This is a genomic window from Modestobacter sp. SYSU DS0657, from assembly GCF_054050925.1.
Genome location: NZ_JBJHAG010000019.1, coordinates 1 through 56,452, shown reverse-complemented (window position 1 = coordinate 56,452; position 56,452 = coordinate 1). Strand labels below are relative to the sequence as shown.

The window sequence follows — 56,452 nt, the reverse complement described above, 5'->3', positions numbered from 1 at the left end:
CACGTACCCGGCGACCTGAGCCCGGATCTGCTCGTACGGCGGCGTCGGGCTGCCGACGTCGACCGCGATGTCCACGGCCACGGACTCAGACGCCCGCCGGCTCGTCGGCCGGGATGCCCGGGGCCCGCACGCAGGCGACGACCAGGCCGGCGAGCGCGGTCAGCACCCCCGGCAGGGAGCCCGAGAGGCCGGACACCGGCAGCAGGCCGACGTTGGCCATCGCCATCCCGCCGACGGCCATCAACCCACCGGCCACCACCAGACCGCCGCCGACGGTCGTCCTGAGCACCCGATGGGCCGAGGCCCGGCGGAGGGCCGCCTCGATCCGCTCGTCCTCGGTGGCCACCGCCGGCCGGCTCGCGACGACCCACAGCGCGGCGAACGTGACGACGGCGAGCACGACCAGGCCGATCGCGGCGGGCCGGCCGTAGAACAGGCCGGGGAAGGGGCTGGCCGTCGACCAGGACATGCCGTCGGCCGTCGACGCGTGGGTGACCACGCCGGAGCTGCCCGGCAGGCCGAGGATGGGGTCGGCCGCCGGCCAGGACGTGCCGTCGGCCGTCGACGCGTGGACGACCCGCCGGCCGGTCTCGTCCGCCAGCAGCGCGCCCAGACCGAGCACCCCGGCGGTGAGAACGGTCGCGACGGCCGCCGCCCGGACCAGCCAGCCAGGGGCGGCATCGAGCAGACCCCGGCGCACCAGCCGAGCCCGGCGCACCTCGCCCTGCGGCCGGGGCCAGGTGAGTTCCCCCACGGCGAGGACGACGGTGTGCACCACCGCGAAGACGATCGGCACCAGCAGCGCGGTGACCCCCGGGCTCCCGGGTGGAGCGCCCCCGACCCCGAGGACCGCGAGCAGCAGCGCAGCGCCGGCTCCCAGGGTCAGGGCGGCCGCCGCGGCGAGACGGGCGTGTCGACGGGCGGCCGCCACCGAGGCCTCTCGGCTGGGTGGCGACGGACGGACGACGCCCGCGACGAGCGTCACCGCCCCGGCCAGCACGAGCACGAGCAGCAGCGGCACCACCGGCACGGCGTCCTCCACTGAGTCATTGAGTCAAGGTATTGACACAATGACTCGGCAGCGGCTGCCGCGCAAGCGCCGGGGCGGCGCCGTGCTCAGTCGGTGGTGACGAAGTCGATGAGCTCCTCGACCCGGCCGATGAGCGTCGGCTCCAGGTCGGTCCAGACCTTCACCCGGGCCAGGATGCGCTGCGCCCACACGTAGCCGGTGTCGTCCTCCCAGCCCAGCCGCTTGCAGACGCCGGTCTTCCAGTCCTCGCCCCGGGGCACCGTCGGCCAGGCCTTGATCCCGACGACGGAGGGCTTGACCGCCTGCCAGATGTCGATGAACGGGTGGCCGACGACGAGTGCGTGGTCGCCGGTGATCTGCGCCGCGATCCGGGACTCCTTGGACCCGGTGACCAGGTGGTCGACGAGCACGCCCAGCCGCCGTCCCGACGACGGGCGGAACTCCTTCACGATGCCCGGCAGGTCGTCGACGCCGTGCAGCGGCTCGACGACGACGCCCTCGATCCGCAGGTCGTGGCCCCAGACCTTCTCCACCAGCTCGGCGTCGTGCTTGCCCTCGACGTAGATCCGCCCCTCGCGGGCGACCCGGGCGCGGGCGCCGACGACGTAGGTCGAGCCGGAGGCGCTGCGCTGCGGGCCCGAGGGTGCGTTCTGCTTCGGCCGCACCAGCACGACCGGCCGGCCGTCGACCCAGAAGCCGGGCCCGAGCGGGTAGGCGCGGACCTTTCCGAACCGGTCCTCGAGGTGGACGACATCCTTCTCGCACCGGACGACGGCGCCGACGAACCCGCTGCTGGGGTCCTCGACGACGACGTCCTTCAGCGCCTCGACCTGCGGGGAGGGCTTCTTCTGGGTGCGCGGGTGGACGAGGTTGTCGTACGGCGAACGAGGAGGCACGCCCTCCATGCTGTGCGCCGCACCGCCGGGTCGGGTGGACGACACGCCCGGTCGCTGTACGAGTACCCGATGCCCGGGCGTGTCGTCCACCCGCCCCGGAACCGCGGCCCACTCCGTAGTGCACCTCCCTGACCTGCGGAGACGACGGTGTGGTCGGTGGCGTTCGGGCCGGGCCGTCCCCGCGCTCGTGCGTGTCGATCATGGAGCGACCGTTTCTGTGCCGGGTGCGTGGGCAGATCCCTGTGCGACGACACGTCCCCGAACTTGAGGAGAACGGAACCATGATCGGCACCGACACCCTCGACCGCGTGATCGGCGCAGACGTCTACGACGCCGACGGCGACAAGATCGGCACCGCTTCCGAGGTGTACCTCGACGACCAGTCCGGCCAGCCGGAGTGGGTCACCGTGAAGACCGGCCTCTTCGGCACCAAGGAGTCCTTCGTCCCGATCGCGGACGCGGACCTGACCGGTGACGGCGTCCGCGTCCCGGTGAGCAAGTCCCAGGTCAAGGACGCGCCGAAGATCGACACCGACGGGCACCTCTCCCCCGAGGAGGAGCAGGAGCTCTACCGGTACTACGGCACCGGCCGCGGCACGACCACCACCGACACCACCCGTACGGAGACGGCCGGTACCGCGGGCACCGCGGACGCCAACCGGCACGGGACCGTCGGCCACGACACCTCCGGCCCGACCACCGACGACGCCATGACGCGCTCGGAGGAGCGCCTCAACGTCGGCACCCGGCGGGAGGAGAGCGGCCGCGCCCGACTCCGCAAGTACGTGGTCACCGAGAACGTGACCGAGACCGTCCCCGTGTCGCACGAGGAGGTCCGGGTCGAGCGCGAGCCGATCACCGACGCCAACCGCGGCAAGGCCACCGACGGCCCGGCCATCTCCGAGGAGGAGCACGAGGTGACGCTGCACGCCGAGCGTCCGGTCGTGGAGAAGGAGGCCGTGCCGGTCGAGCGCGTGCGCCTGGACACCGAGACGGTCACCGAGCAGCAGCAGGTGAGCGACGAGGTGCGCAAGGAGCAGATCGACACCGACGGCGGGGACACCACCCGCCGCTGATCCACCCTGAGCCAGCACAGCGCCCGCCCCGGCCGTTCGGGGCGGGCGCTGTGTCGTCCGGGGGGGCGGCGGTCCGGGTCAGCTAGTTGCGGGCAGCTCGTCGGCGGCCGCGCCGACGATTAGCGGGTCGGGGGCCCCGACGACCTCGACGTCCTTGTCGGTGTAGTCGAAGCGGTGCAGCACGTGCTGCATCGCACCGAGTCGGGCGCGCTTCTTGTCGTTGCTCTTGACCACCGTCCACGGCGCGTGCTCGGTGTCGGTGTGCAGGAACATCGCCTCCTTCGCCTCGGTGTAGGCGTCCCACCGGTCCAGCGAGGCGAGGTCGGTGGGGGAGAGCTTCCACTGCCGCACCGGGTCGATCTGCCGGACGATGAACCGGCTCCGCTGCTCGCCACGGGTCACCGAGAACCAGAACTTGACCAGGTGGATGCCGGACTCGACGAGCATCCGCTCGAACTCCGGGGCCTGGCGCATGAACAGCCGGTACTCCTCGGGCGTGCAGTAGCCCATCACCCGCTCGACGCCGGCCCGGTTGTACCAGGACCGGTCGAACAGCACGATCTCCCCGGCGGCGGGCAGGTGCTGCACGTAGCGCTGGAAGTACCACTGCGACTGCTCGCGCTCGGACGGCTTGTCCAGCGCCACCACCCGGGCGCCCCGCGGGTTCAGGTGCTCGGTGAACCGCTTGATCGTGCCGCCCTTGCCGGCGGCGTCCCGGCCCTCGAACACGATGACCATCTTCTGGCCGGTGTCCTTCACCCAGCCCTGCAGCTTCAGCAGCTCGATCTGCAGCAGGCGCTTGCGGATCTCGTACTCGCGGCGCTGCAGCCGCTCGTCGTACGGGAAGCCCTCGCGCCAGGAGTCGACCCGGTTGCCCTCGGGGTCGAAGAGCTCGCGGTCGTCGTCCCAGTCCTCGTCGCTGTTGGTGTCGGGGAGGGCGTTGAGCCGCCACTGCGACAGGTCGAGCACGGACGAGGGTGCTGGTCGGATGTCCATGTCCCGATCCTCACCCGAACGGCCCCGGTGGTTCCACGTGGAACGGTCGGTCTCGTTCACCGGCACAGCGCGGCGGCCCGGACCTGCCGCAGGTGCTCGATGAGAACGTCGCCGACCCGGCCCCAGGTGCGGCCCTCCACCGAGGGCCGCGCCCGGACGGCGGCCGCCGCGAGCGCTGCCGGGTCGTCCCGCAACCCGGCGACGATCGCGGCCAGCACCTGCGGGTCGTCGCCGGCCCACAGCCAGCCGTTCTCCCGGTGCCGCACCAGGTCCAGCGGCCCGCCGGACGCGGCGACGACCGCGGGCACCCCCGCGGCCAGCGCCTCCTGCACCGCCTGGCAGAACGTCTCGTCCGCCCCGGGGTGCACGAACAGGTCCAGGGAGGCGACGACGGCGCCGAGGTCCGCCCCGCCCAGCTGGCCGAGGAACCGGGCCCGCGGCATCGCCCTGGTCAGCGCCCGCCGCTGCGGACCGTCGCCGACCACGACCAGCCGCACCCCGGGCAGCTCGCTGACCGGGCCGAGCAGGTCCAGCCGCTTCTCCAGTGCCAGGCGGGCGACCACGCCCACCAGCAGCTCGCCGCCGGGCGCCAGCTCGGCGCGCAGCGCGGGGTCGCGCCGGGTCGGGCAGAACTGCTCCAGGTCCACCCCTCGCGGCCAGAGCGCCACCGGGCCGATCCCGTGCCGTCGCAGCTCGGCCGCCGTCGGCGAGGAGGGGGCGAGCGTCAGGTCGGCGGTGCCGTGCACGGTGCGCAGGAAGCGCCAGGCGGCGGCCGGTCCGCCCGGCAGTCGGTAGCGCTGGGCGAAGGCGGCGAGATCGGTCTGGAACACCGCCACGGACGGCACACCCAGGCTGCGGGCGGCCCGGGCCGCGGCCAGGCCGAGCACGGCAGGGGACGCGAGGTGGACGACGTCCGGCGCCAGCCGCCGCAGGACCGGGGTGAGGTCGCCGGTGGGGCGGGCCAGCTGCAGCTGCCGGTACCTCGGCAGGCGCATCGCCGGCACGGTGACCACCTGCACCCGGGCGCCGCAGCGGGACTCGTAGTCGGCCCCCGACGGCGCCAGCACCACCGGGTCGTGCCCCCGCACGGCGAGGTGGTCGACCAGCCGCAGGACGGAGTTCACCACCCCGTTGACGGCCGGGAGGAAGGTCTCCGCGACCACCAGGACGCGCATCCCCGGCGCGCCGGGCACGGCCACGGTGGCCGGGTCGGCGGGCACCGCCTCACGCAGCACGGGAGGCTTCCCGGGGTGCCGGCACGACCCGCCGGACGGGGGCCCGCAGCCGGCGCGGGTGCGCGGCGACGACCGGTGCGCGCGACTCGGTGACCGCGGCGACCGCGTACTCCGCCAGCGCGGCGAGCTCCCGGCGGCTCGCCCCCGCCGGGTCCAGCGCCGGCAGCAGGTGGACCTCCACGACCAGGCCCCGCGCGGCGACCACCCGCGCCACGCTGCGCCACAGCGGCTCGTCGGCCAGGTAGCCGGCGAGCGCGGTGGCCTCCCCGCCGGCCAGCCGGTACCGGACGGCGACCGGGCACACCGGGGCGGCGGCGTCGACCGCGGCCTGGAAGAAGGCGGGGCGGAACCGCTCCAGCTCCACCCCGCAGGACGTCGTCCCCTCCGGGTGGACCGTGACCGTCGTGCCGGCGCGCAGCGTCGATGCGGCCTGCGCCACGGCGCCCGGCAGGGTGCGGATCCGGGCGCGGTCGAGCAGCACCAGGCCGGCCCGGCGGGCCAGCCCACCCACGAGCGGCCACTCGCCCACCTCCCGCTTGGCCACCGGCAGACCGGGGACGACGGTGAGCATCGCCAGGTCGTCGACCCAGGACACGTGGTTGCTGACCACCAGGTGCCCGGGGCCGTGCCCGGGACCGGTGCGGGGCCAGCCGGCCGGGGAGGGGTGCACCTCGACGCGCACCCCGACCGCGGTCAGCACCCGGGCCGCGGCGCAGACGAGGATGCGGCGGCGGCCGCGGGCGCTGGCCGCCGGCGCGCGCAGCGACGCCGCCCCCGCGCCGGCGAGCGCGCCGGCCAGCCGCAGCCAGCGGCGGCGCCGGGTGGCCGGGTCCACGGTGGCGGCCGGGTCACCGGCGCAGGCCGACGTGCAGGTGCTGACCGGCAGCCAGACGCTCACCGGGCACCTCCGGTGAGGCGGTCGAGCACCGGGCGGGGGACGTCGGCGAGGTCGAGCAGCACGTAGAAGTCCGCCGTGCCGAAGGCGGGGTCCCAGGCCGGCCGCCCGCAGACCCGCGCGCCCAGCTTCAGGTAGGCGCGCAGCAGCGGCGGGACCACCAGTCGGGCCGGCCGGGGCGGGGACTCGACGTCGAAGGGCAGGTGCGGCACGACCCGCAGGGAGGCGGGGGCCAGGTGCCGGTCGCGGACCAGGTCCCACACCCCGGCGGCGGTCGCGCCGCCGTCGGACAGCGACACGGAGGCGCAGCCCGCCAGGTGGGTCGCGCCCCGGTCGAGCACGTACCGGGCGACGCCGGCCCACAGCCGGGTGATCACGGCACCGCTGCGGTGGGCGGGGTGCACGCAACTGCGGCCGGCCTCGACCAGTCCGGGGCGCAGCGCGGCGTGCCGGTCGAGGTCGAACTCGCCGGCGGAGTAGCTGCGGCCCGCGGCGGCGGCGCTCTCGGGCGGCAGCAGCCGGTAGGTGCCGGCCACCTCGCCGGTCCGCTCGTCGCGGACCAGCAGGTGGTCGCAGAGCTCGTCCCACTCGTCGACGTCCCGGCCGGTGGCGGCGCCCGCCGGGCCCAGCTGGGCGCCGCCTTCCACGGCGAACACCTCGTGCCGCAGGCGCTGGACGGCGACGAGGTCGGCGGCGTCGGTGGCCAGCGCGGTCGTGTAGGTGGTGGTCGTGGACCGGAGCGCGGGGAGTGGGGGGAGCGTGGTCGGGGTGGGGGTCACGGGGACACCTCGGGTGCCGGGAGGCCCCTGGGCGGGGCCCGGACGCCGCCAGGTTCAGCGGGCGAGGTGTCCGTCGAGTGGCCGCGGACTGGCGCGTCCCCGTCGGGACGGCGAATCCCGGCCGGGGAGTCACCCGGCCGGGGGACGCATCAGCTCCGGGCGGGCCCCGCCGACCCGGCGGGGTACTCCCGCAGCGGTACCTCGCCGGCGGCCCACGCGGCGAGGATCGGCTCGACGATCCGCCAGGACTCCTCGGCCTCCACGTCGCTGATGGACAGCGTCGCGTCGCCGGCGGCCATCTCCCGGAGCAGCAGGCCGTAGGCCGACAGCGGGTTCGGTGACAGCCCGATGTCCAGGGCGTGGCGCTCCAGGTCGAACGGGTCGTCGGCGCCGTTGAGGTTGATCTCCACGGTGATGTGGTCGGGGTCGAAGCGCATCCGCAGCACGTCGGGCTGCGGCTGCTCGTGCGCGAAGGCCAGGTGCGGCACCGGCTTGAACCAGACCGCGATCTCCTGCCGGCCCTCGCCCAGCGCCTTGCCGGTGCGCAGCCGGAACGGCACCCCGGCCCACCGCCAGTTGTCGATGGTGACCGTGTACTCGGCGTAGGTCTCGGTCTCCCGCGCGGGGTCGACCCCGTCCTCGCTGGTGTAGTCGGGGAGCGCGCGGCCCTCGACGGTGCCGGCGGTGTAGCGGGCCCGCACGGTGTCCCGGGCCATGTCGGCCGGGGGGCGCACCGCGCGCAGCACGTCGGCCTTGCGGGCGGACAGGCTGGGGCCGTCGACCGCCAGCGGCGGCTCCATCGCGATCAGCGCCAGCTGCTGCAGCAGGTGGTTCTGCAGCATGTCCCGCAGCGCGCCGGCGGTGTCGTAGTAGCCCGCCCGCCCTTCCAGGCCCAGCGTCTCGTCGAAGACGATCTCGACGCGCTCGACGTGCCCGGCGTTCCAGACCGGCTCGAACAGCCGGTTGGCGAAGCGCAGGCCCAGGATGTTCAGCACCGTCTGCATCGCCAGGAAGTGGTCGGTGCGGAAGACGCGGTCCTCGGGCACCAGCCCGTGCAGCACGGCGTTCAGCTCGCGGGCGTCGGCCTGGTCCCGGCCGAAGGGCTTCTCGACGCCGATGGAGGTGCCCTCGGGCAGGTCGACCTCGGTGAGCGCCTGCAGGGTGGGGAGGAAGACGGTGTTGGGCAGGGCCAGGTACACGACCGGGCGGCCCTCGGCCCGGTCCAGCGCCCTGCGCAGGTCGGCGGGCTCGGTGACGTCGCCCTGCTGGTACCCCAGCCGGGCGACCAGCCGGTCCCGGGTCTCCTCCGGCACGTGCCCGGCGTGCTCGGCCAGCCGTTCCCGGGCCCAGCCGCGGTACTCGTCGTCGGACCACTCGGCCCGGCCGACCGCGAGCAGGTCGATCTCGCCGTCGAAGCCCTCGCCGTCGGCGGCGTCGAACAGCTCGGCCAGCCCGGGCAGGAGCAGCCGGCCGGTCAGGTCGCCCCGGCCGCCCAGCACCACGAAGGTCACACGCATGCAGGCGACCTGCCCACCGGGCGGCGTCCTGAACCCCCGCGGTCCTACCCGGTGACCGCGTCGAGCCGGGCGGGGACGGTGGTGAGGAGGAGCTGCTCCCCGGGGCCGGCGGTGCGCACCGCCCCGTCGGCCGTCCAGACCCCGCTGTCGCCGTCGGCGTCGTAGGCGCCGCTGGGCCGGGCGTGGTTGGCGAACGCGACGGTGATCCCGTACCGGGTGGCGGCCGCGCCGGCGCGAGCGGCGTCGGTGGCCCAGCCGTCCGTCGAGGCCAGGACGCCCAGCACCCACGCGTCCGCCGTCGTCCCTGCCTCGCGGGCCTGCCCGGGGTCGCCGAGGTCGGCGCAGATCCCGAGCGCCAGCCGCCGGTGCGCCACCTCCAGCACGACCGGCTGCCGGCCGGGCTGGAAGACCGCCTGCTCCGGTCCGAACAGCCGGCGCTTGCCGTAGCCGGTGACCGGCCCGCCCGGGGCGATGACCAGGGCGCCGAGCAACCGCGCGCCGTCCTCCCGCAGGGGTGCGCCGACCACCGCGGTCAGCCCGGCCCGGGCGCAGGCGGCACGCAGCGGCGCCAGCCGGGCGTCGTCGGGGGTGAACCAGAGGTCGGCCCGGTCGGCGACGAGGTCCAGCTCGTAGCCGGTCAGCGACAGCTCGGGGAAGACCACCAGCTGCGCACCGGCTGCCCCGGCCTCGGCGATCCGGTGCTCGTGCGCGACGAGGTTCGCGGCGACGTCCCCGGGGCGGCTGGCGATCTGGGCGAGGGCGAGCAGCACAGGGGGATCGTGCCAGCCCGACCTGGTCACCGGGCCCGGCGGACCGCCAGCAGCAGGCCCTTGCCGACCGGGGCGACGGTCGAGGTGAGTCGTGGGTCGGCCTCGATCCGGCCACGGACGTCGGCGACCTGGTCGGGGTGGGAGAGCACGTTGTCGATGGCGAGCAGGCCACCGGCGCGCAGCACCCGCACCGGGTGGGGCCACCAGTCCGCGTACCGCGAGCGTTCGGCGTCCAGGAACACCACGTCCTGGCCGCCGTCGGGCAGCTGGCGCAGCACGTCGCCGCCGTCGGCGCAGCGGAGCTCGACGTGCTCCGCCAGGCCGACCCGGGCCAGGTTGGCGGCGGCCGCCTGCTGTCCGTCGGCATCGACGTCCACGGAGAGGACCGTGCCGTCGTGCTCCTGCACCGCGCGGGCGAGCCACAGCGTGGAGAAGCCGTTGGAGGTGCCGATCTCCAGCACCCGCCCGGCGCCCATCGCCTGGACGACCACCGCCAGCAGCGCCGCCGCGTCCGGGCTGAGGTTGCGCGGTCGCTTCGCGGGGTTCGCCCGGTCGGCGTCGAGGCGGGCGCCCTCCTCGTGCAGCGCGCGGACGACGTCGTCGAACTCCTCGGTCATGACGACCGTCCTAGCCGGTCGCCGTCACGCCGGTCACGGCGCCCCTGCCCAGGGCGACGACGCGGTCGGCCCAGACGGCCAGCAGGTCCTGGTCGTGGCTGATCGCCAGCACGCCCAGCCGCCCGGCGGCCACCTCCTCCCGGACGACGCCGACCAGCGCGGCCGCCGTCGACGCGTCGAGCATCGCGGTCATCTCGTCGCACACCAGGTAGCGCGGCTGCGCGGCGAGGGCCCGGGCTAGGCAGGCCCGCTGCAGCTGCCCGTCGCTGACCTCGTGCGGCCGGCGCGCCAGCAGGTCGGCCGTCAGCCCCACCCGCTCGGCCAGCTCCGCGGTGCGTGCCTCCCGGGCCGGCGCGCCGCGCCGGCCGGCGGTGGGCAGGCCGCGCAGCCGCAGCGGCTCGGCGATCACGTCGCGCAGCCGCAGTCGGGCGTCCACCGACCGGCGCGGTGACTGGAACACCATGCCGACGGCGGTGCGCAGCTCGGGCGGCCGGGCGTACCGGACGCCGCCGGCCACGACCCCGTCGACGGCGACGGTGCCCTGCTGCGGCGTGAGCAGCAGCGCGGCGACCCGGGCCAGCGTCGTCTTCCCGGTGCCGCTGGCCCCGGCCAGCCCGACCACCTCACCGCGGGCCACGTGCAGGTCGACGCCGCGCAGCACCGGGTGGTCCGGTCCGTAGCCGGCGGTGACGCCGGTGAGGGTCAGCACCGGACACCCGCCGGGGGCCGGCAGCGGCTGGTGCGCGCACCGGACACGTGCACCTGGTCGCCGCCGTCGCAGGCCCCGCTGTCCGGCCGGCGGGCGTGCCAGGCGCAGCCGGGCGGCAGGTCGGTGAGCGTCGGTGCGGTGCCGGGGATCGGGACCAGACCGCCGGCGGGCAGCGCGCCCAGCAGCGCCCGGGTGTAGTCGTGCGCCGGGTCGCCGAGCACCGCCGCGGCCGGGCCGGTCTCGACCAGCCGGCCGGCGTACATGACGGCGACGTCGTCCACCAGCTCCGGGGAGCGCTGCAGCGCGCCGAGGTCGTGGGTGATGAGCAGGACGGCGGTGCCCCGGTCGGCCACCGACCGGAGCAGCCGCAGCGTGCGGTCGACCAGCGGCCGGTCCAGCCCGGCGGTCGGCTCGTCGGCCAGCACCACGTCGGGGTCGCCGACCAGCGCGAGCGCCACGACCACCCGCTGCGCCATGCCGCCGGACAGCTCGTGCGGGTACCGGTCCAGGTCGGCGGGGTCGAGCCCGACCCGGGTGGCCAGCGCGTCGGCGCGCAGCGCCCGGTCGGCGTCCGGGGTCAGCTCGGCGACGGTCTCCTCCAGCTGCGACCGCACGGTGCGCACCGGGGTGAGCGCTGTCGCCGCGCTCTGCGGCACGAGCGCCACCCGGCGTCCCCTGATGCTGCGGCGCAGCACCCGCCCCGGGGCGCTGAGCACGTCGACCTCCTCGGCCAGCACCGCCGCGCCGCGGACCTCCGTGCCGGGCGGCAGCAGCCGCAGCAGCGCCGCGGCCAGCACCGACTTGCCGCAGCCGCTCTCGCCGACCAGGGCCAGCACCCGGCCGGGGGCGAGGTCGAAGGAGACGTCGGTGGCCGCGTGCACCACGGTCCGGCGGCCCGTCCGGAACCGGACGGTGAGCCCGGAGACGGCGAGCGCCGGCGCGGTCACAGCCGGGCTCCGGCGCGCTCGGGCAGCGCGGTGCGGTCGCGCAGCGCCGACCCCACGGCGGCGACGGCGAGGGTGGCGAGCACCAGGCCGAGCGCGGGGAACACCAGCGTCCACCAGCCGCCGAGCAGCAGCGAGCTGCGGGCCTCCTGGAGCAGGGTGCCCAGGCTGGCCGCGTGCGGGGGCAGGCCCAGCCCGAGGAAGCTCAGCGTCGACTCGTGCCACACGGCGTGCGGCAGCAGCAGCACGGCGGCGACCAGCGCCTGGGGGGCTGCTGCGGGCAGCAGGTGCCGCTGCACCACCCGCCAGCGGGTCGCGCCACCCAGCAGCGCGGCGTCCACGTGCTCCCGGTCGCGCAGCGACAGCACCTCCGCGCGGACGATCCGGGCCACCTGGGTCCAGTGGGTGAGCGCGATCGAGGCGATGATCGCCACCAGGCTGCCCCGGAACAGCGCCACCAGCACGATGCCCAGCAGCAGGTGCGGCACGGCGTTGACCGCGTCGACCACCCGCATGGCCACCCGGTCGACCCAGCCCCCGGCGGCGGCGGAGAGCGCGCCGACCAGGGCTCCGATCAGCACCGACAGCACCGCGCAGACGACGGCGATGAGCAGCGAGATCCGCAGCCCGGCCGCGGTGCGGACGAACAGGTCCCGCCCGGCGGAGTCGGTGCCGAACAGGTGCGCCCAGGACGGCGCCTGCCGGGCGGCGGCGAAGTCGGTGACCCGGTCGTCGACGCCGGCGATCCAGGGGACGAGCAGCGCGTAGCCGGCCAGCAGCGCGATCACGGCCAGCCCGGTGAGCAGGCGGCGGTCAGCCATCGGCGGCCACCCGAGGGTCGAGCAGCACGTAGGCGGCGTCGGCGAGCAGCGAGCCCAGCAGCACGGCCGCGGTCGTGAGCAGGGTCAGCACCGCGAGCAGCGGGAAGTCCAGCTGGACGGCGGAGGTGACCACCGCCTGCGCCACCCCCGGCCAGCTGAAGACCTCCTCGACCAGCACGGCGCCGACCACCAGCTCGGGCAGCCGCGCGCCGAGCAGCGTGACGAACGGCAGCAGCGCGGTCGGCAGGGCGTGCCGCACCACCACCGTGCGCTCGGCCAGCCCGCGGGCCCGGGCAGCGACCACGGCGTCGTCAGCAAGCGCGGCGAGCACCGACTGGCGCACGTTGAGCAGCAGCCAGGGCAGCTGGGAGGCGGCCAGCACGGTGGCGGGCAGCACCAGGTGCCGGGCCACCTGGCCGACGGAGAGCTCGGCGCCGGCGTCGGTCAGGCCGGCGACCGGCAGCCAGGACAGGCCGATGGCGAACAGCGCGACCGCGCCCAGCGCCACGACGAACGGCGGCACCGCCTGCAGCAGCAGGCAGACCGGGGTGACCACCCGGTCGACCCAGCCGCCGCGCCGGGCCGCGCTCCACGTGCCCAGCACCAGGGCGGCGACGACGGCGAGGCCGAGCGCGACCGTGACCAGCAGCAGCGTCCAGGGCAGTCGCTCGGCGAGCACCTCCCCGACCGGCTGGCCGAAGGACCGCGACGTGCCGAGGTCTCCGGTGAGCAGCCCGCCGACCCAGTCGGCGTACTGCTGCCACCAGGGCCGGCCGGTGCCCAGCTCCTCGGCGATCCGGGCCTGGGCCTCCTCGCTGGCGGTCAGGTACCGGTCGCCGAGGTAGCCGACCAGCGGGTCGAACGGGGAGGCGGCGGCGAGGGCGAAGACGCCGCCGGAGACGACGGCGAGCACCGGCAGGACGAACAGCAGCCGCCGGCGGGCCAGCCGCCCCGCCGCGCGCCACCGCGCCCGCCGCGGCTGCCGGGGGCGGGGCGCGGCGGCGGGCGGCGGGGGTGCGTCGACCGGTGGGGCCGGCAGGTCGGTCAGGGTCACCCGTCGCGCCGCCACTCGGCCAGGTTCCACCACGGTCCCCAGCTCACGCCGTGGGAGTGCGGCTCCAGCACCGGCTCGGTGCCGGTCCAGCCGCCGTCGCGCATGACGTAGACGTGCTCGAGGAAGACCAGCACGACCGCGGGCGGGTCGGCGACCAGCTGGCGCTGCACCTCGCGGTAGGCGTCGACCCGGACGGCGTCGTCGGTGCTCCGGCGGGCCTCGTCGAGTGCGGCGTCCACGGTGGGGTTGCGGTAGTCGGCCGGGTTGTCGAACGGGCCGCCCACGCCGTCGGCGGTGAAGGAGGAGTGCAGCGCGTTGTACAGCTGGGTGTCCGGGTCGTAGGGGACGTCGCCGCCGCCGAGCAGCGAGGCGTCGACCGGGATGCGGGGCCGGAACTGCGGCCGGTCCACCGCCTCGAGGTCGACCTCCACGCCGACCTCGAGGGCGTCGGAGGCGAAGGCCTGGGCGAGGTCGCGGCGGAGCGTCTCCTCCGGGAAGTACATGACGGTGAACTCCGCCCGCTGCCCGTCGCGCACCCGGACCCCGTCCGGCCCGGGCACCCAGCCGGCCTCGTCCAGCACCCGCCGGGCCTCGTCCGGGTCGTGCGCGAACACCGCCGAGGGCTCGGCGTACTCGCCGAAGACGGCCGGCACGAAGGTCGATGCCGCCTCGCCGTGGCCGCCGAGCACCGACTCGACGATGGCGTCGCGGTCGACGGCGAGGTTGAGCGCCCGCCGCACGGCCGGGTCGCCGGTGACCGGGTTGCCGGCCGGCATCGACACCGCGCGCCAGTCGGCGGAGGGGTGGCCGACCACGGTGAGGTCGTCCTCGTCGGCGAGGGTGTCGGCCAGCAGCGGGGGCAGCGTCGTCCCGTCGAACTCTCCGGAGGCCATCCGCTGGGCGCGGGTGTTGTCGTCGGGCACGTAGACCACGACCAGCTCGTCGACCTCGGGGGCACCGTCCCAGTGGTCGGGGTTGGCCTGGAAGACCGTCCGGTCGCCGCGCCGCTCGGTGAGCACGAACGGGCCGGTGCCGACCGGGGCGGTGTTCAGCTCCGACTCCTCGGCCGGGCCGGGGCTGGCCAGCGCCTCGGCCGGGGCGATGCCCAGCAGCAGCTTGGAGGGGAAGGGCACGTAGGAGTAGGCCAGCCGGAAGACCACGGTCTGCGGGTCGACCGCTTCGACGCTCTCCACCATCGCGTAGTTGCTGGCGATCGGGGAGGCCGACGCCGGGTCGAGCACGGCCTGGTAGGTGGCGACGACGTCCTCGGCGTCGAACGTCGTCCCGTCGCTGAAGGTGACACCCTCGCGGAGCGGGACCGTCCACTCGGTGGCGTCGTCGTTGCCCTGCGGCAGTTCGGTGGCCAGCGCCGGCTCCAGCTCCGGGATGCCCTCCCCGCCGCCGGCCAGGCGGACCAGGCCGTCGTAGACGCGGGAGTACCCGGTCTCGCCGTGCCCGGCGACCGGGTTGAACGACTCGGGCTCGTAGGCGTCGGCCAGGACCAGCCGGCCGGTGCTCTCGGCGGCCGCCGTGGCGTCGCCGCCGCCGGGCGCGGTGCACCCGGTCAGGATGGCGCCGGCGAGGAGGACGAGGGGGACGCGCGAGCGCACGAGGGCTCCGTTCAGCGGATGGTCGGGGCTTGCTGCGAACTGCTCGCAAGAACCTAGCTGTTGCGAGGCGTTCGCAACAAACCCGCAGACGTCGCGCAGGTGAACAGTGCCGGCGGCGCCCTCAGGGCAGGGCGACGCCGTCCAGGTACCGCCAGGCGCCGTCCTCCCGGGTGAACCGGCTGGCCTCGTGCTGGCTGCCGGCCGCGCCGTCGACGACGTACGAGGCGCGGAACTCCACCGTCCCCTCGGTGGCGAACAGCGCACCACCGGTGGTGCGGAGCACCTCCAGGCCGGTCCAGCGGACCTCTGGGTCGAGCTCGAGCGAGCGCGGGCGGGTGCTGGAGTGCCAGGTGGCCAGCAGGTACGCCGGGTCGCCGACGGCGAAGGCGCTGTACCGGGAGCGCATGAGCTGCTCGGCGGTCGCCGCGCTGGTGGTGCCCTCCTGCCGCAGGCCCTCGTGCAGCCGGCCGCAGCACTCGGCGTACGGCAGACCGGAGCCGCACGGGCAGCGTCGGGGTGCCACGGCCCGGACCCGGCTCAGACCTGCAGCGTCGACCCGGCGGCGGCGATGTGCTCCTCCACCGCCGCCAGCTCGTCGTCGGTGAGGTCGGGGCCGGCGGTGGCGGCGAGGTTCGCCTCCAGCTGGGCGACGCTGCTCGCGCCGATCAGCGCGGTGGTGACCCGCTCGTCGCGGACCGCCCAGCGCAGCGCGAGCTGGGCCAGGCTCTGCCCGCGCGCGTTGGCGATGGCGTCCAGTGCCCGGGCACGGGCGACCAGGTCGTCGGTGACGTCGTCGGTGGAGAGGTAGGCGCTGCGGGTGGCCCGGGAGCCCTCCGGGATGCCGCCGAGGTACCGGTCGGTGAGCCGGCCCTGCGCGAGCGGGGAGAACACCGCCACCCCCGCGCCGACCTCGGCGGCGGTGTCGAGCAGCTCGCCCTCCGGGCGCCGGTCGAACATCGAGTAGCGCGGCTGGAGCAGCAGCACCGGGGTACCCAGGTCGGCGAGGATCCCGGCGGCCTCGCGCAGGTCGGCCGGGTCGTAGTTGGACAGGCCCACGTAGAGCGCCTTGCCGGCGCGGACGGCGGCGTCCAGCGCGCCCATCGTCTCCACCAGCGGCGTCTCCGGGTCGCGGCGGTGGTGGTAGAAGACGTCGACGTACTCCAGGCCCGTGCGGCGCAACGACTGGTCGAGGCTGGCCAGCAGGTACTTGCGCGACCCGCCGTCGCCGTAGGGGCCCGGCCACATGTCGTAGCCGGCCTTCGTGGCGATGAAGAGCTCGTCCCGGTACGGCGCCAGGTCGCTGCGCAGCACCTGGCCGAAGGTGGTCTCCGCGGCGCCGTAGGGCGGGCCGTAGTTGTTGGCCAGGTCGATGTGCGTGACGCCGAGGTCGAAGGCCCGTCGCAGGATCGCCCGGGCGGTCTCCAGCGGCCGGTCGGCGCCGAAGTTCTGCCACAGGCCCAGCGAGACCGGCGGCAGCAGCACGCCGCTGCGCCCGGCCCGCCGGTACTGGGTCTGCTCGTAACGGTCGGGCGCGGGACGCCACGACGAGTCCTGCCGGTCCTCGGTGAGCACGACGGAGAGTGTGCCGCAGGGCGCGCTCCGGGTGGTCAGGGGTGGGTGGTCAGCTGCGCCCCACCAGCACGGTGACCGGGGCCTCCTCGACCATCGACCCGGCGTGCGGCGCCAGCGCGGTGCGGACGTCCTCCTCGAGCTCCCGCCTGCGCTCGGGCGGAAGCTGGCCCGGGGACATCGCCGACGCGAGGTTGCCGAGCACGTGATCGGCGTCCACCGGGGCCGCGTAGCGGTGGTGCAGCACCTCGACGTCGGAGAAGCCCGCCCGGCTCAGCAGCGCCCGCCGCTCCGCGAGCGCCTCCGCGTCGGTGCCGCAGGTGCCCGGGGCCGGGCCGAATCGGCGCTCCAGCAGAGCGCGTAGGGCTCGTGCCCAGTCCTGCTCGCCGAGCCACAGGGGGGTGCCGTGGGTGATGACGGCGATGCCCCCACCGGGCCGCAGGAGTGGCCGGGCGGTGGAGAAGACGGCGGCGGCGTCCATCCAGTGCAGGGCGTTGGCCACGGTGAGCAGCCCCCAGTTCGTGCCGACCACGCCGGCGAGGCCCGGTAGGTCGTGGTCGGCGGCCAGTGCGCACACCACGTTCGCCGTCCCTCCGGCCGCGAGGCGGCGGCGGAGCTGGACCAGCATGTCCGGCTCCGGGTCCAGGGCGAGCACGCCCCCGAGCCGCGCGGCCAGACCGATGGCGACCTGCCCGGTGCCGGCGCCGAGGTCGATGGCCCGGTCCGTGGCGGCCAGCCCCAGGTGGGCGACCAGCTGGTCCAGCACCTCGCCCGGTACGTCCCTGCGGTGGTGTGCGTAGGCCTCGGCCGTCGAGCCGGCGAACTGTCCGTCCATGGGGAGATGGTGACCCGTCGGAGTGCGGACCGGGTCGGTTTTCGCTGTCGGCGCAGCCGCATCCGTGCTGCTCACGGGCTTGTCGCGACCGTTCTTCGAACGTATGATCGAACACGTGGACGTGACGACCGAGGAGCGGATCCGCGCCGCCCCGCCGGTCGGGCTCGCGGCGGGGCCGCTCGGCGCAGTGCAGGCCGCGGACCGGGAGATCGCGCGCCAGACCGCCCGGCGCGCCCGTGCGGTGGCCGAGTTCGCCGCGTCGCGGCCCGCCTCGGTCGACCGGCCCCAGGGTGAGCCGGGCTCGATGAGCGCCGAGCGCTGGGCTGCCCGGGCCGAGGTGCTCCGGCCGGTGAGCGAGTGGGCCGCGCAGGAGCTCGTCGTGGCGCTGTCGATCAGCGCCGAGGCGGCGGAGTCGCTGCTCGAGCGGTCGCTGACGCTGGTGCACCGGCTGCCCCGGACGCTGGACGCGCTGGAGGCCGGCGCACTGCATCCCGGGCACCTGTGGCCGCTGCTGGACAAGGTCGCCCCGATCGAGGACGACGCGGTGCGCGCCGACGTCGAGGCGGCACTGCTGCAGTGGGCCGCCGGGCGGGTGACGACGCCGGCGCAGCTCGGCGCCAAGGCGCGGCGCGAGGTCCTCCGGCGCGACGCCCGGGCCGCCGCCCGCAGGCTCTCCCGCGCGATCGCCGAGCGCGGCGTGCACCTGCGGTCGGGCCGCACCGACGGCACCGCTGAGATCGCCGCGCTGCTCACCGTTCCCGAGGCGCACGCGCTCCTCCGGGCGCTGGGTGCGTACGCGGACGCGCTCGACGAACCGGGCGACCAGCGCACCCGCGGGCAGAAGATGGCCGACTGCCTGCTCGACCTTGTGCTGCGCCCCGGCGAGCGGAACATGCCGCCGGTCCAGGTGTCGCTGCACGTCGTGGCGTCCGTCGCCACGATGCTCGGCGGTGACGCGCCCGGTGAGGTCGACGGCCAGGTCGTCCCGGCCGAGGTGGTCCGCGCCCTGCTGCGCGCCCTGTCCGGCAGCGCCGCTGCGCCCGCCGACGCCGCCACAGCCGACTCCGACGCGATCGACCCCTCCGCCGACGCCGCCGCCGCCGCCGACGCGATCGACCCCTCCGCCGACGCCGCCACAGCCGACTCCGACGCGATCGACCCCTCCGCCGACGCCGCCACAGCCGACTCCGACGCGATCGACCCCTCCGCCGACGCCGCCGACGCGTCCCCTGCCTCTGCCTCTGCCTCTGCCTCTGCCTCTGCCCCTGCCGCTGCCCTTGCCCCCGCCGCTCCCCCTGCCCCTGCCGCTCCCCCTGCCCCCGCCCCGGACGGCGGGCCCCCGACCGTCACGCTCAGCCCCGACCGCGACCGGCCGCCGGGCGGGGGGTCCGAGGAGTTCTGGCCGGACCCCGGGTGGGCCGAGTTCGAGCGTCGGGTGCTCGCCCGCTGGGCTGAGGAGCCCGCTCGGGACGCCTCACCCGACGGCGCGGAGCGACCACCATCCGCCCCCGAACCACCGACGCTGGGTCCCGAGGGCACCGCGCCACTGCCCGGGGAGGGCTGGTGGTCGACGGCCGACCGTGCCGTGGAGCGGGCGGGTGCTGCCCTGCGCACGACGCAGGAGGTCCTCGGCCACGCCCGTCGAGCGGTCGCCGACGCCTGCCGCGCCGACGCCGCCGACGAAGCCGCCTGGCAGCACGGTCGGACCGGGCAGGTCGGCGCCGCCGCCGACGCCCTGGCCGCGCTGGAGGCGGCGAGCAGCGGGCAGCGGGCTCTGCTGGCCGACCTGCTGACCCGGACGGGCGGGGGCGGCCTCGCCGACCGGCCGCGGCTCGTGCTGGCTGATGCGCTGACCGGCGCCTTCCTCGGGCTGGCCGGCCTCCCCGAGCTGCGCCGCGCCGCCTCCTGCGACGCACCTGCCTGCCGGCGCCGCCCGGCGGAGTGCACCCACGACCTGTCCGGACGGCCCGGCCTGCGCCCACCGGGCCCCACCGCCGGCTACCGGCCGGGCGCTGAGCTGGACCGGTTCGTCCGCGCCCGCGACCGCCGCTGCCGGTTCCCCGGCTGTCGCCGCAGGGTGCCCCGCGGCGGCGAGCTCGACCACGACGTCCCGTACCCCGACGGCCCGACCAGCGCGACCAACCTGACCGGCTACTGCACCACCAACCACCGCGGCAAGCCCCAGGCGCCCGGCTGGCGGCACGAGCTGGCCGCCGATGGTGCGCTCACCGTCACCACGCCCACCGGCCTGACCGCCGTCACCACCCCACCGCCGTACTGAGGGGCCGGCGGCGTCAGTCGGTGAAGCAGGCGGTGAGCGCCGCGACCATCAGCGGGACGTCCCGGGCGCTGGCCAGCTCACGTGCCGAGTGCATCGCCAGCATCGGCGCGCCGACGTCCACCGTGGCGATGCCCAGCCGGGTCGCGGTCAGCGGGCCGATGGTGCTGCCGCACGGCAGGTCGGCGCGGCTGACGAACCACTGCACCGGCACCGACGCCGAGGCGCAGCGCTCGGCGAACCACGCGCCGCCCACCCCGTCGGTCGCGTACGCCTGGTTGGCGTTCACCTTCAGCACCGGCCCGCCACCCAGCTGCGGGGTGTGCGCCGACTCGTGCCGCTCGCCGCGGGTCGGGTGCACGGCGTGCGCCATGTCCGCGCTGACCAGCACCGACCGGGCGATCGTCCGGTGGACGGCCTGGGCGTTCCCCGGGTCGGTGGCGGCCACCAGCCGGTCGACGACGTCCTCCAGGAAACTGCCCCGCGCCCCGGACATCGATCCGCTGCCCACCTCCTCGTGGTCGTTGCAGACCAGCAGCTGCGTGCGCTCACCGGCCGGCGCGCCGATCAGCGCGGTCAGCCCGGAGTGGCAGCAGGCCAGGTCGTCCAGCCGCGGCGCGGCCACCCAGCTGCCGTCGGCGCCGGTCCGGGCCGCCGGCTGGGTGTCGGCCAGCACCAGGTCGTGCCCGACGACGTCGTCCACCCCCACCCCGGCCGCTGCCGCGACCGCCTCGCGCAGCCCCGGCTCGGTGCCCAGGTCGCGGTCCCACACCGGGACCAGGTGCCGCTGCGGATCGAGGGTGAGCCCCTCCCGCACGCTGCGGTCCAGGTGGATCGCGAGCGACGGCAGCCGCAGCGGTGCCCCCGGCAGCTCGACCAGTGCCTCCGCGCCTCCGCGCAGGGCCACGCGGCCGGCGACGGTCAGCTCGCGGTCGAGCCAGGTGTGCCACAGCCCGCCGCCGTACGGCTCGACGCCCACCAGCCGGTACCCGGCCTGGCGGACGTCGGAGTGCGGCCGCACCCGGAACGTCGGGGAGTCGGTGTGCGCGCCGACCAGTCGCATCCCGCTCTCCGCGAGCGGTCCGGTCCCCAGCCGGAAGGCGATCAGGCTGCCGCCCCGCCGGACGACGAAGTGCGCCCCGCCCGGGGAGAGCTGCCAGCTGTCGGTCTCGACCAGCTCGGTGAACCCGGCCTCGACCAGCCGGCGGACCATCTCGGCCACCGCGTGCCCCGGGGAGGGGGAGGCGTCGATGAAGGCGCGCAGGTCGTCGCCGAGGGAGAGGTCGTCGGTCGGGGTCTCCGGCATGACGCCCATCCTCCCCCAGCACCCGCGGTGCCCACCCGCGCCCGCCTGACCTGCGTTTCCCGCAGCCGACGCGGGTAGGGGGTCCCCCGTGGCGGACGACGACATCGAGATCAGGGCACAGGGCGAGCGCGAGTACGTGGTCGTGCAGGCCACCGAGGCCGACGACGTGACCACCTGGTTCACGCTCACCCCCGAGGCGCTCGACCGGCTGGGCACCGACGACGAGGAGGACGTCGTGCTGCGCACGGTGCGGTTCCTCCGCCGGCACCAGGACGTCGCCGACTTCCCCGACGTCATCGAGCTGGAGGACGTCATCGCCAGCTACGAGGACTACCTGCCGGCGATGGCCGAGGAGTGACCCGCCGCCGTCAGCGGTGAGATGCTGCGGAGCGTGACCCAGCCCACCGACCCCGCCGCGCTCGCCGACGCCCTCGAGTCGACCGGCTACCTGCCGGACGAGGGCCTGGCGACGGCGGCGTACCTGGCGCTGGTCATGCACCGGCCGCTGTTCCTGGAGGGCGAGGCCGGCGTCGGCAAGACCGCGCTGGCCCGGGCGCTGGCCGAGGTCACCGGCCGGCCGCTGTACCGGCTCCAGTGCTACGAGGGGCTGGAGGCCAGCCACGCCCTCTACGACTGGGACTTCGGCCGCCAGCTGCTGCACCTGCGCGCCGCCGAGGCCGCCCACGCGACCGGCTCCGCCGCCTCCCCCGACGACGTGGCGCAGCTGGAGGCCGGGCTCTACGACCGGCGGTTCCTGCTGGCCCGCCCGCTGCTGCAGGCGCTGGAGGATGCCCCGTCGGTGCTGCTGGTCGACGAGGTCGACCGGGCCGACGACGAGTTCGAGGCCTTCCTGCTGGAGGTGCTCAGCGACTTCACCATCTCCGTCCCGGAGCTGGGCACCATCCGGGCGGAGACGCCGCCGCTGGTCGTGCTCACCTCCAACCGCACCCGCGAGGTGCACGACGCGCTCAAGCGCCGTTGCCTCTACCACTGGCTGGAACACCCGGACTTCGAGCGCGAGGTCGCGATCCTGCGCCGCCGGCTGCCCGAGGTGACCGAGGAGCTGGCCCGCCAGGTCGCGCAGGCGACCGGCCGGCTGCGTGAGCTGGACCTGCTCAAGCCCCCCGGTGTCGCCGAGGCGATGGACTGGGCGAGCGCGCTGCACGCCCTGGGCTGCCGCGAGCTCGACCCGGACACCGCGGCCCGCACCCTCGGCGCGGTGCTGAAGTACCGGGAGGACGGCGAGCGGGTGCGCTCGCTGGCCCGGGGGGCGCTCTTCGGTGGGTGACGTCGTCTCGACCGTGCTGGGGTTCGCCCGCACGCTGCGGCACGCCGGGGTCGCCGCCTCGCCCGACCGGGTCGAGGCGATGCTGGCCGCGGTGGCGCACCTCGACGTCCTCGACGCCACCGCCGTCTACTGGGCCGGCCGGCTGACCCTGTGCGGCAGCCCCGACGACCTCGACCGCTACGACGCCGCGTTCGCCGCCTGGTTCGCCGGTGAGGCGCCGCGCATGCGGCGGGGCGCACCCGCCGAGCCGCCGCAGGTCGCGCACATCGCCCCGCTGGGCAGCGGGGACGGCGGCGAGCCCGGCGAGGAGCCCTCGGACCTGGCGACGAAGGCCAGCGGGGACGAGGTGCTGCGCCACCGGGACGTCGCCGAGCTGACCACGGCCGAGCGCGCCGAGCTCCGCCGGCTGTTCGCGCTGCTCGCCCCGGCCACCCCGATGCGCCGGTCACGTCGTCGCGGCCCCTCCCCGCACGGCACCGTCGACGCCGGCCGCACCGTGCGCCGGGCGCTGCGCGACGGGGGTGAGGTGCGCCGGCTGCACCACCGCCGGGCCCGGCCCCGGCCGCGCCGGGTGGTGCTGCTGATCGACGTCTCCGGCTCGATGAGCCCCTACGCCGACGCGCTGCTGCGCTTCGCGCACGCCGCCGTCCGGGCCCGCCCGGCGTCCACCGAGGTGTTCACCATCGGCACCCGGCTCACCCGGGTCACCCGCGAGCTGCGGCTGCGCGACCCCGACCGTGCCCTGGCCGCCGGGGGCGCGGCGATCCCCGACTGGTCCGGCGGCACCCGGATCGGCGAGGTGCTGAAGGCGTTCCTGGACCGCTGGGGCCAGCGCGGCACCGCCCGCGGCGCCGTCGTCGTGGTGTGCAGCGACGGCTGGGAGCGCGGGGGCGCGGAGCTGCTGGGCGAGCAGATGGCCCGGCTGCACCGGCTCGCGCACGCCGTCGTCTGGGTGAACCCGCACAAGGGCCGCTCCGGCTACGAGCCGCTGACCAGCGGGATGGTGGCGGCGCTGCCGTCGGTCGACCACTTCGTCGCCGGGCACAGCCTGGCCGCGTTCGAGGAACTGGCAGGGGTGATCACCAATGCGTGAGGTGCTGGAGGACCTGGTCGGGTGGTGGCAGGCCGGGGAGACGGTCGGCGTGGGCACCGTGGTGGGCACCTGGCGGTCCGCACCCCGCCCGCCGGGCGCGGCCATGCTCGTCGGCCCGGACGGGACGGCGGTGGGCAGCGTCTCCGGCGGGTGCGTCGAGGGCGCGGTCTACGAGGAGGCCCGGGACGCCGTCGCGACCGGGACGCCGTCGCTGCAGCGCTACGGAGTGAGCGACGACGACGCCTTCGCCGTGGGCCTGACCTGCGGCGGGATCCTCGACGTCTACGTGGAGTCGGTGTCCCGGGAGTCCTTCCCCGAGCTCGGCGAGGTCGCCGCGTCGGTGGGGGCCCACGAGCCGGTCGCCGTCGTCACCTGCGTGCGCGGGCCCGACGACCGCCTCGGCAAGCGGCTGGTGCTCTGGCCGGACCGCAGCTCCGGCACGTTGGGCGCGCAGCGGCTGGACGACGCCGTCGCCGACGACGCCCGCGGCCTGCTGGCCGCCGGGCGGACGGCGACGCTCACCTACGGCCACGACGGCGAGCGGCGCGGCGACGAGCTGACCCTGTTCGTCTCCTCCTTCGCCCCGCCGGCGCGGATGGTGGTCTTCGGCGCGATCGACTTCGCCGCCGCCGTCGCCCGGGTGGGGGCCTTCCTCGGCTACCGGGTCACCGTCTGCGACGCCCGGCCGGTGTTCGCCACCGCCCGCCGCTTCCCGGATGCCCACGAGGTGGTGGTCGAGTGGCCGCACCGGTACCTGCAGGCCGAGGTGGACGCCGGGCGGATCGACGAGCGCACCGTGCTGTGCGTGCTCACCCACGACCCGAAGTTCGACGTCCCGCTGTTGGAGGTCGCGCTGCGGCTGCCGGTGGCCTACGTCGGCGCGATGGGGTCGCGGCGTACGCACACCGAACGACTCGCGCGGCTGCGCGAGGCCGGGCTGAGCCAGGGTGAGCTGGACCGGCTCTCCTCGCCGATCGGGCTGGACCTGGGCGCCCGCACACCCGAGGAGACGGCCATCTCGATCGCCGCGGAGATCATCTCCGACCGCTGGGGCGGCAGCGGTGAGCGGCTGGCCGAGGTCGGCGGCCCCATCCATCGCACCGCCGAGCGGTGACCGACGACCTGCCGTACGTCTACGACGTCGAGGTCGTCGGGCTGCTCGCCTCGCCGGAGCACCGGTACGACGGGCGGCCGGACGACGCCGTCGCCGCGCGGCCGGTGGAGCGGCGGGACCGGATCGAGGTGCGGGCCGGGCTGGGCGTCGTCGGCGATCGCTACTTCGGCAGGCCCGCCCACCGGGACGCGTCGGTGACCGTGCTCGCCGTGGAGGCGGTCGAGGAGCTGGCCGCGGAGCTGGGGAGCGGCCCGCTCGATGCGCTGGCCACCCGGCGCAACGTCGTGCTGCGCGGCGCGGAGGTCGAGGCGCTGCGGGGGAGCGGGTTCAGCCTCGACTGCGGGGAGGGTGAGGTGGTGCTCGCCGGCGGCCGGCCGGCCCACCCCTGCGCCTGGCTGGACCGGGTCCTCGCGCCGGGCGCGCACCGGGGCATGCGCGGCCGGGGTGGGGTCCGCTGCGCGCCCCGGACCGGCGGGGCGCTGCGGCTCGGCCCCGCTGTGCTGCGCTCGGCGGTGCCGCTGGACGCCGCCCGGGCGGGGGAGGCGGTCCGGCCGCCGGTGCGCCGGTGAGAGGCGCGGCAGCGCACCGGGGATGATGCCCTGGCCGGGACGCGACGAGCGTGTCCGCGGCCCCGAGGAACGGAGACCCCATGCAGATCCGCAGGCTGGCCACCGCCGGCGCAACCGCAGGACTCACCGCCGTCCTGCTCGCCGGCTGTGGCGGGGACAGCGACACGACCAGCGAGTCGTCGTCGCCGTCGGCCTCGGAGACCAGCAGCGAGTCCGGTCTCGCCGAGCAGACCGGCGCCGAGGTCTCGGCTGCCGCCGCCGACGCTCTCGAGGAGGCCGGCTCGGTGCACGTCACGGGCAGCGCCGGCATGGGTGCGGAGACGGGGAGCATCGACCTGGTCATGCAGGGCGACGACGTCAGCGGAACCGTGGCCGCGGGCGGCCAGACCATCGGCCTGCTGCGCACCGGCGGCGTCGTCTACATGCAGGCCCCCGGCGACTTCTGGACCGCCTCCGGCGTGCCTGCCGACCTCGCCGACCAGCTGGACGGCGCCTGGGTCGTCGTCCCCGAGGCGGGCGCCACCGGGTTCGAGGAGCTCACCCTCGCCACCCTCGTCGAGGAGCTCCGCAACCCGACCACCGAGGTCGAGGACGAGGTCAGCACCGCCGAGCGCGAGGGCCAGCCGGTCGTCGTCGTCACCCAGACCGACGGCAGCACCGTGGCCGTCGCCGCCGAGGGCGAGCCCTACCCGCTGGAGATCGTGAACCAGGGCGATGAGAACCAGACGCTGACCCTCAGCGAGCACGGCGAGCAGTTCGACATCGCCGCGCCGGAGTCGCCGATCGACCTCAACGACCTGGAGCCGGGCGCCTGATCCAGCCGGGCGTTCAGTCCAGCAGGGCGCGGACCGCGGCCGGGGCGAGCGCGGGGCGGTGCAGCGGCGCACTGCGGCCCCCGCCGGCCGCGGCCAGCGCGGCGCAGTTGGCCACCGACTCCTCGTCGGTGGACAGCCCCAGCACGTGCAGCCGCGCCCCCGCGCGGGTGAGCGAGGCGGCGGCCGGCCGGGGATCGGGGCTGTCGGTGGGCATCCCGTCGGACAGCAGCAGCACGTCGCGCGCCGCCGTCCGGGTGCGGGACAGCTCGCGGGCCGCGGTCCGCAGCGCCAGGTCCAGGTCGGTGGTGCCGCCGCCGCGCAGGTCGAACAGCCGGTCGACGACGAGCTCGGGCCGCGCGACCGCGGACAGCGGCTGCAGCACCACCGCCGTCGACCAGAACGCGACGACGGCGAGCTCGTCACCCGGGCGCATCCGCTGGGTCAGCGCCGAGGCGGTGAGCACCGCCGCGGCCAGCTCGTCGCCGGCCACCGAGCCGGAGGCGTCGACCAGCAGCACGCAGGCCCGGCCGGTCGCCCGCCAGCCGCGGGTGTGCAGGTGCTCGGCCCGCCAGTGCGGCTCCGCGCCGCGGGCCGCCAGCGTGGCGTCCAGGTCGACGTCGGACCCGGTGGGGTCGCGGCGGGTGACCACCCGCCGGCTGCCCGGCCGGTCCGGCAGGCCCCGGCGGGGTGCGGTCACCGGCAGCCGTGCGGCGAGCGCCCGGGCGGCGGCCCGCAGCGCCGGGTCGACCGCCCGCCCCAGCGCGGTCAGCAGCCGCACCGCCGCGTCGGGGTCCCGGCCGGCCACCTCGGCCAGCGCCGCCTCGTCCAGCTGACCGGCCTCCGGGCTGACCTGCGGCAGGTCCGGGTGCGCGCGGGCCAGCTCCGCCCGCCCGGCCCGCGGGGTCCGCTGCCCGCGCAGCAGCGCCTCGACGTCGGCGTCCTCGCTGACCGGGGCGGGCTGCGCCGGCCGTCGTCCCGGTGGATCGGCCAGCCGGTCGGGCGGCGGCGGGGGCGGAGGTGCGGGCGCCGGTTCCCCCGGTTCCGGCCCGGGGGTCAGTCTTTTCCCAGCTCCTCACCGGCCCGGCGCCAGATGTCCCGGACGACGTCCTCCACCGGTCGCGCGAGGCCGTCGGTGACGGTCACCTTCCCGGTCAGCGCGGCGAGCGCGGCGTCGGTGCCGACCTCCTCGTCGGCCGGCTCCAGGCCGCGCACGGCTGCCAGCTCGCGGCGATGAGCACCGTGTCGATCGCGCCGCGGACCGAGGAGCCGATCCGCAGCTCCGGGTGGTCGCGGGTGATCCGCACCGCCCGCACCGCGCGGTGCAGCAGCGGTGCGGGGCCGCCGGTGGCGGTGGCCACCACGGCCCGCTCGTCGTCCTCGGTCTGGTAGCCCATCGCGACCCGGCACGACCGGTCGTACAGCGCCGGGGTGATCCGGGCGGTGCCGACGGCGTCGAACGGGTTCATCGCCGCGACCAGCCGGAACGTCGGCCGGGCGGGCACCCGGCCGTAGCGCGGCACGTGCATCTCGCGCTCGGAGAGCACCCCGAGCAGCACGTTCATCGTCTCCTCGGGCACCCGGTTGAACTCCTCCACGTAGAGGAGCGCGCCCTCGGTCATCGCCCGGGTGAGCGGGCCGGGCACGAAGTTCTCCGGCCGGTAGTCCTCGGTGAGCACCCGGGAGGCGTCGTGGTGGCCGACCAGCCGGGTGGGGGTGAGCTCGGCGTTGCCCTCGACCAGCACCAGCGGCACCCCGGTGCCGTCGGCCAGCGCCCGCAGCAGCGTGGTCTTCCCGGTGCCGGGCGGACCCTCCAGCACCACGTTGCGGCCCGCCGCCAGCGCGGCCGCGACGACCTCCGCCTCCCGCACCCGGGCCACCACCCGCTCCCGGGCGGTGCGCACCATGCCGGCGCCGTCGAGGCGGGCGGCGGAGGTCGTCGTCGTCATCGGGGCCGGTTCAGCCGAACTCGATGACGCCGCGCAGGTTCTTGCCGGCGTGCATGTCGTCGTAGCCGGCGTTGACGTCGTCGAGCCGGTACCGGTTGGTGATCAGGCCGTCGAGCTTGAGGTTGCCCTCCTGCCACAGCCGCAGCATCCGCGGGATGTCGGTGGTCGGGTTCTGGTCGCCGAACAGCGCGCCCTTGATCTCCTTGCCGAAGAGCGTGAAGTCCATCGAGGAGATCGGCAGGCCGACGGCGGAGACCGGGCCGAGCCCGGTCACCACGACCACCCCGGCCTTGCGGACCGAGCCCAGCGCCTGGGCCACGTGCTCGCCGGTGGTGACGCCCACGGTGACGAGCGCCTTGTCCGCGCCCTGCCCGTTGGTGACGCTGCGGGCGAAGTCGGCGGCCTCCTCGATGTCGCCGAACGCGTGCGTGGCGCCGAACTCGCGGGCCTTCTCCTGCTTGAACGGCACCGGGTCGACGGCGATCACGTGGCTGGCGCCGGCGAAGGCAGCGCCCTGCACGGCGTTGATGCCGATGCCGCCGATGCCCATCACGACCACCGTCTCGCCGGGCTTGACGTCACCGGCCTGGGTGGCGGTGCCGAAGCCGGTGCCGACGCCGCAGGAGACCAGGCAGGCGACGTCCATCGGGATGTCGGGGGCGATCTTCACCGCGGACCGGACGTCGATGGTGGTGACCTCGGAGAAGCTGCCCAGCCCGCACATCTGCCCGACCGGGGTGCCGTCGGGCAGGGAGTAGCGGAAGCTCTCCGCGTCGTCCCAGCGCGATCCCATGCCGATGTTGGCGCCGGAGTCGCACAGGTACTGCTTGCCGGTGGCGCACCAGCGGCAGCGGCCGCACGCCGGCAGGAACGAGAAGACGACGTGGTCGCCCTCCTTGATGTCGGTGACGCCGGCGCCGACCCCGATCACCTCACCGGCGCCCTCGTGGCCCCCGCAGATCGGGTAGTGGCCGCTGGGCATGTCGCCGGTGGCGATGTGGTCGTCGGAGTGGCACAGCCCCGACGTCGCCAGCTTCACCTGGATCTCGCCGGTGCGGGGGTCATCGGCCAGCAGGTCGGTGACCTCCCACGTGCCGGGGGCCTCGCGCAGGATCGCGCCGCGGGTGGGGACGGGCACGGGGACCTCCTCCTGCCCTCGCCGTCGAGGGCGTCGGTGCTCCGGGCGCGGCACTGCGCCCGGAGTCGGAACCTATGCCGCGGGTCACACTCCCGGCCAATCCGCTTCCGCCAGATGGCACGACTCCGGTGGGAGAGACTCCTCCGGTGACCGTGGTTGTGGTGGGCGCCGGCCCGGTAGGGGTGACGGGGGCGCTGCTGCTGGCCCGCCGCGGGGTCGACGTCCTGGTGCTCGACCGGCACGCCGCGCCCTATCCGCAGCCGCGCGCCGTGCACCTCGACGACGAGTCGCTGCGGGTGCTGCAGGCCGCCGGCGTCGGCGACGCGTTCGCCGCGGTGAGCCGGCCGATGGCCGGGCTGCGCCTGCTGGACGCCGACCACCGGGTGCTGCTGCAGGCCACCCGGGGGAGCGGGGCGCACGGCTGGCCGCAGGGTTCGATGTTCAGCCAGCCCGACCTGGAGGCGGTGCTGCGCACGGCGCTGGACGCCGAGCCCCGGGCCGAGCTGCGCGGCGGCGTCGAGGTGTTGCACGTGGAACAGCGGGACGGAGCGGTCCGGCTCGGGGTGCGCGACCGGGCGACCGGGGCGGCGGAGGAGCTGGTCGCCGAGGCGGTGCTCGGGTGCGACGGGGCGAACAGCACGGTGCGCCGGCTGATCGGCGGGTGGATGCGCGACCTCGGCCCGGCCGAGCGCTGGCTGGTGGTGGACCTGGTCTCCGGCGTCCCGCTCGACGTCTGGCCCGGTGTGCACCAGGTGAGCGACCCGCGGCGACCGGCGACCTTCATGCCGGTGGCCGGGAACCGGTACCGGGCGGAGTTCCGGCTGGTGCCGGGGGAGTCGGCGGCCGATCTGGACCTGCCGGCGCTGCTGGACCGGTTCGGCGCGGGCGGCGCCGAGGTCGTGCGGACGGCGGAGTACACCTACCGCGCGCAGGTGGCCGACCGCTGGCGAGCCGGCCGGGTGCTGCTGTGCGGTGACGCCGCGCACCTGACGCCGCCGTTCATCGGCCAGGGGCTGGGGCTGGGGCTGCGCGACGTGCACCAGCTCGCCTGGAAGCTGGCGGCGGTGCTCGGCGGGGCCGACGACGCGCTGCTGGACACCCACCAGGCCGAACGGGCGCCGCACGCGACCGCACTGATCCGCCTGGCGGTGCTGCTCGGCCGGCTGATGAACGGCGGCGGGCGCTCCGCGGCGGTGCTCCGCCGGAGTGTGCTCGCCCTGCCCGGGGTCGCCGCCTTCGCCGCCGACAGCCGGACGCCGCCGCTGCGGCCGGGACCGCTGGTGCGCCGTCGTCGCGTCGCGCCCGGGTCGCCCGTGGGGTCGTTGGTGCCGCAGCCCACCATCGGGGCGCGGCGGCTGGACGAGCTCCTCGGGGACGGCTGGGCGGTGCTCACCGCGGGCGGCCGGGTGCCCGCCGACTGGCCCGGGCCGGTTCTCGACGCGGCCGCGCTCGGCTCTCCCGAGCTGATCCGGTGGCTGCGCGGCCGCTCGGTGCTGGTGCGCCCGGACCGGATCGTCGCGGCGGTGGCGGGATGACCGGGTCGAAGGGCTCCTGCGGCTCCGCGACGGGGAGCCGGGTGATGCCGACGGGCTGACCGCGCTGGTCCGGCGGTCCCGGGCGGCCGCGATGCCCTGGCTGGCGACCCCGCACGACGAGGAAGCCCTCGCGCTCGTAGAAGGCGCCCGCGCGCTCGTTGGCCGCGAAGTGCTCGGCCCGGAGCCGGTCGGCGTCGTCCGGCAGCTGGCCGCCGTCCTCGGCGACGACCACCCGAGCCGCGGCCACGGCTGCGCCGATGGACTTCGCGTCCCACCAGTCGCGGATCTGGCCGGCGGCGGCCTCCGCGCCGATGAGCGGCGTGTAGTGCGGCGGGACGTGTGCCGCACCGAACCGGCAGACGGGCCGCGACGTCGTCGGGCTGCGCGACCCGCACGACGGGTCAGGCCGGCTCGACGTCCCGGGCGATGCCGACGAGCAGGGCGGTCAGCTCCGCCGGCCGGGAGAAGAAGGGGGAGTGCGCGGAGTCGATGTGCCGCACCTGCCCGGCCTTGCCGGCCGCCATCATCTCCTGCACGGCCTGCGGCAGTTCGGGGTCGGCGTCGGCCACCACGTAGGTCGACGGCACGGTCTCCCACGCCGCCACGCGCAGCGGCGTCGTGCACGAGCTCATCGACTGAGGGGTCAGGCGGGCCACGGCGGCGGCCGCCTCCTCGGGGTCGCAGTCGTCGTAGAAGACCGACTCCGGTCGCCCGGCGGTGATCGACCTGCCGTCCTCGGACACCTGCCACCAGGACATCGGCTGGCCGCCCGCTGCGTCGAGCAGGCTCTCGCCGACGCCCAGCATGAAGGCGCAGACGTAGACGAGGTGCGCGATGTCGTCCCGGCCGGCGCCGGCCTCGGTGATGGGCAGGCCGCCGTAGGAGTGACCGACCAGGACCTTCGGGCCGGGCACCTCGTCCAGGACGGCGGTGAGCGTGGCGACGTCGTCGTCCAGGCTGCCCAGCGCGTCGACGTCGGGGCCGGTGCTCGGCAGGTCCACCGTGCGGACCGCCAGCCCCTGCTGCTCGAGGAGGGGGACCACCTTCTCCCAGCACCAGGAGCCGTGCCAGGCGCCGTGCACGAGGACGACCGTGGGGGAGGGCGACGTCTGGGCTGGCACGGCGGTCATGCGTTCCTCTCTCGCGTGAGCGTCCACCGGAACCGGGCGGACCGGGTGAGCCTCCCGCCGTCGGTGCCGGCTGACCAGAGCGCCGCGGTCGATCGGCGCGAGACATCTGTCGCGGTCGGGATCGCTGGATGCGCGCTCCGGTCGTGCCATCCTGCGCGCATGTCCCGGCGTCGGACCCAGCTGCTGCTGACCGCGGAGATCGGCTGGCTGCTCGTCTCCACGGTGCTGCTGACCGTCGGGGCGGTCACCCAGACCGGTGTCTGGCGGGCCGTCTGGTTCGCGGTCGTCGTGCTGAACGTCGTGGTGGTCGGCACCCGGCTGTCGACGCTGACCGCCCGGCTCCGGGCGGGAGGAACCCACCCGTAGCGCCGCGGCTAGCGTGGCCGGGTGAGCTTCGACGTCGCCGCGCTGCGCGCCCAGTTCCCCGCCCTGGCCGGCGGGGCCGCCCACTTCGACGGTCCGGGCGGGTCGCAGACGCCGCTCGCCGTGGCGCAGGCGGTCGCCGCCGCGATGACCGCGCCGATGGCCAACCGCGGTTCGGTCACCCAGGCGGAGCGCAACGCCGACGCCGTGGTCATCGGCGCCCGGCAGGCGATCGCGGACCTCACCGGCGGCGACCCCGGCGGCGTGGTCTTCGGCCGCAGCGCCACCGCGCTGACCTACGAGCTCTCCCGGGTGGTGTCGGCCGGCTGGGGTCCCGGCGACGAGGTGGTCGTCACCCGGCTCGACCACGACGCCAACATCCGCCCCTGGGTGCAGGCCGCGCAGGCCCGCGGCGCCACCGTGCGGTGGGCCGACTTCGACCCCGCCACGGGCGAGCTCTCGCCGGACACCGTCGCGGCGCTCCTCTCGGAGGGGACGAGGATCGTCGCCGTCACCGGGGCCTCCAACCTCATCGGCACCCGCCCCGACGTCGCCGCGATCAGCGCGCTCGCGCACGACGCCGGCGCGCTGACCTGGGTCGACGGCGTCCACCTCACCGCCCACTCCCCGGTCGACGTCGCCGCCCTGGGCGCGGACTTCTTCGTCTGCTCGCCGTACAAGTTCCTCGGCCCGCACTGCGGCTGCCTGGTCGCCGCCCCCGCCCTGCTGGAGACGCTCCACCCGGACAAGCTGCTCCCGTCGACGAACGCCGTCCCCGAGCGGTTCGAGCTGGGCACGCTGCCCTACGAGCTGCTCGCCGGCACCACCGCCGCCGTCGACGTGCTGGCCGGGATCGCCGGCCCGGAGGGCGACCGGCGTCCCCGGCTCACCGCCGCGATGACCGCGGTGGAGGCGCACGAGGACCGGCTGCGGGCGCGGATCGAGGCCGGCGTCCGGGAGCTGCCCGGCGTCACCCTGTGGTCACGCGCGGCCCGGCGCACCCCCACCCTGCTGCTGACCTTCGCCGGCCGGGACGCGGCCGACGCCCATCGGTACCTGGCCGAGCGGGGCGTCAACGCCCCCGCCGGCTCCTTCTACGCGATCGAGGCCAGCCGGCACCTCGGGCTGGGCGACGCCGGCGGACTGCGGGTCGGGCTGGCCCCCTACAGCGACGACGCGGACGTCGACCGGCTGCTCACCGGGCTGCGGGAGTGGCTGGCCGGCTGACCTCAGCCCTTCTCGGCGATCCGCTTGATCGCGGCGAGCGTGGCCGGGATGCCCTCGTGCGCCGACCGGGTGCGGTTCTCGATCTGCGCCTGGGCCTGGTCGCCGTAGTTCTCCGCGAAGAAGGCCAGCCCGGCGGGGAGGAACTCCCAGGACTCGGTCAACCGGGTGCCGCCCTCGACGGGCGTCATGGTGAAGCCCCAGCGCACCAGCTTCCCGCCGACCAGCCAGGCGAACTCCCGCCCGCGCTCGGCGGCCACCACCTGGCTGCGGGTCTCCCAGGTGCGGCCGGGCACCTCGTTGCGGCCGGTGAACCAGTCGCCCACCTGCCCGGTGGCGCCCTCGTCCCACCAGCAGGCGGTGCAGACCGGGCTCCATTCGCCGGTGCGGGTCACGTCGGAGACCAGGTCGTAGACGGCCTCGGGGCTTGCGTGCACGACGATCGAGTCGGCATGGGTCAGGCTGGTCATCCGGGCAGTCTGCTCCTACTTGTGCTGGCGGCGGCTGCCGCCGTGCCAGTCCTCCTGCGCACCGACCTCGCCGTCGGCGACGCCGAGCCCGCGCAGCTGCGGCAGCTCGCGCAGGCTCCGCTTCAGCTCCGCGAACCCCGGGAAGCCGGCCAGGCCGACGACGTGGTCCCACAGCCGGACGGCGTCCTCCTCGGCGGGCAGCCGGCTGATCACCGGGCCGAAGAAGGCCAGCCCGCCCGGCGGCTGCACGTGCAGGATCGGCGTCCCGACGTCCTTCCCGGTCAGCGCCAGCGCCTCGTCGGTCTCGGCCTGCACGACGGCGTCGTACGAGGTGTCCTCCAACGCGTCGGCCAGCTCGACCGGCAGGCCGGCGCGCTCCAGCACCGGCGTCAGGTAGCCCCGCGTGCCCCGGTCGCCGTCGGTCGCGCCGGGCTCGGGTGCGGTGTCGAAGATCCGCTGCCCCAGCGCCTCGTACAGCGTGCCGACGGCGGCACGGCCGTGCTCGGCACGGGTGCGGGCGGCCACCCGCAGCAGCCGCAGCCCGGCGGTGTGCCCGGCCTCGTACTCCGGCGGGAACTGCGCGTCGTAGTCGACGTGCGCGTTGACCAGCCGCAGCGAGATGAACCGCCAGTCGACGGTGTAGTCGCGCTGGGACTGGACCAGCCGCACCCACCGGCTGGTCATCCAGGCGAACGGGCACACCGGGTCGAAGTAGAAGTGCAGGTCGGCGTCGGCCATGACCCGAGGCTGCCACGCCCGGCGGCGGACGGCGTGTTCGGTGGGTGGGATGCGGAACCACGGGGTACCAGGCAGCTCATGCGCGGCGACCGCCTCGGTCGCCGCTCACCCCCGGACGACTGGAGACCACCCATGGCGCGCAACACCCTCTCCCGATCCCTGCACGACGTCGGCCTCGCGGCCTGGTTCGGCGGCACCCTCGCCAACGCCGTCGCCCTCAACGAGGCCGCGAGCGAGGCCGGCAGCGCCAAGGCCACCGGCGCCGTGGCCAACGCCGGCTGGAACCGGTGGACGCCGGTCAACGCCGCCGCGATCGGCGCGCACCTCATCGGCAGCGTCGGCCAGCTGCAGGCGAACAAGCAGCGCGTCGCCGAGCAGCAGGGCGCCGGCGCCATGTCCACCGTGAAGACGGTGCTCACCGCAGCGGCCCTGGGCGTCACCGCCTACAGCCGGGTGCTGGGCAAGGTCGTCGCCTCCGGTGGCGCCACCCCGTCGCGGCGGGGCACCAAGGCCTCGAAGCGGGCCCGCGCGGAGATCGCCGTCGCCCAGGAGCGGCTCGACCAGCTGCAGTGGGTCATCCCCGCGCTGACCGGCGCGCTGGTCGTGGTCAGCTCCTACGCCGGGGAGCAGCAGCGCCCCTCCGAGGTGCAGCGCGGGACCGCGCAGAAGGCCACCATCGCCTGAGTCGCGCAGACCGTGGCGCGGGCGCTGGTGACCTGCGCCACGGTCTGCCACCCTCGCGGGGTGGCCGTTTCCGTTCCGCGTCCGCCCTGGTGGGCGCAGTCCCTGCTCGTCGGACTCCTCTCCACCCTCGTCGGGTTCGGCGCAGCACTGCTCGTCAGCCACGACGACCTGGGCCGCGACCTGCCCCAGTCGCTGCTGAGCGGGCTGGTCCTGGGGGTGGCGGCTGGTCTGGGCACGGCCTGGAACGCCCACCGGGAGGACGCCCGGTTCCGGGAGGTCACCGCCGGGCTCGGCGACGACGAGTCGCGGGCGGCCCACCGGGCGGCCCGGCGCGGGCCGGTGCCGGCGGACCCACGGGTGCGCGACGCCGCCGTCCGGCTGCTCGACGGGCGGCTGTCCGTGGCCACCGGGCATCCGGTGCCCACCCTGGCGTGCGTGCTGCTGGTCGGCGGGTACGCGGCCGTCCAGGCGCTGACCCGCACGCCGTGGTGGTGGCTGGGTGTCCTCGTCGCCCTCGGGGCAGGGGTGTCCTGGTACCGGGAGCCGGCCCGGCTGCGGCGGCGCCGGGCGGAGCTCACCGGCGACCCGGTGGCCGCCTGAGCGGCCCCGGGCCAGTGGTCAGAGGCCAGGTCGTCAGCGGCGGGGTGGTCAGACGAGCGCTGTCCGGGCCGCCCGGACGGCGTCCCGGCTCGTCTTCGCCAGGTACAGCTGCGCGTCGGCGGAGGCCAGCAGGCCGCGCGGGTCGGCACCGGCCCCGACAGCGGCGGCGACGCCGAGCGACAGGCTGACCCCGGGATCGGCGAACCCCTCCGGCCACAGGTCGTGGGCCTCGGCCCGGACCCGCTCGGCCAGCCGCACGGCGTCCACCAGTCCGGCACCGGGCAGCAGCAGGGCGAGCTCGTCGCCGCCCAGGCGGGCCACCAGGTCACCGGCGCGCACCCGGCTGCGCAGCAGGCCGGCCACCGCCTGCAGCGCCGCGTCCCCGGCCGCGTGGCCGAACCGGTCGTTCACGTGCTTGAAGTGGTCGACGTCCAGCAGCACCACCGCCAGCCGCTCGCCGCTCTCCCGGGCCCGGGTGCAGCCGGCCGCGAGCTCGTCGTCCCAGCGGCGGCGGTTCGCCAGCCCGGTGAGCGGGTCCTCGTGGCTGAGCCGTTCCAGCCGGACCAGCAGCTGGTGGGTGCGGCGCTGCTCGGCGTCCAGGCGGACGCGGGTGGCCAGCTGCGCCGCCGCCAGCCGGGCGCGCCGCCAGTGGGCCAGCAGCGCGACCAGGGAGGTCAGCCCGAGGTACACCACCACGGCCGCGGTGGTGCGGCCGCTCAGCTGCGAGGGCTCGGCGGCGACCGCCAGTGCGAGCGCGGTCCAGGTCGTGGAGACCAGCGCGACGGTCCAGCCCAGCCCGACCGACAGCAGCACCCCGCTGCCGTGCAGGGCCAGCGACAGACCGAGCAGGTAGAACTCGACGTGGTCGACGACGGCCAGCATCCATGCGGTGGTCAGCTGGACGACGGCCAGGCCGGCGAAGATCAGCGCCCCCGGTTGCAGCCGGCCCGCCGGATGCCGCCACAGCAGCGCCAGCGCGCCCCAGATGAGCACCGTGCCGACCGCCCGCACGGGCACGAGCGAGCCGGCGACCGCGGGTTCCAGGACGATGTCCAGCACCGCCCACGCGGGGTAGCCGACCGCGGCGATCGCCCCGACGAGGAGACCGGACGACCGGGCCTGCTCCAGCGCCTCGCGGCGCACCGCGACGCGGACGTCGTCCCGGCGCGACCCGGTGGCGTCGCTCTCGGGGGCGCTGCTGGTCACCCCGAGGTCATCGGCTCCCCGGGACGACTGCTGGGGCGCGCCGCGCCGTCGACCACCCGGAGGGGGGAGGCCCGGATCAGCGGCGCAGGGCGGGGAAGCCGGCGGCGAGCTGGTCGAACGCGCTGTGCAGCGAGGCCGCCAGGGTGATGCCGCCGTCGGCGAGCCACACCTCGAACGCCGTCGTCGCCGCTGCCCGGGTGCTGGTGGCGACCAGCCGGGGCAGCAGCGCGCCCGGCGCCGTCCCGCCGCGGCGGGCCACGTGCTCGGCCACCACCCGGTCGACCTCGGCGTAACGCAACTGCGAGTGCGCCTGCAGCGCCGGCTCGGTGAGGATCAGCCGCATCCGCTGCCGCAGCAGCGGCAGGTCGGCCTCGGCGTAGTCATTGACCTCCACGTAGGCCGCGCAGATCGACGCCATCACCGGCTGCTCGCCGTCGGTGGCGGCCAGCCGCGCCTCCAGCCGTTCGACGTGCCCGGCGAAGTCGCCCCACACGGCGTCGGCCTTGGTGGCGAAGTAGCGGAAGAAGGTGCGCCGGCTGATCCCGGCGGCGTCGGCGACCTCGTCGGTGGTCACCTGCTCGAAGCCGGTGCTGGTGAACAGCTCCAGCGCAGCCTGCTCGATCCGGGCGCGCGTCAGGTCCCGCGCGTCCCCGACCACCGTCTCGACCACGCCCGCCATCCTCTCTCTTCCGCCGCGCGGAAAGGGTCCCTCGCCGCTCTTGTCCGTGACACTGGGTGTCACCTAGCGTCGCCGGAGTCCACGTGACCCAGCTCACCCGGAGGCAATGGTGCCCGAGACCACGCAGCAGGACAGCCAGATCGAGAACGCCGCGCCCGCCGAGGAGGCGCTCGTCGAGGAGTCCCTCGTCGAGGAGGTCTCCATCGACGGCATGTGCGGCGTCTACTGAGCCGACCGTGACCGCCCCAGCTCCGGCCGCAGCCGGATTCGACCCCGCACTCCCCTGGCAGCGGGCCCGGTCGGTCGCGCTGCGGCCGGAGCCCTTCGGCGCGCTGGTCTACCACTTCGGCAACCGCAAGCTGTCCTTCCTGAAGTCGAAGGCGCTGGTCCGGGTCGTGGAGTCCCTCGCCGACCACCCCGACGTCCCCGCCACGCTGGCCGCCTGTGACGTGCCCGAGGCGCAGCGCCCGGCCTACGTCAAGGCGCTGGCCGACCTGGCGCGTTCGCAGATGATCGAGAGAAGGAGCCCCGCGTGACCGCCGTCCTGCCGTCCCGGCCCGCCGCCCCGCGCCCGACCGGCGGGCGACTGGTCGACCAGTTCGAGTACGGCCTCGACGCCCCGATCTGCCTGACCTGGGAGCTCACCTACGCCTGCAACCTGGCGTGCGTGCACTGCCTGTCCTCCTCCGGACGGCGCGACCCCCGGGAGCTGAGCACCGCCGAGGCCGAGGCGGTCATCGACGAGCTGCAGCGGATGCAGGTCTTCTACGTCAACGTCGGCGGCGGTGAGCCGACCGTCCGGCCGGACTTCTGGCACCTGCTCGACTACGCCATCGGCCACGACGTCGGCGTCAAGTTCTCCACCAACGGCGTGAAGCTGGACAAGGCCCGTGCCGCGCAGCTGGCGGCCACCGACTACGTCGACGTGCAGATCTCCCTGGACGGCGCCACCGCCGAGGTGAACGACCGGGTCCGCGGCACCGGCTCCTTCGCCACCGCCACCCGGGCGCTGGAGAACCTCGCCGAGGCCGGGATGAAGGACTTCAAGGTCTCCGTCGTCGTCACCCGGGAGAACGTGTCCCAGCTCGACGAGTTCAAGGCCCTCACCGACCGCTACGGCGCTCAGCTGCGGATCACGCGCTTCCGCCCGTCCGGCCGCGGGGCCGACGTCTGGGACCAGCTGCACCCCACCCAGGCCCAGCAGCGTGAGCTGTACTCCTGGCTGCTGGCCAACGGCGACAACGTGCTCACCGGCGACTCGTTCTTCCACCTCTCCGCGTTCGGTGAGGCCCTGCCCGGGCTGAACCTGTGCGGTGCCGGCCGGGTGGTGTGCCTGATCGACCCGGTCGGCGACGTCTACGCCTGCCCGTTCGCCATCCACGAGAACTTCCTGGCCGGCAACGTGCGCGACGAGGGCGGCTTCCAGCGGGTCTGGCAGACCTCGGACCTGTTCACCGAGCTGCGCAGCCCGCAGACCGGCGGCGCGTGCACCAAGTGCGCCCACTTCGACGCCTGCCGCGGTGGCTGCATGGCGGCGAAGTTCTTCACCGGCCTGCCGCTGGACGGGCCCGACCCGGAGTGCGTGCAGGGCTACGGGGAGGCCGCGCTGGCGGCCCGGGACCTCGAGCTGGTCACCCCGAAGAGCCACCTGGACCACTCGCACAAGGGCCCGGTGCGCGGCCAGCCCACGCTGCTGGGCATGCCGAGCATCCCGGCGAAGATCTGCGACGAGTCACCCCTGGCCGGCCTCCGCCTGGAGTAGCGCAGCCGGCGTGACGGGGGTGCTGTTCACCCGGTGAGGGGAGGGGCCAGGTCCGGGTTTCAGAGCGCGGCCGCACACGCCGATCCAGAGTCCATGCTCCGCCGTCTGCGTCACCGGGTGGCCGGCCTGCTCCCACGGGGACACCGGCTGCCCGAATCCGTCCGGGACCACCGTCACCGGGTGATCCTCCGGATCGGTGGGGCGACCACCGGGATCCTGCTGCTGCTGTGCTGGGCGTGGGGGTACGGGCAGCTCACCGCACTCACGGTCCTGGCTGCGGTGGGCGGCCCGCTCGCGGTCGCGGCCCTGCCGGGGCTGGGGCGGTCCGCGCGTGCCGCGACGGCCACGGTGGGGTTGATGGGGGCCTGCGTGGCCCTGGTGCACCTGTGGGGCGGCATCACCGAGGCGCACTTCTCGTTCTTCGTGATGGTCGGGCTGGTCTCGCTCTACCAGGACTGGGTGCCCTTCGGCATCGCGCTCGTCGTGGTCACCGTGCACCACGGCGTGGTCGGGACGCTCCACCCGGACGCCGTCTTCGGCCACCACGGAGCGCACGACCCCTGGGTCTGGGCCGGCATCCACGCGGCCTTCGTGCTCGCCGCCAGCCTCGCGCACCTGGCCGCCTGGCGGCTGAGCGAGGACCAGGTGCGCACCGACCCCCTCACCGGCCTGGCGAACCGCACCGCCCTGGAGGAGAACGCGGACCGGCTGCTGCGCCAGAACACCCCGTTGAGCTTGCTGTTCATCGACCTGGACGGCTTCAAGGACGTCAACGACGGCCGGGGTCATGCAGCCGGTGACGCCGTCCTGCTCGCCGTCGCGGACCGCCTGCTGCGCAGCGTCCGCCAGGAGGACCTGGTAGCCCGGATGGGCGGCGACGAGTTCGCCGTCCTGCTGCCGGGTGGCCCGCAGGTCGCCGCAACCGTGGCGAACCGGGTGCTGTCCTCGATGGCCCTGCCGGTGGCCCTGGACGTCGGCGCGGCCACGGTGCACGCCAGCGTGGGCCTAGCGGCGACCGCGGTGGGCGACGGGCACACGGTCGGTTCACTGCTGCGGAACGCGGACCTGGCGATGTACCTGGCCAAGGCTCAGGGCGGGAACCGGCTGGTGACCTACGCGGACGGGATGGCCGAAGCGGCCCGCCGGCGGGCCGACCTGCACCAGGACCTGGCGCAGGCGACGGCGGCCGGGCAGCTGGCGGTCCACTACCAGCCCACCGTACGGCTCTCCGACGGGACGGTCACCGGCTTCGAGGCGCTCGTCCGCTGGTTCCACCCGGTGCGCGGTCTCGTGCCGCCGGGCGACTTCATCCCGTTGGCCGAGGAGACGGGGGCCATCGCCGAGATCGGCAGCTGGGTGCTGCGGCAGGCGCTCCACCAGGGGGCGGTCTGGTCGGCCCGGTCGGGTCTGCCCCTGCGGATGGCGGTGAACGTCTCCCCCAGGCAGCTCCTGGACGGCGACCTGACCGGCGACGTGGTGGCAGCCCTGCAGGAGAGCGGCTTCCCCGCGGCGCAGCTGACCATCGAGGTCACCGAGGGTGTGCTGGTCCACGACGTCGACCGGGTGGCCGACCAGCTGCAGCAGCTCCGGGACCTGGGCGTGGCCATCGCCATCGACGACTTCGGTACCGGCTTCTCCAGCCTCTCCTACCTCCAGCGGCTGCCCGCGGACGTGGTCAAGATCGACCGCTCCTTCGTGAACGACCTGCTGACGGGCAACTCCTCGGCCACGCTGATCGCCTCGATCCTCGAGCTGGCCCGCACCCTGGGTCTCGACGTGGTGGCCGAGGGGGTCGAGACCGAGGAGCAGCGCCGCGCCCTGGCCGACCTGCGGTGCGAGCACGCCCAGGGGTTCCTGTTCGCCCGGCCGGAGCCGGCCGAGCGGTGCTGCCCCCCGGCGCTCGCCGGGTCCTCGACCGCGCCGCCCGCCCCGGTCGGGCCGCCCGCCCCGGTCGGGGAGCCGGTCGCCGGCTGACCGGCCGCTGCTGTTGTCGGTCCCCCTCAGCGGCCCGTCACCCGGACGTCGACAGCCGTCGTGCCGGCTCGGTCGAGCGCGAACGCCGCCGTCGTCCCGCCCGTGGTGAGCTCGTAGTCGCCGAGGAAGCCGCGCACCGGCACCCGGCCGGCGTCGTCGGTGCGCACCGTCGCCGGCGCCAGCCACCACTCGCCCTTCACCAGGCCGTGCAGCGCGTCGTAGGCCGGCTTCGGCGACCCGTCGGCGCGGACGAACCCGACCGGCGCGCCCAGCCAGGCCCCGGCGTCGGAGAGCCCCCAGTAGGTCACCGACTGCACCGACGGGTGCGACAGCAGCGTGCGGTAGTGCCGCACCACCTCGTCGGCCTGCCGCGCCTCGCCGTCCGGCGTGGACGGCCACTCGTCGACCTGCCAGTCGTTGAGGTCCTCGATCTCCGGCGGCATCAGCTCCCCGGAGAGCAGCGTGCTCTCGGTGAAGTGGATCGGCAGGCCGTACCGGGCGAACCGCTCCAGCGTCGCCAGGGTGCGCTCCTCGCCCCAGTACCCCTGGTGCATGTGGCTCTGCAGCCCCAGCGCGTCGACCTGCACCCCCGCTTCCAGCACGCCCTCGATCAGGCACTCGTAGGCGGTGGACATGTCGAAGTCGTTGAGCAGCAGCGTCGCCGACGGGTTCGCCGCCCGCGCCTCCTCGAAGGCCAGCCGGGTCACCCCGATCCGGCCCAGGTCGCGGGCCAGCCGGGTGAGCCCGTTGTCGTACTTGTCGAACACCGGCATGATCACGACCTCGTTGATCGCGTCCCAGGTGTCGACCACCCCGGCCAGGCCGGCGACCTCCCGGCGGATCCGGCCGCGCAGCTCCGCCTCGATCTCGGCGTTCGACATGCCGAGCAGCCAGTCCGGCGCCAGCGTGTGCCAGGCCAGCGGGTGGCCCTTCACCGTGGCACCGCGGGCGCGGAACCACTCCGCGGTCCGCCGCAGCCGCTCGGTGTCCGGCCGCCCGCGCTCCGGCTCGAAGTCGCCCCAGTAGAACGGCAGCGTGGCCGCGTCGAACAGGTCGAACCAGCGGTCGGCCAGCTGCTGCGCCTGCTCGGGGTCCGCGGCCGCGCCGAACACCGAGCCCGGGCCACCCGCCGTCCCCAGCTCGCCGTTGGCCAGCGGGATGAAGTCGAAGCCGATGCAGCCGAACCCGAAGGCGTGCCGCGTCTGGGCGACGGTCACCTCCGCGCCGGCCAGCGGCCGGCCGTCGGCGCCGCGGACGGTCACGGTGGCGTCGGCGACCCGGTGGGCCAGCGCCGGGTCGACGGGGTACGTGCGGTCGGCGAACGAGCGGAGGGGTGCAGCCGGCATCGGTGCGCGCCTTCCTGTCAGGGGGGCGGTCGCGCTCGTCGTCCCCAGCCGCGCCGCACCTGACACCCGGTCTGGCAGGGTGCCCGCCGTGGACGGACAGCGACTGGCCGGTGCGACCTGGCCGGAGATCGGGTCGTGGCCGCTGGTCGTCGTCCCGCTGGGCTCGGTGGAGCAGCACGGCCGGCACCTGCCGCTGGCCACCGACACCGTGGTCGCCCGCACGGTCGCCGAGGCCGCCGTCCCCGACCTGGACGGCGCATGGCTGGCCCCGGAGCTGGGCTACGGGGCCAGCGGGGAGCACGAGGGCTTCCCCGGCACCATCTCACTCGGCACCGAGGCCCTGACCGCGCTGCTGACCGAGTACGGCCGCTCGGCCGGGCGGTGGGCCGGCCGGGTGCTGGTGGTGAACGGGCACGGCGGCAACCTGGACGCGCTCCGCGCGGCGGTGCCGCTGCTGCGCACCGAGGGGCGGGACGTCGCGTGGTTCCCCTGCGGGGTGCCCGGCGGCGATGCGCACGCGGGGCGCACCGAGACGTCACTGATGTTGCACGTGGAACCGGATGAGGTGGACGAGGCGCTCGCCGCCCCGGGGGTGACCACGCCGATCGCCGAGCTGCTGCCCCGGCTGCGCGCCGAGGGAGTGCGCGGGGTGAGCCCGGACGGCGTCCTGGGCGACCCGACCGGAGCATCGGCGGCGGAGGGGGCGGCACTGCTGGCGGGCATCGTGCAGCGGCTGGTCGCCGCCGTCACCCGCTGGGACGTCGACGCCACGGGCCGGCTCCGCGGCTGACCCCCGGCGCCACAATGGCCATTCCGGCGCCCGGGACGGACGCCAGAATGGCCATTGTGCGGCGAGAGGGGTCAGCCGAGCGCGTCGGCGAACAGGGGGACGGCGTTCTCCAGCGCGTACTGCGTGGCCAGCGGCGTGCCGATGGAGAAGGCGTTGGTCAGCGTGGTGTCGTCGAGCACGACCACCCGGCCGTCCTGCACCGAGGGGACCGCCTGGAACAGCGGGTCGTCGGTGATCTCGCTGGCCTCGATGAAGATCGGGAACATCACCGTGAGGTCGGCGTCGAGCAGGGGCAGCTGCTCGCTGCTCAGCGAGATGGCGAAGCTGTCACCGGCCAGGTCCTGCACCGCCGGCGAGTTGGTGAAGCCCAGCCGCTCCATGAAGTCCACCCGGGTGTCGCCCCGGACGTAGGCGCCGTAGCCCTCCGCGGTGCGGGTGCCCACGACCACCGACTTCCCGTCGAACTCGGGGTGGGCGGCGGCCGCGTCGGCGAACGCCTGGTCGACCTCGGCCTGCAGCTCGGCGGCCTCCTCGCTTCTGCCGAGGGCAGCGCCGATCATCTCCAGCTGCTCCTCCGGGCTGGTCAGGTAGGCGTCGGCCCCCTCGGGCACCCCGACGGTCGTGGCGATGGCGCTGAGCGACCCGTAGCGAGCGGGATCGCCGCTGGACTTCGTGTCCAGGATCAGGTCCGGCTGCAGGGCGGCGATCGCCTCGTAGCTGGGCTCCATCGTCTCGATGAGCTCCGGGGCCTCGTCGTACCTGCCCTCGGCCCAGGGGCCGACGCCCTCGCCGCCGAAGCCGAGCCAGTCGCTCGCGCCCACCGGCTGCACACCCAGCGCCAGCGCCGTCTCGGCGTCGCCCCAGCCGAGCGCCACGACCCGGGTCGGCTCCTCCTCGATCTCCACGTCGCCGAAGGCGGTGCTCACGGTCACCGGGAAGGCGTCCGAGGCGCTGGTCGACGGCGTCCCACCCCCGGCGCCGGTCTCCTCGTCGCCGGAGTCGGAGCCGCAGCTGGTGACGACGAGTGCGGCGGCCAGCAGGGCGGCGCCGCGGAGGGCGAGTCGAGAGGACATGGGGAAGCTCCTGGTTCCGGTGGTGTGGGGGTCAGGCGGCCGCGGAGAGCGCGGCCAGGTACTCGTCGAGACCCCAGGTCATGGAGAGCACGGTCGGCGGGGAGACGGCGGCGATCAGCTCGTCACCGATCAGCGTGGCGTGGTGACCGGTCTGGATCTGCTCCATCGTCTGCGCGTACGGCTGGGCGACGAAGGTGTCGGACTCCTCCTGGGTGGAGGCGTAGCTGAGCAGGATGTCACTGGTCAGCTTCGACACCTCCTCCAGGCTCAGCGTGAAGTAGAACGTCGACTCGCCCGTGGACAGCTCGCGGACGCTCGGGGCGACCTCCAGGCCGAGGTCGGTCAGGAACTCCACCCGGGGGTCGGCGGCCTCGTAGACGTAGAAGGTGCCGGCGGTGTCCCACACCGCCGCAACGGTCTTCCCCTGCAGCTCGGGGTGCTCGGCGGCGGCGTCCGCGACCGCCTGCTCGGTCTCCGCGACGAGCTCCGCGGCCTCTTCCTCCTTGCCGAGAGCCCGGCCGACCGTGCTGGCGACGTCCCGCCACGGGGTGGCCCACGCCTCGCCGGGGTAGGCGACGGTCGGCGCGATGTCGTTCAGCAGCTCGTACTCCTCCGCGGTGATCCCGGAGTAGTTGGCCAGGATCACGTCCGGGTGGGCGGCCGCGATGGCCTCGAAGGGCACCTCGACGGAGTCGGGCAGCACCGTCGGTGTCTCGGCCCCCAGCTCCTCCAGCTCGTCCGCGATCCAGGGCAGCAGACCCTGCTCGTTGCCGCCGTACGCCTGGAAGGGGATGGCCACCGGGACGACGCCCAGGGCGAGGGCGGCGTCGGTGCTGCCGAAGCCCCAGGTGACGACGGCCTGCGGCTCCTCCTCGATGGTCGTCTCGCCGAAGGCGTGCTCGATCGTCACCGGGAAGGCGCTGGCCGAGCTGTCCGCAGCGGTGTCGGCACCGGCGTCGGCCTGGTCGGCGGAGCCGCAGGCGGTGAGCGCGAGTGCACCCGTCAGGACGGCGGCGGCGAGCCGCGCTGGGCGGTGTGGCAAGGGGTTCTCCTCGGGCATCAGGTCAGGTGAGGCTCACCTAACCACGCGTTGATCACGAAACGGTCACCGGTCGTGCCCGGTACCGGGCCGCTCAGGACGAGAGCCCGGAGGGAACAGGAGCCCCCGGGAGCCGGTTGCACAGGACAGTCGCGATCAGCCCGCCCCGCCGGGGGCGGACGTCCCGCGCGGACCGAGAGGACCCACCATGCGCAACGGCATCCACCCCGAGTACCGGACCGTCGTCTTCCAGGACACGTCGACCGGCGCCACCTTCCGCACCCGTTCGACGATCGCCAGCGAGCGGACGGTCGAGCTGGACGGCGAGACCCTGCCGGTGGTCCCGGTCGAGATCAGCGCCTCCTCGCACCCCTTCTGGACCGGCAACCAGCGCGTGCTCGACACCGCCGGCCGGGTCGAGAAGTTCAACCAGCGGTACGGCGCCCGCACCCGCGGCTGACCACCCCGCTCTCCCGACGCCCCCGTCGGCCCTCCCGGGCCGGTGGGGGCGTCGTCGTGTGAGCGCCCCCACTACGGTGCCGGGCGTGCCGACGACGCCGTCCCCGCCCGAGGAGCCGCTGCCCACCGGGCTGGTCGTCCGGCTGGACCCCGCCGTCCAGCGCCGGGAGGACGGCGCGGTGCTCGTCGGCGGCTCCCCGCTGCGCCAGCTGCGGCTGGCCCCCGCCGCCCGGGCGATGCTGGACCGCGACCGGCTGACCGTCACCGACCGGCGCAGCGCCACCCTCGCCGGCCGGCTGGTCGACACCGGGCTCGCCCACCCGGAGATCGAGCCCGCGTCCACCGACGACGTCACCGCCCACGTCACGGTCGTCGTCCCGGTCAAGGACCGCACCGACGGGCTCACCCGGCTGCTCGCCGCCCTGCGCGCCGACCCCGGGACGGCGCGCTGCCCGGTGGTCGTGGTGGACGACGGCTCCGCCGACCCGGCCGCGGTGGCCGCCGCGGCCGCCGGCGCCCGGCTGGTGCGGCACGAGCAGGCCCGCGGCCCGGCCGCGGCGCGGAACGCCGGGCTCCGGGTGGCCACCACGCCGCTGGTGGCGTTCATCGACTCCGACTGCGTGCCCGAACCGGGCTGGCTGGGGCACCTCGCCGGGCACCTGGGCGCCGACCCCCGGCTGGCGCTGGCCGCGCCCCGGATCACCGCGCTGCCGGTGCAGGCGGAGGGCTGGGTGGCCCGGTACGAGGCGCTGTCCAGCGCGCTGGACATGGGGGAGCGGACCGCGCTGGTGCACCCGCGCAGCGCCGTCCCCTACGTGCCCAGCGCGGCCCTGCTGGCCCGGCGGTCGGCGCTGGGCGACGGCTTCGACGAGTCGATGCAGGTCGCGGAGGACGTCGACCTGGTGTGGCGGCTGATCGGCGCGGGCTGGCGGGTCCGGTACGAGCCGGCCGCCCGGGTGGCGCACGAGCACCGGGTCGACCCGGCCGACTTCCTCACCCGGCGGGCCTTCTACGGCAGCGGCGCGGCCCTGCTGGCGCAGCGGCACGGGCCGCTTGTCGCACCGGTGGTGCTCTCACCCTGGTCGGGGGCGGCCTGGGCGCTGGCGCTCACCGGCCGGCCGGCCGGGGTGCTCGCCGCCACCGCCGTGCTCGCCGAGGCATCGCGGCGGTTGGCCGGCCGGGTGGCCGTGCCCGGCGGGCGGCCGCCGTACCGGTGGGCGGCCGGGCTGGTGCTGCGCGGGACGGCCGGGGCCGGCCGGATGCTGGCCCGCTCGGTGACCCGGCACCACTGGCCGCTCGCGCTGGCCGCGGCGGTGGTCTCCCGCCGGGCGCGGGCGCTGGTGCTCGCGGTGCTCGCCGGGGACGCCGTCGCCGCCTGGTGGCCGCACCGGGCGGAGGTCGACCTCGGTGCCTTCGCCGCCGGACGCCGGCTGGAGGACCTCGCCTACGGCGCCGGGCTGTGGACCGGTGCCTGGCGGGCCCGGGACGCCACCGCGCTGCTGCCGGTCGCGCCCCCGCCGGTCGCCGGCTGACACGCGGGAGTGACGTTTCGGTGAACAACCACCTGGCACACGGAAGGGGTGGAACAAGCCGGCGGGGCCGGGCATTGGAGTCGCCGTAGTGCGGTGACCAGCGTCGGCTCCGCAGGAGGACCGACCACCACGGGGAGCACCGCTTGAGCACCACCCAGGACACCAGCAGCCAGGAGACCGCCGCCGCGGCGCGCGCCACCGGCGCCCGCGCCCACCGCGAACCGGAGCCCGCACCACCCGGTCAGGCGCGCACCGCACTGGTGCTGGGCGCGTTCGTCGCGCTCGGCCCGCTGACCATCGACATGTACCTGCCGGCCCTGCCGACCATCACCGAGGACCTGCAGACCACCTCGGCGACGGTGCAGCTCACCCTCACCGGCACCCTCGTCGGCCTCGCGCTGGGCCAGCTGGTGCTCGGCCCGCTGGCCGACGCGCTGGGTCGCCGGCGCCCGCTGCTGGCCGGCACCGCCGTGCACGTGCTGGCCTCGCTGCTGGTGCTCGTCGCCCCGAACGTCGCCGTGCTCGGCGCTCTCCGCTTCTTCCAGGGGGTCGGTGCCGCGGCCGGTGCGGTGATCGCGATCGCCGTCGTCCGTGACATGTTCACCGGCCGGGCGGCCGCCACCATGCTCTCCAGGCTGTTCCTGGTGATCGGCGCCGCACCGGTGCTCGCCCCCACCATCGGCGGGGAGGTGCTCCGGTTCACCTCCTGGCGCGGGGTGTTCGTGGTCCTCGCCGTCTACGGCGCGCTGCTGGTGGCGATGGGCTGGTTCGCCCTGCGCGAGACGCTGCCGCCGGAGCGCCGGCGCAGCAACGGCGTCGTCGGCACGCTGCGCGGCTACCGGGCGCTGCTGCGCGACCGGACCTACGTCGGCCTGGTGCTCGTCGCCGGCCTGACCATGGCCGGCCTGTTCGCCTACGTCTCCGGCTCGTCGTTCGTCTACCAGCGCGACTTCGGCCTCAGCGAGCAGCAGTTCGGGCTGTTCTTCGGCTTCGGCGCGTTCTTCCTCATCGGCGCCACCCAGTTCAACCCGGTGCTGCTGCGGCGGTTCGGCCCGGCGCAGATCCTGGTGAGCGCCACGGTCGCCGGCGCGGTGGCCGGTGCGGTCCTGCTCCTGCTGGCGGCCACCGGGTTCGGTGGGCTGTTCGGCGTCGCCGTCCCGCTGTGGGCCGTGCTCGCCGCGTGCGGTCTCGCGCTGCCCAACGCCCCGGCGCTGGCGCTGTCCCGGCACGGCGAGGCCGCCGGCACCGCCGCCGCGCTCCTGGGCGCGGTGCAGTTCGGCGTGGGCGCCGCCGTCTCCCCGCTGGTGGGCCTGCTCGGCAACGACGCGGTCGCCATGGGCACGGTGATCGTCGGCTCGCTGGTGCTGGCGCTGGTCGTGCTGTTCACCGTGGTCCGGCCGTGGCAGCTGACCGACGTCGACCCCGCGGACGCGCCGGCCGCCGCTCACTGAGCGAGCTCAGCCGATGACCACCGGGGCCGAGGTGCCGACCTGGTACAGCCGGGTCGTCCCGGTGCTCGGGCTGAGCGTCTCCTCCTCCAACCAGAACACGTAGGGCACGCCGGGAGCCAGGCCGGCCAGCACGACGGCCTGCTCCTGGCAGCCCTCGGCGGCGGGGACCACCTGCCGGACCGGGTCGGCCTGCTCACCCGGGACGAGCTGCTGGCTCACCGCGGACACCCGGTACGACAGCACCTCGGCCCGGCCGGCGGTCATCCAGCTCACCGTGGCCGAGCCGGGCCCGGGGACGACGCCGGGGGTCATCCGCCGTGGCGAGGAGAAGCCGCCGCACGGGTCCGGGCGGTGCTCCAGCACCGGGGGCCGGCCCACGTTCGCGTTGGGCACCACGACGATCCGGTGCGGCCGCGGGGGCTGGGGGACGACGAGCCCGGTGTCCGCCTGTCGCGCGGCCGCCGAGCCGGCGTGCGCCAGCCCCTCGCTGGTCACCGCCGCGGTGAACGGGTCGGTGCCCACCGGGCTGTTCACGCTGAGCTGCGCGCCCACGGCCACGCCGCGGCTGGCCGTGCTGACCTGCAGCACCGCCGGCGCCACCTGGGTGCCGGCGACCAGCAGCCCGCCGGCGACGGCGAGCGTGGGCGCCAGCCACCGCCCGGGGCGGCGCGCCCGGCGGCGCGGGCGGCGCTTGCTGGTGGTGGTGCGCTTCGCGGTGGTCCTGCGGGCTCCGGCCATCGCCGCCTCTCCTCGGGTCCTCCGGGGAGTCTCGGCAGGACGGCGCCGGGCTCGCGCCGAAACGGGGAGGCGCGTCCCACACCGCGGCCGGGAATGCCGGGACGGCGGAGCGTCCTTGGCACCGGCTGTGAGCGCAGCGCCGATGAGCACCACGACCCCGACCACCACCCGGGACCCGGAGCTGCCCTCGGCGCGGACCGCCACGCTGGCGATCGGGGCCCTGGGGCTGGGCGGCTTCGCCATCGGCACCACCGAGTTCGTCACCATGGGCCTGCTGCCCGACATCGCCGCCGGCACCGGGGTCACCATCCCCGAGGCCGGGCACTACATCTCCGCCTACGCCCTGGGCGTCGTGATCGGCGCGCCGGTGCTCGCCGCGCTGGGCGCCCGGCTGCCGCGCCGGGCGCTCGCCGTCGGCCTGATGGTCGCTTTCCTGGTGGGCAACGCGCTCACCGCGCTGGCCCCCGGCTACCCGACGCTGCTGCTGGCCCGTTTCGTCGGCGGGCTGCCGCACGGGGCGTACTTCGGGGCCGCCTCGCTGATCGCCGCCTCCCTGGTCGCCCCGCACCTGCGCGGCCGCGCGGTGAGCTCGGTGATGCTGGGGCTCGCCGCGGCCAACGTCGCCGGCGTGCCCGCGGGAACCTGGCTGGGCCAGCACCTCGGCTGGCGCTCGGCCTACTGGGCGGTCGTGGTCATCGCGGTGGTCACCATCGTGGCCATCCTGGTCGTGGTGCCCTCGTCGCCGGGCCGCCGGGACGCCTCGATGCGCGCGGAGCTCGGCGCGCTCAAGCGCCCGCAGGTGCTGCTCACCCTGGGCCTGGCGACCGTCGGCTTCGGCGGGCTGTTCGCCATGTACAGCTACATCGCGCCCACCGTCACCGACGTCACCGGGATGTCGGCCGGCTTCGTGCCGGTGGTGCTGCTGGCCTTCGGCGTCGGCGGCCTGCTCGGGACGGCGCTGGGTGGCCGGCTCGCCGACCGGGCGCTGTTCCCGTCCCTGATCGGGGCGACCCTGTCCACCGGCGCGCTGCTGGCGCTCATGCTGGTCGGGTCGCTGCACGCGGCCACGCTCATCGCCAACGTCTTTCTGGTCGCCGCCTCGGCTTCGACGATGGTGGTGCTGCTCCAGCTGCGGCTGATGGAGGTCGCCGGCGACGCGCAGATGCTCGGCGCCGCGCTCAACCACTCCGCGCTCAACGCGGCCAACGCCCTCGGCGCCTGGCTCGGCGGCCTGGTCATCGCCGCCGGCTGGGGCTACCGCGCCCCCAGCGGCGTCGGCGCCGGGCTGGCCGTGCTGGGCCTGGGCTTCCTGCTCGCCTCCGCGCTGCTGCGCCGCCGGGAGCTCGCCGTCCGCTGAGCGGCGTCCGGGGCTGGCCTTCCGCCGCCCTGCGCTGACACACTCTGCTCCGCACCGGCTGTGACGCCGGACACACCTGCCACGCAACGGAGCGGAGGACTCGGTGACCCAGATCAACGTGCGGGTCGACGGGGTGTCCTACACGGACGACGTCGAACCACGGACCCTGCTCGTCCACCACCTGCGGGAGCAGCTGGGCAAGGTCGGCACCGTCGTCGGCTGCGACACCAGCAACTGCGGCGCCTGCACCGTCCACCTCGACGGGCACGCGGTGAAGTCCTGCACCGTCTTCGCCGTCCAGGCCGACGGCTGCGAGGTCACCACCGTCGAGGGGCTGGCCGAGGGCGGCACCCTGCACCCGGTCCAGCGGGCCTTCACCGAGATGCACGGCCTGCAGTGCGGCTTCTGCACGCCGGGGATGATCATGGCTTCGATCGACCTGCTGCAGGACAACCCCGACCCGACCGACGACGAGGTCCGGGAGGGCATCGAGGGCAACCTCTGCCGCTGCACCGGCTACCAGAACATCGTCCGGGCCGTGCGCGCCGCCGCCGCCGAGATGCGGGCGGAGAACGCGCACGTCGTGCCCGCCGAGGTGGACACCGCGGCCGCCGACCACGTGGTGGTGCAGGCATGACCGTCACCGAGGAGCCAGGCGCCCCCGCCCCCGAGATCGGGCAGGCGCGCCGGCGCAAGGAGGACGCCCGGCTGATCACCGGGCGCACGCAGTGGACCGACAACCTGGTGCTGCCCGGGATGCTGCACCTCGCGGTGCTGCGCAGCCCGATGGCGCACGCCCGGATCACCGCCGTCGACGTCACCGCCGCCCGGGAACGGCCCGGCGTCGTCGCCGTCTACACCGGCCGTGACCTGGCCGACGAGCAGGGCTCGCTGCCGTGCGCCTGGCCGGTCACGCCGGACATGGTCAACCCCGGGCACCCCTCGATCGCCGTCGACCGGGTCAACCACGTCGGGGAGGCGGTGGCGGTCGTCGTCGCACGCAGCCGGACGGCGGCCGCGGACGCGCTCGAGGCGATCGAGATCGACTACGAGCCGCTGCCGGTGGTGCTCGACATGGAGCAGGCCGTGCAGGACGGCGCCCCGCTGGTGCACGAGCACACGACGTCCAACACCAGCTACCACTTCGTCTTCGACGCCGGGGAGGCCGGCACCGGCGCGGACACCGAAGGTGCCTTCGCCGACGCCGAGGTGGTGGTCAGCCGCCGGTTCGTGCAGCAGCGGCTGATCCCGGCGTTCATGGAGCCCCGCTCGGTCGTCGTCCAGCCGCTCGGCGACAACTACACGATCTGGTCGGCCACCCAGGTGCCGCACATCCTGCGGGTGATGGCGGCGATGGTCACCGGCATCCCCGAGCACAAGCTGCGGGTGATCGCCCCCGACGTCGGCGGCGGCTTCGGTGGGAAGCTGCAGGTCAACCCGGAGGAGATCCTCTGCCTGCTGATCGCCCGCCGGCTGGGCAAGCCGGTCAAGTGGACCGAGACCCGCAGCGAGTCGCTGATGACCGCCCACCACGGCCGCGACCAGGTCCAGTTCATCGACATCGCCGCCGACCGCGACGGCACCGTGCGGGGGCTGCGCTGCCGGATCCTCGCCGACATGGGCGCCTACCTGCGGCTGATCACCCCCGGCGTGCCGGTGCTGGGCGCGTTCATGTTCCCCGGCATCTACCGCTTCCCGGCCTACCGGTTCGAGTGCGACGGCGTCTTCACCAACAAGGTGCCCACCGACGCCTACCGCGGCGCCGGGCGGCCGGAGGCCACCTTCGCCATCGAGCGGATCATGGACGAGCTCGCCGTCGAGCTGGGCATGGACCCGCTGGAGCTGCGCCGGAAGAACTGGATCGACAGCTTCCCGTTCACCACCGTCGCCGGGCTGGAGTACGACTCGGGCGACTACGCCACCGCCACCCAGCAGGCGCTGGAGCTGATCGGCTACGACGAGCTGCGCGCCGAGCAACGGCGGCGGCGGGAGTCCGGCGACCCGGTCCAGCTGGGCATCGGGTTCTCCACCTTCACCGAGATGTGCGGCCTGGCGCCCTCCCGGGTGCTCGGCTCGCTGGCCTACGGGGCGGGCGGCTGGGAGTCGGCGTCCATCCGGATGCTGCCCACCGGCAAGGTCGAGGTGGTCACCGGCTCGACCCCGCACGGCCAGGGCCACGAGACGGCGTGGAGCCAGATCGTCGCCGACTCCCTCGGGGTGCCCTTCGAGGACGTCGAGGTGCTCCACGGGGACACCTCGGTCTCCCCCCGGGGAATGGACACCTACGGCTCGCGCTCCCTGGTCGTCGGCGGCACCGCGGTGGTCAAGGCGGCGGAGAAGGTGGTCGCCAAGGCCCGCCGGGTCGCCGCGCACCTGCTGGAGGCGAGCGAGGACGACCTGGAGTTCAGCGGCGGCCGGTTCTCGGTCCGGGGGACGCCCGGGGCCGGGCTGGACATCCAGGAGATCGCCCTGGCCGTCTTCGCCGCGCACGACTACCCGGAGGGGATCGAGCCCTCCATCGACGCCGAGGCCACCTTCGACCCGGACAACTTCTCCTTCCCGCACGGCACGCACATCTGCGCGATGGAGGTCGACACCGACACCGGCTTCGTGAAGATCCGGAAGTACGCGTGCGTCGACGACGTCGGCACGATCGTCAACCCGCTGATCGTCGAGGGCCAGGTGCACGGCGGCCTGGCCCAGGGCATCGCGCAGGCGCTGTACGAGGAGGCCGTCTACGACGCCGAGGGCAACCTGACCACCGGCACCTTCGTCGACTACCTGGTGCCCTCGGCCACCGACCTCCCGCACTTCGACACCGGGCACACCGTGCACCCGGCCACCGGCAACCCGCTGGGCGCCAAGGGGGTCGGCGAGGCCGGGTGCATCGCCAGCACCCCGGCGGTGGTCAACGCCGCCCTCGACGCCGTCCGGCACCTGGGCGTCACCGACATCCGGATGCCGCTGACCCCCGAGCGGGTGTGGCGGGCCCTGCACACCGGGGGCGACGGCGGCGACCGCGCCGCCGAGGGCAGCAACGCCTACGGCGGTGCCCGCACCACCGAGTCCGGCTACGAGGAGGCAGAGCAGTGATACCCGCACCCTTCGCCTACGCCCGGCCGACCACCGTCGAGGAGGCGCTGCAGGCGATCGCCGACGGGGGTGAGGACGTCAAGGTCCTGGCCGGCGGGCAGTCGCTGATCCCGGTCATGCGGCTGCGGCTCGCCGCGCCGGAGACCGTCGTCGACCTCACCCGCGTGCCCGAGCTGCGCGGCGTCCGGGAGGAGGGCGACGACCTCGTGATCGGCGCGATGACCACCCATGCCGACGTGCTCACCGACCCGCTGCTGGCCCGGTACGGGCAGCTGGTGGTGCAGGCCACCGAGACCGTGGCCGACCGGCAGGTGCGCCGGCGCGGCACGTTCGGCGGCGCGCTGGCGCACGCCGACCCGGCCGGCGACCTGCCGGCGGTGGCGCTCGCGCTGGACGCGGAGTTCGTGCTCGCCGGGCCGTCCGGACGGCGCACCGTCGCGGCGGCGGACTTCTTCGTCGACTACCTCACCACCGCCCTGGACGACGGCGAACTCCTCGTCGAGGTCCGCATCCCCAAGCTCGGCGAGGAGTGGGGGGTGCGGTACGAGAAGTTCAACCGGGTCGCCCAGGCCTGGTCGATCGTCGCGGTGGCCGCCGCCGTCCGGCGGGAGGGCGGGCGGATCGCCGAGGCCCGGATCGGGCTGACCAACATGGGCCCCACCCCGCTGCGGGCCCGGGGCACCGAGGCCGCCCTGGTCGGGGTGGACGTCAGCCTGGAGACGGTCACCGCCGCCGCCGCGCAGGCCGCCGAGGGCACCAGCCCCAGCAGCGACCTCAACGCCCAGGCCGACTACCGCCAGCACCTGGCCACCGTGCTCACCCGGCGGGCGGTGGCCGCGGCGGCCGGCCTGTAGCGCACCGGCGCACGCCGGACCGGTCCGTCACATCCGTGGCGGCCGTCCGGCGTGCCGCGGGCCGATCTCCTGCGCACCGCCCCCTGACGTGGTCGGATGGGGGCCGCCGAGCAACTCGTCCCCGGAGGTCCCGCAGTGCAGCTGGAGAACTCGTTCATCGTCCCGGTGCCGATCGACGACGCCTGGCGGGTGCTGCTGGACATCGAGCGGATCGCCCCGTGCATGCCCGGCGCCGTGCTGGACTCGGTGACCGGGGACGAGTTCACCGGCCGGGTGAAGGTGAAGCTCGGCCCGATCAACCTGACCTACCAGGGCAAGGCGTCGTTCGTGGAGAAGGACGAGGCGGCGCACCGCGCGGTCATCGACGCCAAGGGCAAGGACCAGCGCGGCAACGGCACCGCGGCCGCGACGGTCACCGCCACCCTGGCGGCCGAGGGCAGCACCACCCGGGTCGACGTGCTCACCGACCTGAACATCACCGGCCGCCCGGCCCAGTTCGGCCGCGGCGTGATGACCGACGTGGGCAACAAGCTGCTGGGCCAGTTCGCCGACAAGCTCGCCGCCCAGCTGGCCACCACCGGTGACGACGTCGCCGTCGACCAGGAGGCGGCCGCGGCCCCGCAGGAGCCGACGGCGTCCACGAAGGTCGCCGCGGCCGCGTCGAAGGCGGCCGCGACCACCGCCGGCGTGGTGGAGGAGGCGGCGATGTCCGCGGAGGGCGCCGCGGGCGACGGTCCGGCGAAGAAGTCCGCCGCGGCAGCGAAGAAGACCGCGGCGGCCGCGGCCGACAAGGCCGCCGACGCGGAGTCGTCGGCCGGTGCGCCGGCGAAGAAGGCCGCTCCCGCGAAGGCGGCCAAGGCCGCGCCGGCGAAGTCCGCCGCGGCCCGCGCCGCCGAGGGGACGGCCGCCGCGGAGACCAGCCAGGTGCCCGACCCGACGGTGCCGCCGCGCCGGTCGAAGGCGGCCCCGGCGAAGGCCGCCTCGCCGACCGGGGCGACCACGCCGGACACCGTCCCCGCCGCGGAGACCCCGGCCGAGACCCCGGCCGAGAGTCCGGCCACCCCGGCGAAGAAGGCTGCGCCCAGCCGGCCGCCGGCGGGCACCACCGCGCCGCCGAACCGGCCCGCCGGTGGCGGACCGGCGAAGAGCACCCCGACCGCCGGGGCCCCGGCGCCCCGGCCGGCCCCGTCCCCGGCGCCCGAGCCGGAGCCGATCGACCTGCTCGAGGTCGCCGGTGGAGCGGCGCTGACCCGCTACGCGGCGCCCGCCGCCGGGGCCGCCGCGGTCCTGGTGCTGCTCGCGCTGGTGCTGCACCGCCGCAAGCGCTGAGCCCCGGGGGCCCGGACCTCTTCCCGGGACAGTCGTGGGGGGGGGGGGGGGGGGGGGGGGGGGGGGGGGGGGGGGGGGGGGGGGGGGGGGGGGGGGGGGGGGGGGGGGGGGGGGGGGGGGGGGGGG

General features: G+C 75.6%; 58 protein-coding genes (1 of these 58 cut by a window edge). 26 read left to right on the top strand and 32 right to left on the bottom strand.

What is annotated here, in order from left to right; genetic code table 11:
* The 3 genes from ACI79A_RS13320 to ACI79A_RS13310 all read right to left on the bottom strand — a co-directional run.
* A protein-coding gene (locus tag ACI79A_RS13320; RefSeq protein WP_457083866.1) for a GntR family transcriptional regulator crosses the window boundary here: on the bottom strand, positions 1–81 show its 5' portion. The gene continues 297 nt to the left of window position 1, outside the view; only the first 81 of its 378 coding nucleotides appear in the window; it begins with the start codon at positions 79–81; its stop codon lies off the left edge, out of view.
* Between the two features lie 4 nt (positions 82–85).
* Entirely contained in the window at positions 86–1,042 is a 957-nt protein-coding gene (locus ACI79A_RS13315; protein WP_457083864.1) for a hypothetical protein, read from the bottom strand.
* Positions 1,043–1,116: 74 nt separating this feature from the next.
* On the bottom strand, positions 1,117–1,935 hold the full coding sequence (locus ACI79A_RS13310) for a DUF3097 domain-containing protein (RefSeq protein WP_457083923.1): 819 nt from the start codon (positions 1,933–1,935) through the stop codon (positions 1,117–1,119).
* A 272-nt stretch (positions 1,936–2,207) separates the two neighbouring features.
* On the opposite strand from ACI79A_RS13310, the gene ACI79A_RS13305 reads away from it, so the two are divergent.
* Positions 2,208–3,002, top strand: a complete 795-nt coding sequence (locus ACI79A_RS13305; protein ID WP_457083862.1) for a DUF2382 domain-containing protein — start codon at positions 2,208–2,210, stop codon at positions 3,000–3,002.
* 78 nt (positions 3,003–3,080) lie between these two features.
* On the opposite strand, the gene ppk2 is transcribed toward ACI79A_RS13305, so the two are convergent.
* The 15 genes from ppk2 to ACI79A_RS13230 form a co-directional block, all read right to left on the bottom strand.
* The gene (ppk2, locus tag ACI79A_RS13300; RefSeq protein WP_457083860.1) at positions 3,081–3,998 is read right to left on the bottom strand and encodes a polyphosphate kinase 2; all 918 of its coding nucleotides are present in this window, start codon (positions 3,996–3,998) and stop codon (positions 3,081–3,083) included.
* 56 nt (positions 3,999–4,054) lie between these two features.
* Positions 4,055–5,233 carry a glycosyltransferase gene (locus ACI79A_RS13295; protein WP_457083858.1) on the bottom strand — a complete coding sequence of 393 codons (1,179 nt, stop codon included), beginning with the start codon at positions 5,231–5,233 and terminating at the stop codon, positions 4,055–4,057.
* Entirely contained in the window at positions 5,223–6,131 is a 909-nt protein-coding gene (locus tag ACI79A_RS13290) for a lysophospholipid acyltransferase family protein (protein ID WP_457083856.1), read from the bottom strand. Before ACI79A_RS13290 ends, ACI79A_RS13295 begins: the two co-directional genes overlap by 11 nt.
* Positions 6,128–6,907, bottom strand: a complete 780-nt coding sequence (locus ACI79A_RS13285; RefSeq protein WP_457083854.1) for a GNAT family N-acetyltransferase — start codon at positions 6,905–6,907, stop codon at positions 6,128–6,130. The genes ACI79A_RS13290 and ACI79A_RS13285 overlap by 4 nt, the downstream gene beginning before the upstream one ends.
* Before the next feature lie 149 nt (positions 6,908–7,056).
* Complete coding sequence (locus ACI79A_RS13280; protein WP_457083851.1) at positions 7,057–8,424, bottom strand: glucose-6-phosphate dehydrogenase; 1,368 nt, start codon at positions 8,422–8,424, stop codon at positions 7,057–7,059.
* 44 nt (positions 8,425–8,468) lie between these two features.
* Positions 8,469–9,194: a carbon-nitrogen hydrolase family protein gene (locus ACI79A_RS13275; RefSeq protein ID WP_457083849.1), complete on the bottom strand. Its 726-nt coding sequence runs from the start codon at positions 9,192–9,194 to the stop codon at positions 8,469–8,471.
* Between the two features lie 26 nt (positions 9,195–9,220).
* Positions 9,221–9,811: an O-methyltransferase gene (locus ACI79A_RS13270; protein ID WP_457083847.1), complete on the bottom strand. Its 591-nt coding sequence runs from the start codon at positions 9,809–9,811 to the stop codon at positions 9,221–9,223.
* 10 nt (positions 9,812–9,821) lie between these two features.
* On the bottom strand, positions 9,822–10,520 hold the full coding sequence (locus tag ACI79A_RS13265; protein ID WP_457083845.1) for an ABC transporter ATP-binding protein: 699 nt from the start codon (positions 10,518–10,520) through the stop codon (positions 9,822–9,824).
* Entirely contained in the window at positions 10,514–11,467 is a 954-nt protein-coding gene (locus ACI79A_RS13260; RefSeq protein WP_457083843.1) for an ABC transporter ATP-binding protein, read from the bottom strand. Before ACI79A_RS13260 ends, ACI79A_RS13265 begins: the two co-directional genes overlap by 7 nt.
* Positions 11,464–12,285, bottom strand: a complete 822-nt coding sequence (locus ACI79A_RS13255; protein WP_457083841.1) for an ABC transporter permease — start codon at positions 12,283–12,285, stop codon at positions 11,464–11,466. Before ACI79A_RS13255 ends, ACI79A_RS13260 begins: the two co-directional genes overlap by 4 nt.
* Complete coding sequence (locus tag ACI79A_RS13250) at positions 12,278–13,339, bottom strand: ABC transporter permease (protein WP_457083839.1); 1,062 nt, start codon at positions 13,337–13,339, stop codon at positions 12,278–12,280. The genes ACI79A_RS13255 and ACI79A_RS13250 overlap by 8 nt, the downstream gene beginning before the upstream one ends.
* On the bottom strand, positions 13,336–14,949 hold the full coding sequence (locus ACI79A_RS13245) for an ABC transporter substrate-binding protein (RefSeq protein ID WP_457083837.1): 1,614 nt from the start codon (positions 14,947–14,949) through the stop codon (positions 13,336–13,338). Before ACI79A_RS13245 ends, ACI79A_RS13250 begins: the two co-directional genes overlap by 4 nt.
* A 121-nt stretch (positions 14,950–15,070) precedes the next feature.
* Positions 15,071–15,472, bottom strand: coding sequence for a YchJ family protein (locus ACI79A_RS13240; protein WP_457083836.1), 402 nt, complete (start codon positions 15,470–15,472; stop codon positions 15,071–15,073).
* A 14-nt stretch (positions 15,473–15,486) separates the two neighbouring features.
* On the bottom strand, positions 15,487–16,521 hold the full coding sequence (locus tag ACI79A_RS13235) for an aldo/keto reductase (RefSeq protein WP_457083834.1): 1,035 nt from the start codon (positions 16,519–16,521) through the stop codon (positions 15,487–15,489).
* Positions 16,522–16,570: 49 nt separating this feature from the next.
* A complete protein-coding gene (locus ACI79A_RS13230) occupies positions 16,571–17,353 on the bottom strand; it encodes a class I SAM-dependent methyltransferase (RefSeq protein ID WP_457083832.1) in 783 nt (260 codons plus the stop codon).
* A gap of 115 nt (positions 17,354–17,468) precedes the next feature.
* Here ACI79A_RS13230 and ACI79A_RS13225 point away from each other — a divergent pair, with 115 nt between their 5' ends.
* On the top strand, positions 17,469–19,634 hold the full coding sequence (locus ACI79A_RS13225) for a DUF222 domain-containing protein (RefSeq protein ID WP_457083830.1): 2,166 nt from the start codon (positions 17,469–17,471) through the stop codon (positions 19,632–19,634).
* A 13-nt stretch (positions 19,635–19,647) separates the two neighbouring features.
* Here ACI79A_RS13225 and ACI79A_RS13220 read toward each other — a convergent pair whose 3' ends face one another.
* The gene (locus ACI79A_RS13220) at positions 19,648–20,937 is read right to left on the bottom strand and encodes a M18 family aminopeptidase (protein WP_457083828.1); all 1,290 of its coding nucleotides are present in this window, start codon (positions 20,935–20,937) and stop codon (positions 19,648–19,650) included.
* 88 nt (positions 20,938–21,025) lie between these two features.
* Between ACI79A_RS13220 and ACI79A_RS13215 the strand changes: the two genes are divergently transcribed.
* From ACI79A_RS13215 to ACI79A_RS13190, 6 genes are all read left to right on the top strand, one after another.
* Positions 21,026–21,295, top strand: a complete 270-nt coding sequence (locus ACI79A_RS13215; RefSeq protein ID WP_457083826.1) for a hypothetical protein — start codon at positions 21,026–21,028, stop codon at positions 21,293–21,295.
* Positions 21,296–21,328: 33 nt separating this feature from the next.
* Positions 21,329–22,225 (top strand): AAA family ATPase, encoded by an 897-nt coding sequence (locus ACI79A_RS13210; RefSeq protein WP_457083824.1) that lies wholly within the window; start codon positions 21,329–21,331, stop codon positions 22,223–22,225.
* Positions 22,218–23,318: a vWA domain-containing protein gene (locus ACI79A_RS13205; RefSeq protein ID WP_457083822.1), complete on the top strand. Its 1,101-nt coding sequence runs from the start codon at positions 22,218–22,220 to the stop codon at positions 23,316–23,318. The genes ACI79A_RS13210 and ACI79A_RS13205 overlap by 8 nt, the downstream gene beginning before the upstream one ends.
* On the top strand, positions 23,311–24,432 hold the full coding sequence (locus ACI79A_RS13200; RefSeq protein WP_457083820.1) for an XdhC family protein: 1,122 nt from the start codon (positions 23,311–23,313) through the stop codon (positions 24,430–24,432). The genes ACI79A_RS13205 and ACI79A_RS13200 overlap by 8 nt, the downstream gene beginning before the upstream one ends.
* Positions 24,429–25,001, top strand: a complete 573-nt coding sequence (locus ACI79A_RS13195) for an MOSC domain-containing protein (protein WP_457083818.1) — start codon at positions 24,429–24,431, stop codon at positions 24,999–25,001. Before ACI79A_RS13200 ends, ACI79A_RS13195 begins: the two co-directional genes overlap by 4 nt.
* 80 nt (positions 25,002–25,081) lie before the next feature.
* Positions 25,082–25,816, top strand: coding sequence for a hypothetical protein (locus tag ACI79A_RS13190; protein WP_457083816.1), 735 nt, complete (start codon positions 25,082–25,084; stop codon positions 25,814–25,816).
* 13 nt (positions 25,817–25,829) lie between these two features.
* On the opposite strand, the gene ACI79A_RS13185 is transcribed toward ACI79A_RS13190, so the two are convergent.
* The 4 genes from ACI79A_RS13185 to ACI79A_RS13170 all read right to left on the bottom strand — a co-directional run bounded on the left by ACI79A_RS13185 (position 25,830) and on the right by ACI79A_RS13170 (position 28,900).
* Positions 25,830–26,621: a vWA domain-containing protein gene (locus ACI79A_RS13185; RefSeq protein WP_457083814.1), complete on the bottom strand. Its 792-nt coding sequence runs from the start codon at positions 26,619–26,621 to the stop codon at positions 25,830–25,832.
* 248 nt (positions 26,622–26,869) lie between these two features.
* The gene (locus tag ACI79A_RS13180; RefSeq protein WP_457083812.1) at positions 26,870–27,028 is read right to left on the bottom strand and encodes a hypothetical protein; all 159 of its coding nucleotides are present in this window, start codon (positions 27,026–27,028) and stop codon (positions 26,870–26,872) included.
* The gene (locus ACI79A_RS13175; RefSeq protein ID WP_457083810.1) at positions 26,968–27,762 is read right to left on the bottom strand and encodes an AAA family ATPase; all 795 of its coding nucleotides are present in this window, start codon (positions 27,760–27,762) and stop codon (positions 26,968–26,970) included. The genes ACI79A_RS13180 and ACI79A_RS13175 overlap by 61 nt, the downstream gene beginning before the upstream one ends.
* Before the next feature lie 10 nt (positions 27,763–27,772).
* Entirely contained in the window at positions 27,773–28,900 is a 1,128-nt protein-coding gene (locus tag ACI79A_RS13170) for an NDMA-dependent alcohol dehydrogenase (protein ID WP_457083808.1), read from the bottom strand.
* A 146-nt stretch (positions 28,901–29,046) separates the two neighbouring features.
* Between ACI79A_RS13170 and ACI79A_RS13165 the strand changes: the two genes are divergently transcribed.
* Positions 29,047–30,435, top strand: coding sequence for a bifunctional 3-(3-hydroxy-phenyl)propionate/3-hydroxycinnamic acid hydroxylase (locus ACI79A_RS13165; RefSeq protein ID WP_457083806.1), 1,389 nt, complete (start codon positions 29,047–29,049; stop codon positions 30,433–30,435).
* 401 nt (positions 30,436–30,836) lie between these two features.
* On the opposite strand, the gene ACI79A_RS13160 is transcribed toward ACI79A_RS13165, so the two are convergent.
* Positions 30,837–31,565, bottom strand: coding sequence for an alpha/beta fold hydrolase (locus ACI79A_RS13160; RefSeq protein ID WP_457083804.1), 729 nt, complete (start codon positions 31,563–31,565; stop codon positions 30,837–30,839).
* A gap of 159 nt (positions 31,566–31,724) precedes the next feature.
* On the opposite strand from ACI79A_RS13160, the gene ACI79A_RS13155 reads away from it, so the two are divergent.
* Both ACI79A_RS13155 and ACI79A_RS13150 read left to right on the top strand, forming a co-directional pair.
* Positions 31,725–31,931, top strand: coding sequence for a hypothetical protein (locus tag ACI79A_RS13155; RefSeq protein WP_457083802.1), 207 nt, complete (start codon positions 31,725–31,727; stop codon positions 31,929–31,931).
* A gap of 21 nt (positions 31,932–31,952) precedes the next feature.
* A complete protein-coding gene (locus ACI79A_RS13150; protein ID WP_457083800.1) occupies positions 31,953–33,155 on the top strand; it encodes a cysteine desulfurase-like protein in 1,203 nt (400 codons plus the stop codon).
* 2 nt (positions 33,156–33,157) lie between these two features.
* Here ACI79A_RS13150 and ACI79A_RS13145 read toward each other — a convergent pair whose 3' ends face one another.
* Together ACI79A_RS13145 and ACI79A_RS13140 are read right to left on the bottom strand one after the other, a co-directional pair.
* Complete coding sequence (locus ACI79A_RS13145; protein ID WP_457083798.1) at positions 33,158–33,622, bottom strand: SRPBCC family protein; 465 nt, start codon at positions 33,620–33,622, stop codon at positions 33,158–33,160.
* Between the two features lie 15 nt (positions 33,623–33,637).
* Entirely contained in the window at positions 33,638–34,360 is a 723-nt protein-coding gene (locus tag ACI79A_RS13140) for a mycothiol-dependent nitroreductase Rv2466c family protein (protein ID WP_457083796.1), read from the bottom strand.
* Between the two features lie 132 nt (positions 34,361–34,492).
* Between ACI79A_RS13140 and ACI79A_RS13135 the strand changes: the two genes are divergently transcribed.
* Together ACI79A_RS13135 and ACI79A_RS13130 are read left to right on the top strand one after the other, a co-directional pair.
* On the top strand, positions 34,493–35,044 hold the full coding sequence (locus tag ACI79A_RS13135) for a hypothetical protein (RefSeq protein WP_457083794.1): 552 nt from the start codon (positions 34,493–34,495) through the stop codon (positions 35,042–35,044).
* A 60-nt stretch (positions 35,045–35,104) separates the two neighbouring features.
* On the top strand, positions 35,105–35,644 hold the full coding sequence (locus tag ACI79A_RS13130) for a hypothetical protein (RefSeq protein WP_457083792.1): 540 nt from the start codon (positions 35,105–35,107) through the stop codon (positions 35,642–35,644).
* Positions 35,645–35,692: 48 nt separating this feature from the next.
* Here the strand turns inward: ACI79A_RS13130 and ACI79A_RS13125 are convergent, their stop codons facing one another.
* Complete coding sequence (locus ACI79A_RS13125) at positions 35,693–36,850, bottom strand: diguanylate cyclase (RefSeq protein WP_457083790.1); 1,158 nt, start codon at positions 36,848–36,850, stop codon at positions 35,693–35,695.
* Between the two features lie 76 nt (positions 36,851–36,926).
* Positions 36,927–37,520 (bottom strand): mycofactocin system transcriptional regulator, encoded by a 594-nt coding sequence (gene mftR, locus ACI79A_RS13120; protein WP_457083788.1) that lies wholly within the window; start codon positions 37,518–37,520, stop codon positions 36,927–36,929.
* A 118-nt stretch (positions 37,521–37,638) separates the two neighbouring features.
* Between mftR and mftA the strand changes: the two genes are divergently transcribed.
* From mftA to ACI79A_RS13100, 4 genes are all read left to right on the top strand, one after another.
* Entirely contained in the window at positions 37,639–37,758 is a 120-nt protein-coding gene (mftA, locus tag ACI79A_RS13115; RefSeq protein WP_457066548.1) for an electron carrier mycofactocin, read from the top strand.
* Positions 37,759–37,765: 7 nt separating this feature from the next.
* Positions 37,766–38,065, top strand: coding sequence for a mycofactocin biosynthesis chaperone MftB (mftB, locus tag ACI79A_RS13110; protein WP_457083786.1), 300 nt, complete (start codon positions 37,766–37,768; stop codon positions 38,063–38,065).
* Entirely contained in the window at positions 38,062–39,291 is a 1,230-nt protein-coding gene (mftC, locus tag ACI79A_RS13105; protein ID WP_457083784.1) for a mycofactocin radical SAM maturase, read from the top strand. The genes mftB and mftC overlap by 4 nt, the downstream gene beginning before the upstream one ends.
* Positions 39,292–39,471: 180 nt before the next feature.
* Complete coding sequence (locus tag ACI79A_RS13100; RefSeq protein WP_457083782.1) at positions 39,472–41,265, top strand: putative bifunctional diguanylate cyclase/phosphodiesterase; 1,794 nt, start codon at positions 39,472–39,474, stop codon at positions 41,263–41,265.
* A 26-nt stretch (positions 41,266–41,291) separates the two neighbouring features.
* On the opposite strand, the gene ACI79A_RS13095 is transcribed toward ACI79A_RS13100, so the two are convergent.
* On the bottom strand, positions 41,292–42,611 hold the full coding sequence (locus tag ACI79A_RS13095) for an endo-1,4-beta-xylanase (protein ID WP_457083780.1): 1,320 nt from the start codon (positions 42,609–42,611) through the stop codon (positions 41,292–41,294).
* Between the two features lie 88 nt (positions 42,612–42,699).
* Between ACI79A_RS13095 and mftE the strand changes: the two genes are divergently transcribed.
* Complete coding sequence (gene mftE, locus ACI79A_RS13090; protein ID WP_457083778.1) at positions 42,700–43,401, top strand: mycofactocin biosynthesis peptidyl-dipeptidase MftE; 702 nt, start codon at positions 42,700–42,702, stop codon at positions 43,399–43,401.
* A gap of 71 nt (positions 43,402–43,472) precedes the next feature.
* Here the strand turns inward: mftE and ACI79A_RS13085 are convergent, their stop codons facing one another.
* Positions 43,473–44,474 carry an iron-siderophore ABC transporter substrate-binding protein gene (locus ACI79A_RS13085; protein ID WP_457083776.1) on the bottom strand — a complete coding sequence of 334 codons (1,002 nt, stop codon included), beginning with the start codon at positions 44,472–44,474 and terminating at the stop codon, positions 43,473–43,475.
* Positions 44,475–44,505: 31 nt separating this feature from the next.
* Positions 44,506–45,516, bottom strand: a complete 1,011-nt coding sequence (locus tag ACI79A_RS13080) for an ABC transporter substrate-binding protein (protein WP_457083774.1) — start codon at positions 45,514–45,516, stop codon at positions 44,506–44,508.
* 205 nt (positions 45,517–45,721) lie between these two features.
* On the opposite strand from ACI79A_RS13080, the gene ACI79A_RS13075 reads away from it, so the two are divergent.
* From ACI79A_RS13075 to ACI79A_RS13065, 3 genes are all read left to right on the top strand, one after another.
* Positions 45,722–45,973, top strand: coding sequence for a type B 50S ribosomal protein L31 (locus ACI79A_RS13075; RefSeq protein ID WP_153359634.1), 252 nt, complete (start codon positions 45,722–45,724; stop codon positions 45,971–45,973).
* An 85-nt stretch (positions 45,974–46,058) separates the two neighbouring features.
* Positions 46,059–47,504 (top strand): mycofactocin biosynthesis glycosyltransferase MftF, encoded by a 1,446-nt coding sequence (gene mftF, locus ACI79A_RS13070; protein ID WP_457083771.1) that lies wholly within the window; start codon positions 46,059–46,061, stop codon positions 47,502–47,504.
* Positions 47,505–47,647: 143 nt separating this feature from the next.
* Positions 47,648–48,955, top strand: coding sequence for a multidrug effflux MFS transporter (locus ACI79A_RS13065; protein ID WP_457083769.1), 1,308 nt, complete (start codon positions 47,648–47,650; stop codon positions 48,953–48,955).
* Positions 48,956–48,961: 6 nt separating this feature from the next.
* Here ACI79A_RS13065 and ACI79A_RS13060 read toward each other — a convergent pair whose 3' ends face one another.
* Positions 48,962–49,693, bottom strand: a complete 732-nt coding sequence (locus ACI79A_RS13060; protein ID WP_457083767.1) for a hypothetical protein — start codon at positions 49,691–49,693, stop codon at positions 48,962–48,964.
* Between the two features lie 142 nt (positions 49,694–49,835).
* Between ACI79A_RS13060 and ACI79A_RS13055 the strand changes: the two genes are divergently transcribed.
* The 5 genes from ACI79A_RS13055 to ACI79A_RS13035 all read left to right on the top strand — a co-directional run bounded on the left by ACI79A_RS13055 (position 49,836) and on the right by ACI79A_RS13035 (position 56,326).
* Entirely contained in the window at positions 49,836–51,050 is a 1,215-nt protein-coding gene (locus ACI79A_RS13055) for an MFS transporter (protein WP_457083765.1), read from the top strand.
* A 103-nt stretch (positions 51,051–51,153) separates the two neighbouring features.
* Positions 51,154–51,687: a (2Fe-2S)-binding protein gene (locus tag ACI79A_RS13050; RefSeq protein ID WP_457083763.1), complete on the top strand. Its 534-nt coding sequence runs from the start codon at positions 51,154–51,156 to the stop codon at positions 51,685–51,687.
* Complete coding sequence (locus ACI79A_RS13045) at positions 51,684–54,143, top strand: xanthine dehydrogenase family protein molybdopterin-binding subunit (RefSeq protein WP_457083761.1); 2,460 nt, start codon at positions 51,684–51,686, stop codon at positions 54,141–54,143. Before ACI79A_RS13050 ends, ACI79A_RS13045 begins: the two co-directional genes overlap by 4 nt.
* Positions 54,140–54,997, top strand: a complete 858-nt coding sequence (locus tag ACI79A_RS13040; RefSeq protein WP_457083759.1) for an FAD binding domain-containing protein — start codon at positions 54,140–54,142, stop codon at positions 54,995–54,997. The genes ACI79A_RS13045 and ACI79A_RS13040 overlap by 4 nt, the downstream gene beginning before the upstream one ends.
* Before the next feature lie 135 nt (positions 54,998–55,132).
* Positions 55,133–56,326: an SRPBCC domain-containing protein gene (locus ACI79A_RS13035; RefSeq protein WP_457083757.1), complete on the top strand. Its 1,194-nt coding sequence runs from the start codon at positions 55,133–55,135 to the stop codon at positions 56,324–56,326.
* Positions 56,327–56,452: the final 126 nt, after the last annotated feature.

Excerpts from the sequence above, each read along its gene's own strand:
- ACI79A_RS13310 (WP_457083923.1), bottom strand. The coding sequence starts at position 1,935 with ATGGAGGGCGTGCCTCCTCGTTCGCCGTACGACAACCTCGTCCACCCG.
- ACI79A_RS13305 (WP_457083862.1), top strand. The coding sequence starts at position 2,208 with ATGATCGGCACCGACACCCTCGACCGCGTGATCGGCGCAGACGTCTAC.
- ppk2 (WP_457083860.1), bottom strand. The coding sequence starts at position 3,998 with ATGGACATCCGACCAGCACCCTCGTCCGTGCTCGACCTGTCGCAGTGG.
- ACI79A_RS13280 (WP_457083851.1), bottom strand. The coding sequence starts at position 8,424 with ATGCGTGTGACCTTCGTGGTGCTGGGCGGCCGGGGCGACCTGACCGGC.
- ACI79A_RS13270 (WP_457083847.1), bottom strand. The coding sequence starts at position 9,811 with ATGACCGAGGAGTTCGACGACGTCGTCCGCGCGCTGCACGAGGAGGGC.
- ACI79A_RS13255 (WP_457083841.1), bottom strand. The coding sequence starts at position 12,285 with ATGGCTGACCGCCGCCTGCTCACCGGGCTGGCCGTGATCGCGCTGCTG.
- ACI79A_RS13230 (WP_457083832.1), bottom strand. The coding sequence starts at position 17,353 with ATGGACGGACAGTTCGCCGGCTCGACGGCCGAGGCCTACGCACACCAC.
- ACI79A_RS13220 (WP_457083828.1), bottom strand. The coding sequence starts at position 20,937 with ATGCCGGAGACCCCGACCGACGACCTCTCCCTCGGCGACGACCTGCGC.
- ACI79A_RS13200 (WP_457083820.1), top strand. The coding sequence starts at position 23,311 with ATGCGTGAGGTGCTGGAGGACCTGGTCGGGTGGTGGCAGGCCGGGGAG.
- ACI79A_RS13190 (WP_457083816.1), top strand. The coding sequence starts at position 25,082 with ATGCAGATCCGCAGGCTGGCCACCGCCGGCGCAACCGCAGGACTCACC.
- ACI79A_RS13175 (WP_457083810.1), bottom strand. The coding sequence starts at position 27,762 with ATGACGACGACGACCTCCGCCGCCCGCCTCGACGGCGCCGGCATGGTG.
- ACI79A_RS13160 (WP_457083804.1), bottom strand. The coding sequence starts at position 31,565 with ATGACCGCCGTGCCAGCCCAGACGTCGCCCTCCCCCACGGTCGTCCTC.
- ACI79A_RS13155 (WP_457083802.1), top strand. The coding sequence starts at position 31,725 with ATGTCCCGGCGTCGGACCCAGCTGCTGCTGACCGCGGAGATCGGCTGG.
- ACI79A_RS13145 (WP_457083798.1), bottom strand. The coding sequence starts at position 33,622 with ATGACCAGCCTGACCCATGCCGACTCGATCGTCGTGCACGCAAGCCCC.
- ACI79A_RS13140 (WP_457083796.1), bottom strand. The coding sequence starts at position 34,360 with ATGGCCGACGCCGACCTGCACTTCTACTTCGACCCGGTGTGCCCGTTC.
- ACI79A_RS13135 (WP_457083794.1), top strand. The coding sequence starts at position 34,493 with ATGGCGCGCAACACCCTCTCCCGATCCCTGCACGACGTCGGCCTCGCG.
- ACI79A_RS13095 (WP_457083780.1), bottom strand. The coding sequence starts at position 42,611 with ATGCCGGCTGCACCCCTCCGCTCGTTCGCCGACCGCACGTACCCCGTC.
- ACI79A_RS13085 (WP_457083776.1), bottom strand. The coding sequence starts at position 44,474 with ATGTCCTCTCGACTCGCCCTCCGCGGCGCCGCCCTGCTGGCCGCCGCA.
- ACI79A_RS13075 (WP_153359634.1), top strand. The coding sequence starts at position 45,722 with ATGCGCAACGGCATCCACCCCGAGTACCGGACCGTCGTCTTCCAGGAC.
- ACI79A_RS13060 (WP_457083767.1), bottom strand. The coding sequence starts at position 49,693 with ATGGCCGGAGCCCGCAGGACCACCGCGAAGCGCACCACCACCAGCAAG.
- ACI79A_RS13055 (WP_457083765.1), top strand. The coding sequence starts at position 49,836 with ATGAGCACCACGACCCCGACCACCACCCGGGACCCGGAGCTGCCCTCG.
- ACI79A_RS13045 (WP_457083761.1), top strand. The coding sequence starts at position 51,684 with ATGACCGTCACCGAGGAGCCAGGCGCCCCCGCCCCCGAGATCGGGCAG.